The following is a 42,867-nucleotide window of genomic DNA, read 5'->3' on the forward strand; positions in this document are numbered from 1 at the left end:
CGGATCCAGCGCGGCCACCACCCGTACCTTGGGCCAGCTGGCGTGGGAGCCGTAGAAGTTGGTCACGCACTTCTCGTAATCCCCCGGCACCAGGGCCGAATAGGCGGTCTGGTACCCCACCAGATCGCACTCGAAGGAGTAGCCGCCAGGTCTGTCCGGGTAGTATTTCCAGTTGCCGTCCCAGTTGGTGTAGAGCACGTCGGTGGCGCCGTTGAGGTTGAGACTGCCATAGGGGGTCTGCTGCCAGCAGGTGTTCTTCTCGTCCGCCAGCAGCGGGATACCGTAGTGGGCCGCGAGCCCCTCCCAGTAGCGGATGCGGTTGACCGGCTGGCCCTTGTTCTTGTTCTGCTCGCCGCACTCGATGCCACCGTTGATGATGTTGATGGTGGTGCCAAAGCCGTAGCCGATGCCCGCCGCCAGCTCACGCTGGGAGGGCACCCAGGTCCGGTCGATGACGTGCAGCATGGCGGGTTTGGGAGCCTGGGGCGTCAGGAAGAACCAGATGGCGGAGGCGAGGTTGAGCCAGGAGTCCGCCACCAGCCCGGGGTTGTTGAGGAGCACGGTAGCGTCGCCGTCGAACATGGCCTCGGAGAAGGCGCCGTAGTTGAAGTGATAGGAGAGCTGCTTGGCGCCGCGACCGAAATAGCCCTGACCGGTGCTGCAGGGCCAGCGCCGGTTCTGCCAGTCACTCTGGCCACACCCCGTGGTGTAGCCGGTCTGCCCCTCGGACCAGCCCATCTCCCGCACGTGCACCAGGGCCTGTTGCCACTCCTCCAGCCCCAGGGGGTTGTCGGAGACATTCTCCTTGGCGATGTGGCCGCCGGTCTCCTGGGCAAAGTGGGCGAAGGCGGTGATGATGGACTTCTTGCAGATGGCGTCTGCATTGCGCCCGTCCGTGTAGTCGCCGCAGAAGGCGGGGAACTTGCCCACCGCCCGCAGGAAGCGCTCGTAGGTGTACTCCGGGGCGGCCATCTGGGTCAGGAACTCCCAGTCCGATTCGGTGAAGACCCGCTCGACCCGCTTGACGTTGTCCGGGTTGCCGGGGGCGCGGGCCACGATGGCCTCCACCACCGAATTGGGCCGGGTGGCCAGGGCGTGGGACCAGATCCCGTACATGGGGTTGGCGGTCTTGGCCTGGGCCGCACTGGCAAGATCCGCCGCCGCCATCACATAGCCGCCGCTGTTCTGGGGATCGGGCTGGATTGTCATGGCGCTCTGGCCGGGCAGTGCCCAGACGAGGGCAACCAGGCAGGCGGTGCGCGTGAGCATGAACATGGGTAACCATCCTTGTCTTGAAAATGTCAGGGCGAGCATAGGCATCCTGACAACTAAATTCACGACAAGAATTAAGAATTTGGCGAAATTGTGAGCCACGCCTCCCTGCACTCAGATGGCGCTCGTTTGCAGGGGGATCCAGCCCCTGGCCTTGTTGGCGCAGCCATCCGACCTGTGCGGACGCTTGTTCAGATCCCCCCTGCGCGCACCGCCCGGATCAGCAGATTGCGCGGGGTCATGGGTTTGGGGCAGAAGGTGCCCACCTCCACCCGGTAGCCCTGCTCCTCGAGGAAAAGGGCGCGATCGAGCAGCAGCCAGATTTCCAGGGGGCGGCGAAACAGGTGGCGCACCAGCTCCATGCGGGCGACATCGCCAAAACGCCGCTCCCCCTGTGCCAGCAAGGCGGCGTAGTCGAGCCCCGCGGGCAAGCCCATCCCCTTGCGTTCGGCGGCCCAGTGGCAGAAATCCTCGAAGTCCCCGGTCAGCAGGCTCTTTTGCAGGTTGGGCACCGGCAGGTACTCATCCACCCCGCGCACCTGGCGCTGCAGGCAGTCAAAGGCGAGGCGCCACACCACCTCCCGCTCCCGCAACCGGGCGATGCGGGCACCGCCGGTCACCGTCTCCTGCAGCGGCAGCTTCAAATCGCTCTTGCCAAGGCGCAGGGCACTGGCCCTGGCGGCCCGGGAGAGGGGCGCATAGTGCTCTCCCCTGATAAGGTGGTAGCAACACGGGGAGAGGGTCACCCCCTGGGCACGCCCCTCGGCCACCCGCGTCAGCAGATGGGTGTGCAGATCGCCGCAGGCATGGAGCGCCATGGCGTGATGGTGCGGGGCGATGAGGGCCCCGGACTCGGCGGCAAAGGCATCCGCCTCCACGAACCGCATGTTGGCGCCGTCGCGCGCGGCGAGCCGCCGCCCCTCCTCGCAGAGCGCCCCCTGCCACTCCAGGCTCAGGATCTCGGCGCCACGGTGCAACGACACCAGGCGCCCCAGATGCCCCTTGCCGGCGCACCACTCCAGATAGGGACCTTGGTGGGGGGGCAGGCAGCCGGTGAAGGCCTCTATCTGCCCCTGCTTGCGTCCCGGCATGTACATCGCCATGGCCCTGGCGCAGTGGACGGACTCGGGGGCGAAAGGGGCAAGCTCGCCGAGGGCCTGCAACTCGGCCCCCACCGGGATCCAGGGGGCGAGCAGGGTGCAGAGCGCATCCATGTCCCCGTCGAGGTGCGCTATCTCGTCAAGGGTCAGGGCTGCCAGGCACTTCGCAAGGGCTGGCGCCTCGCGGGCAAAGGCGATCCCCAGGTGGTGATAGGGCTGGTATTGCCACCAGCGTCGCTCGGCGGTGAGCAAGCAGTCCAGTTGTCGAAAACGGTGGGCCAGCACGGTGAACCTGTCCTTTGGCGCAAAAAGGGAGGCTCATTCTAGCGATCTGCCGTCAAAAAGCACTCGCCTGTGCGCCTCTGGTAGCCTGACAAAAAGCAGGGATTTGTGCTATATTCCGCCCCCTCATTCGCGCAGCCCGCCACGGCGAGCCGCTTTACCCCTATAAACGGAACCCAATCATGACCATCAATGCCATCCTGCAAGCCCGTGCAAACGCCAAATGCAGGAAATACAATGGCTTAGATGATGCATGCCGGATACCGCTTATAGGGTGATAAACAGGGTGATTTACTAGGTGACTCTGAGAGAGACACCATGACAGTAAGCACAGCCAGACCCGCAACCAGCCCCACATCTAGACCTACGTGGGCACTCCAAAAGAAAGCCCATGTTTGGTATCTGAGCTGGGCCGTACCGAAGAGCATCCAATGCCTGCCCCAGTTCAGTGGTCGCAGGCTCTACACCAAGACGCTCCAGACTGGAGACCTACGAGAAGCCCAACTCAGACGGGACAGCATCATTGCATCCTTCGGGCAGCATCTCTTGGAAGCCGAGGCGAACGAAGCAGCCAGTGCAGCGCAGGAGTTCTCGCAGTACCTCGCGGGGCTACGGGCCAGTATCTCGGTAGCCGGGGCGACTACTGCATCCCCCTCCCCTTCCATCAGACCCGTCAGGAAACCCACTCCCAAGCCAGCGCCTAAGCCCACCCCTAAGCCTGCCAAGCCGAAGTCAACATCCAAAGGCGCGACCGTGCAGGAAGCAGCAGCTGAGTTCCTCAAGGAGGCAGAGCGCAGAGCTGTCCAAGGCAAGCCGATAACTGAAGGCACACTGAGCCGGGTTCGTAATGCGTCCGTGGGGATAGCCGAGTTCACTGGCAAGCAGACGCTGGGAGAGATTGAGCGCCGGGACGTCACCCTATGGATAGCATCGCTAGCCGGGGAGAAGAGCGACAACACCCGGAAGAAGTACCTGAGCGCCATGTCCCTCGTGTGGGAGCATTGCTACCTGCTGCGGATGGTGGATGGGGACAACCCCTTCAAGAATACCGGCTTCAAGTCTACCGGCGACCTGCAATCATACGAACCGCTGAGCCTGCAAGAGATGTCCGAGATTGTCAGGGAGTCAGACACCGCGCTCAGGGTGCTGGTGAAGTTCGGGCTTATCACAGGCTGCCGACTCGGGGAGATTGTCGGTTTGCGGGAGGCTGACTTCGAGATTGAGGACGGAGTGCATGTGCTCAGAATCCGGGCGGGTAAGACTGCCAGCGCTATCCGTTCCCTGCCCTTGCCGAAACCTTTGTGGGAAGAGTTGCGGGCGCAGGTCGTCGGTAGGCTCTGGCACTTGCAGAACGGAGACACCAACGCATCGCAATGGTCGAACAAGTTCGGGGTCGTCAAGGCCAAGGTGACAGGCAGCCGTGACCGGGTGAAGGGCTTCCACAGTCTGCGGGGGATGGCGATAACCGGCTACCAGCGAGCGGGGATACCGGAGGATGTGACTGCGCCGCTCGTCGGGCATAGCACCAAGGGGCTCACGCTGTCGTATGGATTGTACTCGTCCGGGCACACCCTGCCCCACCAGTTGCAAGCCGTCGAAAGCATGCTCGCATCGGAGTACATGCAGCAGTATTTGGACTTGTTCAAGTAACTTGAATGTCAGAGCTCTCTTTCGTTGTCACACAGATAAGTCAGCACCGCATCCCCGTAGAGCGCGTAGGCTTGAACCCAAAGTTCCTCGAATTGGGCTGCCTCTATTCCAGCGGCAGACTCTTGCAGCGACTCGATTTGAATGGCCCGTTCGCGGGTCAGGGGCTGTTGCAGTAGCAACCTCTTGGCTTCATCCAAGAGCGGCATATGTGAGGCGTCCACTATGAACTCCATTTAGCAACCGACTCGCATGAATAGACAGAGACAGTAACAAATAGTTCACATTGACAGTTGGGTGAAAAAAAAAGCCCCTGCGTGAGGGGCATAAAGTTTGACATGCGGCTCCATCCGTAGAGCCGGGTACTTCCCAATAACATGACATGGAAATGACATTGAACTTGGAAGGGGCTGTCTCCCAAGTCCTGAAAGAGTAGTCGCGGGGATGAAGAGCGAGCAGAGGAAAAGGCCGCCTTGCGTCCGTTCCTGGCGGTACGGAACAAAGCATCTCAGCCGGAGAGTATAGCGCTCAGCATACCAACACAAAAAACCGACCACCACAAGGGCAGTCGGTCAGGGATTGCTGGGCGTCTTAGCTGTCACGGCGGACGCTGTAGTAACCAGTCGGGGCGGCAGGGTGCGCCGGTGCCTTCTTCCGTACCGGAGAGTACCAGCTGGGCATCGGTGGTCGGGCTGTGGTTCGGGTCGTCTGGGTGGTCATGTGGACTCCTTGGTAGGGTATGTCTCTGCGATAAACGCGGCGGCGTCTGCCAATGCGTTGTATATGGTCGGATGGTCGATAAACTGGGGCAGAAGGGAGATAAGCCGCCGCCTCTTTGCGTCCTGCCATGCGCAGTGCGCCTCCGCTGGCGTGGGGAATACACCTAGATGAGCAACCTCTTCGCCAACTTGAATCTGGGCACGATACAGACACCCCGCTCGCTTGACGCCTTGCGGGAGGATGCCGCCCGGCTTGTTGGACAGCAGTAGGTTGATGGCCCCCGGAATCAGTATGCAGACCTCCGGGGCGTACACTGTGTTTCCCGGCAGCAGGAGATTATGGTCTAGCTCGACCCCCAGCTCACCGCACAGCGGCTGTGCCATGTACCACTGCCAGAACGTTCTGAACGACAGCCAACGTGGGTCAACGGAGCACCCGCCGTATACGCGGGCCTGTGCGGCGGTAGGGGCGTAGCAGCGCCGCAGCATATTCACCCACACCTGATACACGGGATGAGTATGCCTCTGCCCACACACTCGCGGCTGGGTAATGAACTCGGCATCATTGACCCCCACCCCGCGCACTCGACCTCGGCGGAGTGCCGAATTCTTGCCTGTGACCGGGTAAGCGACACCACGAAAGATATGATGAACCTCTTGTTTCATGGTCCCTCCTTACAATTGCGGTGCGTACTGAACTTGCAGGAAGTACCTAACATCCCGCTCAGCATCCCGCACAAAGGCAGCGTACACCTGACAGGTACGATATTCCTGGCTCAGGGTATGTTCGATATACGCCACAAGGTCTGCTTGCCCCTGCACCTTGTAGAGCGCATAGACCCAGAAGGTGGGGAAGATGTTTTTCACTGCCTCCTGCTGCACGAGCCATGCAGCCATCAAACTGGACAGCAGCCGACGATAGCCGGAGTTCTTATTGCCCGCATAAGTCTGGGGGGCTGGCGCGACTCGTACCCGCATGGCGTCGAGCTTGTCCTGCACGGCATCCACTTCGGCAGCCAGCTCAGACACGTCGCAGTAGGTGCTGGGCTCAGTGTTGATACGGGCCATGAGGGCGCTGTAGTGCGGGAAGTACCCCGGAGCCATCAAAGTAGGGTCCAGCTTGGCAGGCAACAGAGGAAGGGAATCAGTGATTACGGGCATATAGCCTCCATGAGGTAAGCGGCCCACTGTAGGGCCACAAGATAAATGAGAATGAAATGAGTGAGACCGGGGCAGACCCGGTGGGGGGTTATCGCGGAATGCGACGGGTCAGAGTGACGACTGGCCGCCCATCCTGTCGGATAAGCACAGAGGACGAGGCGCCAGCCCCCTTGAATCCAACTTTGTGGGCATGCACACCTTGCGGCGGCACAGGTATCCCCTTCACGTTGCAATCGTGGACAAGCGACTCTAGAGCGGCCACTGGCTGAGTCTCACGCAGATGGTTTAATGCAGCAGCGAGGGCTGCAACGTTGAACCGATCGTAATGGTCATCAAAACTCAGGGTAGGATTCAGCGCCCGCTGGATGGCAACCCTGCGTCGGGTGCTGAGCAGCTTCTGCTGGTGTCGGTACTCCATCAGCGACATGTACCGGGGCGGCGGGAGCAGTGGTTGGTAATGGGTATGCATTACGCCTCCGAAGGAAAAGAAGTGTGGCGCAAGCTGGGCCTATCAGTGCGTCCACATGTAAACAAAGCTGGCGATAATCTCGACCAGTTGCAGGCCAGCCAGTGACCAGAGCAGCGGGACGATCGTGTTGTGGTATGTCACGCCTGCCCCCTCTTCTGTTTCAACTTCACCCACTCCACCACCGCACGACAGCCAGCGGCGTACTGTAGTTCGTTCATGGTGCTGTCTGGGCGGATGGTCGGGACGGGGAAGGCCCGCTCTAGCTGCTCGATGAGGGCAGCCATGGGAGAGGCGACCGAAGCCGCCGCCCCCTGTTCAATCATCTGGATGTCTCGACTCATACACGGCTCCGCCTGTCCTTGATAATCTGGATGATGCACGGGTCAGAGTGCACTCCGCGCAGAATGGATTGCATCATCTGCTCCTTTGGCACCTGCTCCAGCTCGTCAAGGGTGATAATCCCACCCATCACAGCCGCGTGAATCTGGCTGACATGGAGGGCAATGTGGGACAGGGTGCGACTGTTGGTAAATTGTTCCATTACACACGGCTCCGCAGGGATTGCACGATGTTGGCAGGCGGTGGGGTTTGCAGCGACACACGCTTGTAGCCGTGGTTCTGGATGCTCATCTTGAGGGACTTAGCGAGGTTGTCCTCAAAACGGGAGTCGTAGAAGCCGCCAGCTTGGGCCGCTCGGCTGATGGCTGCCAGCTCACGGGGATTGCTGATGATGTGATATTCGTTCGCGCCTTGGTGCTGAATGTCGGCGGCGATGTTGGCGATAGTGTCGTTCATGGTGTTCTCCAAATTGAATAGTGACCCGACCCCTACCGGGGCCAGGGTAATTACGTGATGGGCAGGCCCCAGATTTGGGGCGCACCTAAAGGGGTAGGCTTACGCCTTGTTCCGCTTAGCTGCGGCCAGAAGTTGAGCCTCAAGGTTCTGCATCCGAGCAGCAGTAGCTGCCCCCTCTACCGCAATGCAGTAGTTGCCGATGGCGTCAGCGCCGAACCGGGCCAGCGCTTCCTTCTTCTGGCGCTTGGTGGCAATCAGTTGGCGACTGTGCGAATCGTACTCACGCTGAGCCTGCTCTTCGGGAGCGCTCGCCATAACATCCGCTTCCAGCTTGTTCAGTTCGTCGAGGATGGCCTGAGTGATGATGCGGGTGGCCTTGAAGGTGGCGACTCGGGTGCTGCCACTGGCGGACAGGATGGCGCGGCGCATATTGGGCAGGATGCCTTTCAAGCCGTCGAGCGCAGAGCCACAAGCTTCCGCCTCGGACTGCGTGAGCCCGGAGTCCCGCAGCAGGCCACGGATGGTCTTGCCACCGAATGGAGCTGTCGGGTCGGACAGCGGCGGGATGCTGGCACGGATAACCGGGCGAGCACCGAAGGAGGCAATCCGCTCGTCGATGTCATGAATCTCATCGAACAGGGCCTGAATGTGGTAGCCCGGCATGCCTGCCTTGATGAGCCCCCTCCCCTTTACACTGGCAGCGATGGCATCAGCGGTGAAAGCGGGAGCAATGCCGCGGCCTACGCCAGCGGTCAGCATAGTGCTGTTGTTCTGGGTGACAGGCAGGGTCATGTTGACGGGGCGAACGCCGTCCAAAATATCGGTCATGGTGAATCCTTAAGGTGGTTACGCTGGGTACTGGTGGGCTGTCCGAGACCTAGCTCGGGCCGCAGCCGCATCGGCCATGCGTTGGGAGTTGTAATCGGTGGTATCCATGGCAGGCGCAACGGCAGCCGCTTTCCATGCCATGCCAGCAGAGCCCTTGTAGCGGGAGCCAGCACCAGCGGACTGCGCCTGCTGAATTGCTACTACTGAGGGCCGCCAGTTTGGCAGGGCCTTGAAGGTGTTCTCGAAGAAGTACAGATAATGCTCATGCCGAGCCGCGAAGCCGGGGCCGGAACGGAGCTCCTTGTAGACCTCCCCTTCCAGCAACTCCTTGACTGTCTGGTACGCAGGCTTCGGTGTGTACATCTGACCCAGAATCTTCTGGATGCCGGAGACGGTGCAGCCGAGTTGTCGCAGAGCACAGACCTGAGCGACCGTCTCTGTGCCGAAGCGACGTCGGACTTTATTGCCCGCCTCGAACTTCCGGCCAACGGGCGGGATACGGGCATCGAATACAAAGTCGCCCCGCTTATAGAGGGCGTCGAGTGCTGCGGCGAGTTCGTCATTACTGGCGACCGCAGCGGGGGAATTGATTGAGGACATGCAGCCTCCTTTGGATAGTACGGAAATTCCGTGGTTGATATTGTGATGTGCAGTAGGCGCGGCACTGACCTCTACTCCCCGAAGGGATGGAGAACCGCTGTGACCCGGCTAAGAGGCCAGTACGACGCACACTGCTGGGCGGTTATGTTTCATCGCCACTGATTGCCCGCTGACGGCAGACCTTGCCTGTGTCCAGCTCCACCTCATGGAACCCATCAGCAGGGTCAAGTTCATGACTTGCACACCAGCCCTTGTAACCAAGACCGCCGATGCATTTCTCATCGCCAATGATGCGGACACGTAGGTTCCGCTCGGATAGGTCGCGGAATGTAGGATTGTGCCGGTAGTCTTTCGGGTACTTGGTGGGATGAGCTATCGTCGGGGCAGGTTTAGCCACAGTCATCGAAGCGGTGAGCTTGACTCCATTGCCATCGAACCAGCCATCTACTCGCTGGTGATACTGGACACCGCCGACCACGAGATACGGAATGAAGGCCGGAGCAGGCATCCCGAGACGCTTCTTCTCCGCCTGCCATTCCTCTGCATCGCGGGCAATCTCTCCCAGCTCAACGAAAGCGAAACCTAGCAACTGCTCCACCGCATCTTCGGGGAGCACCCTTCCCATTACCGTAGCCATGTGAGCCATGAGCCTATGGGCTACGTACTTCACCGACTCGCAAGCCGAGATAGCAGCTGAGGTAATCATTTGGATATACCGCTTTCCGAACTTATGGCCGAACAACTCGGACACAGTAACAGTGGAAATCTCAGTGAGCCGGGTCATGACTGCGAACACCATGCCAGCCGACAAGGGCTTACCAGTGTGCCCCGCGCTACCATTCAGACGGCAGGCACTAATGATGAAATCCTGCAACCAACTGGGGCAGTAGGACAGGCTAGGCCGAGCCACGAATCGGCCACCAGAAGCGAGGTCAACCACGCACTGCTTGACGGTATTCGTGTAGCTGCGGGGCTTCGGCCCACGGCGGGAACCGGCATATGTTTGCGGGGAGGTCAGAGGGGCTACCTCTTCCCTGTATATATGTGTTTCGCTAATTGCCGGAGCAGGGAGAACTTCCCCTTCATCCATCCAGAGTGAACCATCAGGCAGGACAATAGGAATCGAATCAATGTCAATCATGTAAACCTCAAATAGGTAAAGCCGCCCAGATGGCAGCCGTGGTGTGGTAGTGCAGGTAGAAGTTCCCCGTTCTTCAAAATGAAGGGGAAACATGCAGCATCCCCGTTCTTCAAAAAGGAGAAGGAGTGCGAAGGTAGTGTTCAGACTTCTCTGTTATTGGGCACTTATTCCCAGCAACAGGAATGCCCGCAGGATTATTCTTGTAGGCCGACCTTATTCATAGCAGACAGGGAGTCGGTGAGACATCTCTGTTAGGGTCGAGTTATTCCCAGCAGTAGGAGGTGCGGAAGGTTTTCTCTGTTAGGGGCCTATTATTCAGACTTCTCTGTTAGGCAGACTTTATTCTGTTAGGGGGAGCATTATTCAGAATCAACGGGGAAGCGACGAGATGCCTCTGTTATTGTCAGATTATTTAACCAGCCAGCCAGAGACGACGAAGGCCCCGAAGGGCCTCTTTCTATGTCTGCTTGTGGGGATGCGCTCACATTACATCAGGCCCCGCGCCCAATACTCCAGAAATCCGAACACCGTAGCCGCGAACACAAAGCCCATCATCAGGAGGCGGGCGGTTATTGTACCCCAGCCCCATCCTTTCGCCCGGCCAGACCATAGTAGGCCAACCAGCCCGACCCAGCCCGCACCTATGGCTACTTGTCCGCCCCAGAAGAAGGCGATGCCGGTTGCCACTGCCACACCGAGATACTGCCACACCCACACCCACTCCGGGTCGATAGGGGTCGGACCTGGACTCACTTGGTCAACCATACATACCCCCCAGCGAGCACCATATTCACGATGTAGTAAAGGAAGATGGAGAAGCAGATGCCACGGCCAATCGTCCGACCTGCGTTCCCCATTATGATAATCCCCACCGCCATGACCAGAAGGCCAAAGTCGGTATTCATCTTGACCGCCAAGAATCCGGCAACTGATACGCCGGTGTAAGCCATGAGCCAATACAGAACCGGGTCTTTAGGTGGTTTAGTTGTTGGTTGCCTTATCATTACGCTTTCTCTTTCTAGATGTGGGCCAGCCTAGCGCCGGACACTTATCTGCAAATATGCAGGGTACTAACTGCCGTTGGGTTACTCCTTGATTGACTGCTGGGCCCGAACAAGGATGGCAATACGCCCAACACAATCAGCCAAATTCATTAACAGCTCCGCCATGTAATTCATTCTGGAATTACGAGAGCTGGAGCTAAAAGCTAATATGACGTTAGCAATAAACCCTTTGCTCAATTGTTGCTTAAGGGTTGCAATATCAAACATGCCTATATCAAATCGGCCTCTAATGGCTGTTTCAAAATTTGCTGGTAGAGCGCCATTGGTAGGGTTACGGACTAATTTATTGCACTCATCCCACAGACTCCTGAGATTGTTTTCATCTTCTGGAATCCCGACACTTGCAAACTTGTACTGCCCTTCACTTTCCATGGCTAAGGTTTGCAGTTGAGCGGCAGCCCAGCAGCAATAGGAGGCCAAGCCGATTAGCTCCCTTGGGTTGACGCTATCGGGTTGCGTTATTGTTGCAGCCAACATTGGGGCAAAGTTGGTTGCCGCCTTAGCCATATTGAAAGCCTGTTCGATTGCTATGTCGCGGGAAAGAACGGGGCCATTACTCGTAGCTGCGTTAGCCAAGGACTGGACGAGCAGCTGATTTGTGTAGTGTTGCAGGGCGTGCATAGTTCGCCTAGGTTTCAGAAATACGGGATACCATGATAATTTCTTGATGGAGTGTCGGCGAGAGTTAGCCGCTTTATTGAGCGCATGAGTAAGGTTGGATTCAGAATTGTAGTCAGGATAAAAAATCAGGGTTAAATACAGAGTTAAATTAGGATTACGCCTACTCCCGTGAATAGGATTACCCCGAGCCCTGAAAGCTGAGGTAAACAGGGCTCAGGAATCGGGTTCTGGGTGAGCGGGCCTCCGCCCGTGCGCACATGTTCCGTGGGCCCTCCGTTAGGTCGTCTCGTGCCTCGACTCCCTCTCTTCTCTATTAGGGGGGGGGGGCAGATTTTCATATGAGTACATTTCTGTCTGTACAAACCGGTAACATCTGGACATAACATCTCACCCACCAGCAGACGGGCCTTTAAGTCAACCCTTAAATAAGCGTTTCGCTAATTCACTTGCACCCTGACCTGCTGGCGGGCCTGCGCGCACTCACCCCTTATATATGTGTTTCGTTAATTACGAATGAGTCCATTATTTTGCTGGCTGTGTACCTGCTATATATGTGTTTCGCTAATTACATTTGAATCCCATAACCACCACCGTTGGCTGACCGGCACCCACATACAACAAAGGCCCCGAAGGGCCTCTGATGAAAGCAATCATATAGAACAATCGCTTAGCACAAGCATCTAGGCGGGGAGCTCCCCCGCTTCTTTCATCTTCAAAGACAGCCGATGCACCGTGGCCTTGCTCACGCCATGCAACTCTGCCACCTCTCGCAGTGACTTCCCGCCAGCCCGGAGCGTGGCCTTGATGGCTTCATCATCGATACCCTTGGGCCTACCCTTGTACGTTCCGTTGGCCTTAGCCTTGGCGATGCCTTCCATCTGGCGCTCCTTCCGCAGGGCTGTCTCGAACTCAGCGAAAGCACCCAGCATCTGGAACATGAGCCGACCCTGAGCGCTGCCAGTATCAAGGGACTGGTCGAGGACTCGCAGACTCACCCCCTTGGCTTCAAGCTGGTTCACTATGTCCAGCAGGTCAGCCAAGCTTCTACCCATCCGGTCCAACTTGGTGATTACCACCGAGTCCCCTTCCCGCACATAGTCCAGCATCAGGGCCAATTGCTCCCGGCCATCCGTGCTCGTACCTGATACCTTCTCTTGGTATATCTTGGCGCAGCCAGCGGCATCCAGCTTGTCCAGTTGAACATCCAGTGACTGACCGAGACTCGATACACGCGCATAACCAACAACAGCCATTATCCCCCCCTTCAATCCACCAAAGCCCAAGCCGTAGCCGGAACCTTGCCTACATCGTATCGTCGACCAGTCGCTATCTCAGCGCGTCTGTGGTCGAGGGCGGCTATGGTATTCAGTTCATCCTGAAAGCTCACAGCGGCAGCCTTGGCGACCATGCGGGCGGCCACCTGTTCCAGTGCATCCAGCGTCTTGAACCTGCGTAACCTGATAACCAAATCACTCATTGCCCTGCCCCCCTCTCAGCTGTTATGCCCGCGACCAGCAGGCCGCAAAGCGGTTGATTGTGTATGTTGCTCCATGCAGGTGCAACCGATAGACTCCATATCCGAGTGACAATCTTTTACTCTCCGCAGAGTTGATAGTTGTTTCGCTCGCGGCTTCCTTTAGTTGGCGCTAAGGGAAGCCACCTCATCAGCAGGCGTGAAAGTAGTACCCACGGTTTTCAACAATCCCAGACAGCAGCATGTCCCGCGCTACAGCTCCCCAATCGATGTAAATACGGACGGCCTCGGGCACAGCATCCAGCATCCCGCCCTGCTCCCACTGGTCATAGGCCATGTCTTCGCTGTTCTTCCACTCCCCGATGAACTTCTCCCCCGCCTCATTAGCAGGGATGCCAGCATCAAGGGCAGCCAGTACCACAGCTTCATCTGTGTCAGTTGTTATCTCTAAAAGCTCCTCGAATCCTAGCCAATCGAAGCCGCCATAATTCCCAAGGAACCGGGAGGCCAGCCCCTCAGCATCTTGGCAATCCCAATCCTGCGCCATCAGCTCAGATACATCAGCAGCAGACAGGCCCAAGGTTTCGAGGTAATCAGCTAGACCTCCAGCGCTCACCACTTCCTCAGCATCCAGCCAGCAGCCGTAATCAATGCGGAACCAGTGCACGTACACGTTATGCTCTCCCGTGCCCGCTGCATCCAGTGCGGCCACTGCTCGGTCAGTAAAGCGCTCCTTTGCCTCGCCAGTAACAGGAGTACCCGCCCAGATTGCAGGCTCATTGCTGCCTGCGTCCACAAAGCCTGAGTCATCCCATTTCAAGGTGATGTAATCCTGCATGTCCTCACTGAGCGGGTTCCCGTTCAGAGTCTTGCACTTGTAGGTGCTCCCGTAGGCGGTGGTGTGAACATGTTCCAAGCCGTAGCCTGTGGTGGTTAATGCGCTCATATGTATCCTCAAAGTTTCGTTTCACAGGGTAGAACCCGGCGAGACGCAAATTTATGATACTACAATGAGACGAGTCAATACCCCGGATTAAAAATGCTTCATAGGGTAAACCATAAGATACGATGTGCGGGAAGATAGAGAGGGCGCAGGACGTGCAGCAGTGCCCCTGTAGCCGCCTCTCCTGCGTTCTATGGGAGTGCTGGCCCTATCCTATGCCGGAGAGCGCCGAGGGCTGAGAGGTCCGCTCGTTTCTGGCGGCCAGCGGGAAGAAGGGCCGTCGCGCCTTGGTGCCACGTGGAAAGGATGTACCGTCGAAAAGGGGGGGGGTGCCATGGGGGGAAAACACTCCGGTAGGTTGTCGAGGTGCCCCCACGAAAAATTGTGCAGAAAAAATCGATAGATGCCGGACCAACCTTTATTAACATGTTATTCAGTTGTACCTGATATCCGTTTGATATATAACCGCATTGTTCAGTAATTGGCCGAGCCGGACTCAAGTATCACAATCGAGTTGGATGGAGAATCGCAATATGGCTAGATGTACAGCACCAGTTCGTGGGCATAGCTCAGCCGCAGCCGCCGCAGCATGTCCAGCATGCCGCTACCGCAGCAGAGGCTACAGCAGTAGCAGCTACTCTGATTACAGCGCTTACTCCTACTCACCTTCATCCTCGTCGGGCAGCAGTGGGTCTAGCAGAAGCGCAAGGCCCCGTTGGGCGCGAGCCGGGTCGCACCTGCCCTACTCGTATGCCCAAGTACAGTCGCTCGAACCAATCCGCAAAACCGTTGAGATGCTAGCGGAGTCACAGACTGACCTTCGTGATGTATTCCTATGTCATGCATGGGATGACCGGCAAGGCGTAGCCAAAGAGCTGCACGACTTACTTGAAGCTGCTGGCGTCAAAGTCTGGTTCAGTGAGAAGGACCTTGCCCTGGGCGTCCCTATGATGCGGACCATCGACAAGGGCTTGGCAAATTCACGAATAGGGCTTGTGCTGGTGACCCCTGCTCTTCTGAAGAGACTCCCCACTGAGGGCGTTGCAGACAAAGAGCTTTCGGCGCTCTTGGCGAGTAACCAGCTCGTCCCAATCGTGCATAACACAACGTATGACGCTCTCCGCAATGTCAGCCCCTTGCTCGCCTCACGGAGCGGCCTTGATACCGGAGAAGATTCGATGTCTGTGGTCGCAGCCAAAATTGCCGAGTTGGTCGCTGTGTAGCTCGGCGGTTTTATAAGTTTATTTGGATGCGAATAGCCACTAAATATCTGGGCCTGCCAACTCTGTCAGGCCCAGATATTCATGTTCTAAATGTCCGCCTCTTAGCATGAAGCCCAACCTGCACACAGCCTCCTATCAAAGCATGCTCTTCTTTGGCGCGTAGTCGTATATAAATACCTACGGAAAGTTGTGCCGTAAAACTCATCCGACTAACCACCGATACCAATCTGTGACTCAATCAGCGCATGCCGCTTAGTGCCCGTGATACAGTGACAACTTCCTAGGGAACGGAGAATTTCAGGGTGAAAAGAACAGTATTGGCGGCGCTCTTGGTTGGGCTCTGCTTTGTAGGAACGACAGTTCAGGCGAAAGACTGGCAGAACGCACCACTTGCAGAGATTAAGCCCGCAGCAGAGCATGGGGACGTCAGGGCACAGTTTTATCTTGGGGTGAGGTACGACCGAGGTTTTGGGATAACACAGGATTACAGTCAAGCTGCATTTTGGTACCGCAAGGCAGCAGAGCAAGGTGCAGCCGAAGCACAATACAACCTTGGGTCAATGTATGAAAATGGGCTTGGCGTGGCACAAGATTACCACCAAGCAGTAATTTGGTACCGCAAAGCGGCAGAGCAGGGACACTCTTCAGCACAATTCCTTCTTGCGAAGATGTACGCTCGCGGGCAGGGGGTGGCACAGGATTACAGTCAAGCTGCGATTTGGTCCCGAAAAGCAGCAGAGCAAGGGGATTTTGATGCACAGCACGTCCTCGGTGTAATGCACAATAATGGCCTTGGCGTGGCGCAAGACTACAAAATGGCGTATGTATGGTTTTCCGTGGCTGCCGCCAATGGTAATGGTGCCTCACCTGCTGAACGGGACAACGTCGCCGAGAAGCTGACCCCAGAGGTGCTGGCAAACGCACAGACGCTGGCTGGTCAATATTTTGAGAAGTACCAACAGAAGAAGTAGCATCAGCCCTCCCCGTGCCCAAGGCCAAACCTTGGGCCATCCTCCCTGCCCTACACCTTAATCCCCGCCTTGTAATGGTTGCTGCACAGGTGTAGCACATCACATCCCCTGTCCAAATACCCCTACATTGTGTATACTAGCAGCCTTCGGACGGTGATAATCGTCCTAACATTTATTCCGATAATCGACCGACGCATCTACGTAAGTCACTGTATTCATTCAAATAAGAGACATCCCATTGAACATCAATGCCATCCTGCAAGCCCGTGCAAACGCCAAATGCGAGCTGTGTGGCGCAGAACATGCGCTGACTGCCTTCCCGGTGCCGCACTCCCCCGCCAGCGACGACGACCACAGCGTGGCCCTCTGCGCCACCTGTCGCGGCCAGCTGGAGCAGCCGGACACCACGGAGGTGAACCACTGGCGCTGCCTGGGTGACAGCATGTGGAGCCAGGTGCCGGCGGTGCAGGTGATGGCCTGGCGCCAGTTGAAGGCCCTCGTCGCCCGGGGCGAGCTCTGGGCCCAGGACATGCTGGACATGATGTACATGGAAGACGAAGTCAAGGCCTGGGCAGACGCCGGCGTGACCAGCGACGATGACGACAGCGTACCGACCGTCGACTCCAATGGTGCCGTGCTGGTGGAAGGGGACTCCGTCACCCTGATCAAGGATCTGGACGTCAAGGGCGCCGGCTTCACCGCCAAGCGCGGCACCCTGGTCAAAGGCATCCGCCTGACCAACAACCCGCTGCACATCGAGGGCAAGGTCAACGGCATGCAGATCGTGCTGGTGGCCGCCTACCTGAAGAAGGCCTGATACCGACCCCTTCAAGCCAGAAGCGCCCCCCGGGGGCGCTTTTTTGTTACCCCTGTTTCCTGCCGTTCGGGTGGCACCCGCGAGAAACTGGACTATTCTGCAAACCAGTTCCGCGGTATGCCCCCTCCCCTGGCCGCCAGTGCGCCAACGGAGAGGGCCTTCCCGGCACGCATGGAAAGACCCCGGGCACCCTGATCCCCATGGCGCCCACGAGACCAAGGAGCCGCCCCATGGCCAGCAAGAAAGAGATCAAGAAGAAGATCGCCGCCCGCCAGGCGAAAATCGCCAAGCACGAAGGCAAGATCAAGAAGCTGAAAAAAGCTCTGAAATAGGGGCTGACAACCATTAAAACCGCCTGATGGCGGTTTTTTTTATACATATCCTTGCCTATTGCATTTCCAGCCGCAGACCATGCTGCACCGGATTGCCCTCCCCTGAATCCTTTTCGGGGCCGGGAGAGACGCCGCTGGACGACTCGTCAGAGAGGCTGGCATCATGCCAGCTTTGACGCCAAGGACGTGCTCATGAACCCCAATACCTGGATGCTGTTTGCGCTGGCCTATCTGCTGGCGACCCTGACCCCTGGCCCCAATGTGCTGCTGGTGGTCAAGAACGGTCTGCAACACGGCTGGCGCGCCGCCCTTGTCAGCATCCTCGGCAACCTGGGGTGCCAGGCCATCCTCATCGGTCTGGTCGCCATGGGGGTAGGGGCCCTGCTGCAAACCCTGCCTCCCCTCTTTGTCGCCCTCAAGCTGGCGGGGGGTGGCTACCTGGTGTATCTGGGCTACAAGGCGCTGCGCGCGGCCAATATCGGTGCCCAAGGGCTCTCTCCCTCCACCGCGCGGGGACGCACCAGAACCACCCTCTCCTTGCTGCGAGAAGCCTTTCTGGTCTCCGCCAGCAACCCCAAGACCATCGTCTTCCTCTGCGCCCTGCTGCCCCAGTTCCTCGATCACCAGAGTCCGCTGACGCTGCAGTTCATCACCATGTACCTGACCATCTGCGCCATCGTCAGCCTGGTGCATCTGTGCTATGTCGCTCTGGCCAGGCGCGCCGGTCGCTACTTCAAGCCAGGTCGCGGCGAGCGCCTCGTTGGCCGCATCACCGGCGGGCTCTTCATCACCCTGGGCGGCGCCATCCTGCTCAGTGGTCGTCCCTGATCCCTGTGCCTCACCGCTGCTGACATTATCTGCACCATCGGCGCCGCTTGGGCGCCGCAGATCCCGGCTACCGGGGCTAGAGTTGTAGGCGTGTCTGTATATGAGCCTGCGGTGGAGCGCCATATGTATTCCTACACCCTCACCTTCCGGGAGGAGGCCGACAAGCTGACGGCCCCCGAACACGAGATCCGCCTGCAAAGCCCGGCACAGGCCGGTGATTTCATCATTCTCTCCGATGGCAGTCGCCATCAGGTGATGTTCGTCACCCACCGCGCCCACTACAGCAGCCTCTACCTCGACAAGGGGGTCCGCATCCCCCAGAGCTGACGCAGACATCCTCTTTCGCTCCCTCCTGCTATGGTGAGAGAGGGCTACACTCGCCAACGCAAACCCCTTGCCGCCCAGGGAGCAGCAAGCCCGAATGACCCATTGCCAGAGGTATTGATCATGTTCAGACAGACCGCGCTCATCCTGACCCTCACCCTGTTGGGCAGCGCCCAGGTTCACGCCATCAACCACAAATACGCCGAGCAGCTGGAACGCTCCGGCTGCACCCAGGTGACCGAAGCCCAGGGCTGCGATATTCACAAGAGCAAGGCGGAAAACGCCAAGGCAGGATTTGGCACCGCCGCCCCGGCCGCCGACGGCGGATTGAACATGAGCTATGAGCAGAAGCTGGAGCGCTCAGGCTGTACCCAGGTGAGCGAGCTCAACGGCTGTGACATCAACAAGAGCAAGGCCGAGAACGCCGCCGCCGGATTTGGCGCCGCCCCCGCAGCGGCCAGCGCCAGCCCCTACACCGGCAACTGGGTCGCCACCTTCCCCGAGACGGGCGCCACGGTCGCGAACATCCGCATCGATGACAAGGATCAAGTGTGGGTCAACGACAAGCAGGTCAGTGCCAGGAAATCCGACGGGGCCCTGGTGTTCAAGGAGGGCATGGTCATCTACACCATCCAGGGGGATCGCCGCCTCAAGGGAGAAGATGGCTGGGTCGACAACGACGCGGGCACCAAGGGGCCCATCGCAGCCAAATGACCCCATCGCCATCCCGACAAGGGGAGCCGCGGCTCCCCTTGTCGTTTCTGCCTGCAACCGACGCCCCCCTACCTCTTCTTCGGGAAGTCCAGCACGGCCACCACCGGCGAGCAGGACGGGAGCGCCGACCAGGAGGGGGCGTCGAAGATGAAGCGGGCGACGGCGCAGGTCGGCATGCGAGTGATACCGGAGGAAAAGCCATGAGCCAGGTCGGTGAAGGCAGGATCATGGCCTACCAGCAGTACGCAGGCGAGATCATCTGAAAGCGCCCCCACCACCCCGAGAAGGGTCCCGGCATCGCTCTCGTAGAGGCCCTCGTCGATGGCGATGCGGTTCGGGGAATAACCCAGCTCTGCGGCAAGCAGCCGGGCGGTTGTCAGGGCCCGGCAGGCGGGACTCGAGAGGATGAGATCGGGCTTCACCCCCAGGTGCGCCAGGCGAGCCCCCATCAGGGGCGCATCGCGCAGCCCGCGCGCCGCCAGCGGACGAGCGCGGTCAGACAAAGATGCGTCCTCCCAGCTCGACTTGCCATGACGTACCAGGATCAGGGTTCTTCTCATGACGCACTCTCTGGTTGATAAGGGCGACAGGCAGCCCCTCAGACCGCCCCACGTTTGCCAGCATGAAGGGGCAGCAGCACCATGACCACCATGGTCAGCAGCACACCTCCTACCCCCCAGCCTACCTGTTCCCAGTGTACTGTCTCCCCGGTCAGCATGCCGGTGAGCAGCACCATCACCGGGATGAGGTAGGTATAGGCTGACACCTGTTCCGGTTGCAGCGCCACGCTTCCCTGCTGGAACAACAAGAAGCTCAGCGCCGTGGCAAAGAGAGCCAGATAGCCAAGTCCCAGCCCCACCGGCAGGGAGACCCGGCTCCAGTCGGTTTCAAGCAATCTGGGCAGCGCCACCGGGGTGAGCAGCACAGTGGCGCAGATGAGGGTCCAGCCGGTCAGGTGGAGGAAGGACTCCCCCCGGTAGCAGCGCTTGATCAGGATGGGGTTGAGGGCCATGGCCACGCAGCCGAGCAGGTAGATGCGATTGCCGGGAGTGAGGCTGAGGTTCGCCACCAATCCCAGATCGCCGCGAAAGATGATGAGGGCCGCAGCCACCATGCCCCCCAGCAGGGCCAGCCCCATTCTCCAGCCGATGGCGCGGCGCAAGATCACCATGCCGGCCAGGGCGCTGATCAGCGGCACCGTGGTGTAGAGTGCGCTGGCATCGAGGGCACTGGTCTCCTGCAATGCCACGAACATGGCGACGAAGTAGCAGAGGGCCGGCAACGAAATGAGGGTGTAGCGCCCCAGATCCCGCAGGGAAGGCTGCACCAGCCCCCCCTGATACCCCAGCACCCCGACGAAAATGAGGGAGGCCAGCAGGTAGCGCGCCCAGGTGACCACCAGCGGGTCCAGCACCGCGGTGAGGGCGCTGCCGATGGGAAACGAGAGGCTGATGAGCAGGGTGAACAGCAACACCTTGCCGTGGGCCTTTGCAACATGGGGACGTGAAGACATGGGATACACCTGTCAGCAAGGGCGCCCGCAGGCGCCGACGGAAGAGATCAATAACCGTGGTCGGTCGCAGGGGACAGCTTGCCCTCGCCCAGGGTTGCCAGCAACTGGCCAAGCAGGCTGGAAGCACCGAAACGAAACCGCTCGGCCACCAGCCACTCCTCGCCAAAGAGTGCGGCCGCCATGGCGAGATACTCCGCCGCCTCCCGTGCGCTTTTCACCCCGCCCGCCGCCTTGAACCCCACCCGGTGCTGCGCACCGCACTCGGCGATGGCCGCCAGCATGGTGCGGCACGCCGCCGGGGTGGCATTGACCGCCACCTTGCCGGTGGAAGTCTTGATGAAGTCGGCACCCTCTTCAATGGCAAGCAGGGAGGCCGCGCGGATAAGCGCAGGCTCCTGCAGCTCGCCGGATTCGATGATCACCTTGAGCACCCGGGCGCCGCACAACGCCTTGCAGCCGCGCACCAGCGCCCGGGCGGGGGCCTCGTCCCCGGCCATCAAGGCACGCCAGGGGATCACCAGATCGATCTCGTCGGCGCCATCCGCGAGGGCGGCGCGGGTCTCGGCCAACACGGTTGCCAGATCATCGTCGCCGTGGGGGAAGTTGACCACGGTGGCAACCTTGACCTCGGGGGTGCCCTGAGCCGCCAGGGTGAGCCTGGCCAGCCCCACGAAGCGCGGGTAGATGCACACCGCAGCGGTGGTGCCGACAGGGGTCCGGGCCTGATGGCAGAGGGCGATGATGCGCGCGTCGTGGTCATCGTCGTTGAGGCTGGTGAGATCCATCAAGCGGATGGCCCGGATGGCCGCCTCTGTGGTGGCGCAGGCAGGTTTAAAAGCAGTCACGTCGTTCATAAATAGCTCCTGTCGGGATAAGAGAGGGGCGCCGCAGCGCCCCGAAACAAAGGGTGAGAGACTCAGGCGAGGGAGAAGAAGACACCAGCGATGGCGGCGCTCATCAGGTTGGAGCAGGTGGCCGCCAGCACGGTACGCAGACCGTAGCGGGCGATGAAGTCGGTGCGCGACGGGCAGAGGGTGCCGAGGCCACCGATCAGGATCCCCATGGAGGCCAGGTTGGCGAAGCCGCACAGAGCGAAGCTGATGATCACCTTGGACTTCTCCTCCAGCACCTGCAGACCGGCGGCGGTGACCGTGCTGGCGTCTTTCAGGTAGGGCGCCAGATCGCTGTAGGCCACGAACTCGTTCACCACCAGCTTCTTGCCGATCATGGCGCCGGCGATGCCGATGTCCGCCAGCGGTACCCCGAGCAGGAAGGCGAGCGGCGAGAAGATCCAGCCCAGGATGAGCTCGAGGGAGAGCGGCATGCCCACCATCTCCCCCACCCCGCCCAGCAGGGTGTTGACCAGGGTCACCAGACCAATCATGGCGATCAGCATGGCGCCGATGGCCGCCGCCAGCTTGAGGCCGCTGCTGGCCCCCTCGCCTGCCGCTGCCAGCACGTTCTCCGGCTTCTTGCCATCAAACTGGATGCTGTTGTCAAAGACGTAATCCGGCTGGCTGGTTTCGGGGATGATCAGCTTGGCAAACAGGATCCCGCCCGGCGCCGCCATGAAGGAGGCCGCCAGCAGGTACTGCATGTCCACTCCCATCATGGCGTAGCCCGCCAGCACGGTGCCGGAGACCGAGGCCATGCCGCCGCACATGACGGCGAAGAACTCCGAATCGCTCATCCTGGGCATGTAGGGTTTGACCACCAGCGGGGCCTCGCTCTGGCCGACGAAGACGTTGGCCACCGCCGACATGGATTCGGTCTGGGAGGTGCCAAGCAGCCGTGCCATGGCGCCACCGATGATGCGGATCACCACCTGCATGATGCCGAGGTAGTAGAGCACGGCGATGAGCGCCGAGAAGAAGACCACCAGGGGCAGCACGTTGAGGGCAAACACGAAGCCGATGCCGTCCACCGAGAAGTTGACCAGGTTGCCAAACAGGAAGTGGATCCCCGCCTTGCCGCTTGCCAGCACCGCCTCGACCCCGTGGGCCATCCCCTCCAGCGCCCGGCGTCCCAGCGGCACATAGAGCACCAGAGCGCCGATGGCGACCTGCAAGGCCAGCGCCAGCCCCACGGTGCGCAAGCGAATGGCCCTGCGGTTGGTCGATGCGAACACGGCGATGAGGATCAGCGCCGCCATACCGAGAAATCCTGCTGCAAACATATCTGACCTCCTGGTCGTTCCCTGCTTACTGGAAGTGGTGCTGGATGAAGGCGTTGATGAGGCGGATGAAGTCCGCTTCCGCCAGCTTGGCGCACTTGAGGGTCTGCTCGTGGGAGAGCTGCACATCCCCCAGCCCCTCCGCCATGTTGGTGATGGCGCAGATGGCCAGCACCGGCAGCGAGCAGTGGGCGGCGCTGACCACCTCGGGCACCACCGACATCCCCACCACGTCGCCCCCGATGATCTGCATCATGCGGATCTCGGCGGCGGTCTCGAAACAGGGGCCGCTGTAGGAGACGAACACTCCCTGATTGACGGCGATCCCCTCCCGCTCGGCCAGCGCCAGCGCCTCGCTGCGCAACCCCTTGTCATAGGCATTGGCCAGGCTGAAGAAGCGCGGGCCGTAGGCCTCGTCATTGACACCCGTCATGGGGGTGCCCGGCATGGTGTTGATGTGATCGTTGAAGATGACCAGGGAGCCGACCCCGATGCGCTCCGGGCGCAGCGAGCCGGCCGCATTGGTTACCAGCAGCAGCTCGCAGCCCAGGCGCTTGAAGGTGCGCACCGGGGTAGTCATCACCTTCATGGTTTCGTGTTCGTAGTAGTGGCCGCGCCCCTTCATGCAGACCACATCTACCCCGTGCAGCTTGCCGAGCACCAGCTCGCCACTGTGACCGGCCACCGTGCTGACCGGGAAGCCCTCCAGCTCCTCGTAGGGAATGGTGACCTTCTCTTCCAGCGCATCGGCCAGCACGCCGAGGCCGGAGCCCAGGATCATGGCGGCGCGGGGGGCAAACCCCGGCTTGCGGGCAAGAATGGTGGCGACGGCGTTGAGTACGGGATCGTGTTGCATGAGTTGTACCTCTTGAGGCTGTGAATGAGACATGACGCTCACTCTAGGGGAGGCATTGGACGACAAAAATCGCTAAAATCGGCCTGATTATCCCGATATACAACACAATGACCGACATAATGGGGTAATGACGCACCCGAAATGGCCCAAAAACCGCTGCTTCATGCCATTTCTCCTTCAAACGGGTCGCCGGAGGGGGAAAACCGGAGTGATGCGGATCGCGCTGTCAGGAGGGACCCGCCTCCCTGCCCCGCCATTCCCATGCCCAAACTTTGACGGCGATCTCACACCTCAAGCCTGGAGAGACCATGTTTCCGGACACCCAATGGCGCGATCGCGTCACCCTCAAGATGTTGCGTTACTTCCATGAAGTGGCCAGCCAGGGCCACTTCAGCCGGGCAGCCCTGCGGCTCAATGTCTCCAAATCGCCGCTCAGCGCCCAGATAAAGGAACTCGAATCCCTGCTGGGGGTGACCCTGTTTGAGCGCCACACCCGCCAGGTGAACCTGACCCCCACAGGGCGCCTGTTGCAGGCCGAATGCGATCGCCTGTTCGACGTGCTGGAGAGCGGCCTCAACCGGGTGGTGCAGGCAGGGCGCATGGAGCGCAACCAGATCCGCATCGGGCTGGTCAGCTCCATCTTCTGGGCCGGCTTTGGCGAGGTGATCCGCCAGTGTCACCAGCGCCACCCCGAGTGCGAGATCTCCTTCACCGAGCTCTCCCCCGAGCGCCAGAAGCAGGCGCTGGCCAGCAAGGAGATAGACATCGGCCTCGCCCGCTTCGCCGACACCCTCAACATCCACCCGCTGCAGGCCGAGACCGTCTATCGGGAGTCCATGGTGCTGGTGGTATCGGACGAGCATCCCCTGCGGGATCGCAAGCGGGTCTCCCTCCCTGAACTCGCCGCAGAGCCCTTCGTGCTGATGAGCCGCGCCAACTCCGCCTCCACGGATCTCATCATCAACGCCTGCCTGGTGGAGGGCTTTTACCCCCGCCTGCGTCAGGAGGTGGTGGAGCCCAATACCCTGATGGCAGTGGTGGCCACCAGCCAGCAGGTGGCCCTTGTGCCCGCGAGCTACGCCCGCCAGAAGTGGCCCCACGTGCGCTTCATCCGCCTCGAGCAGGGGATCCCCGCCGATCTCTGCGTGCTCCATGCTCCGCCCCTGGCCGGGCAGCCGACGACCACCGCCATCCGCCACTTCATCGACACCATGAGCGAGCAGATGAACCTGCCGGAGCGAGGCTGAAGGCAACAAGCCCGATGAGGGGATCATCGGGCTCTGCGGCAAGGATCAGGGGCTCACTTCTTCCATGAAGACAAGCCGAAGGGGTTCGGCCAGCAGCTCGTCCGCCTGGCGAGCGAAAGCCTGGAAATACGCGGTCTCACAGTGGGCATCCAGGGCGGCCTGACTCACGAAGGCTTCCCGCATGTAGAAGGTGCCGGGTTCATCCTTCAACTCGAACAGCACGTAATCGAGGTTGCCCGGCTCCTGGCGAGTGGGGTCAATCAAGGTAAGCAGGGCATCGCGAAGGCGCTCTCCCATGCCGTCACGGGCCTTGAGCACCGCGATCGATACCAGTTTGTCTGTCTCTTTTTTCATCCAGTTTTCTCCGTTGTACATCGTCAACACGCCAGAGAGTGCAACCTGGACAGCGATTTATACTGCCGGATGCCCCCCATCAGACGTTGCCCAGTGTAGGCAGGACGGTGGAGGCCATATAGGGGGGCAGAATGAACACTGTGTTCAACGGGGTGGATAACCACGCCGTGCACGGAGGAACAAACGAGCGGGAGGGATCATGCGCCAAGAGTGGCAACGGGACCCGCCAGGAGGCGGCACGGCTTGTGGCCCCCTGGTCCAGGCTAAGGGCCTGCAGACCAGCGCTCAACGTCAAGGCAATAGGTGGTGAAAGGGTGTTCGCCCAGGCGCGTTTTCCTCACCCAGATGGCCCGTCTGGCGAGGGATCGATAAGGCGGGCGGGTATCCAGCAAGTGAAAGAGGATCGTCCGATGGCCAAGCTCCCTCGCCCACCCCATCATCTCGTTGAAAATCGCCACGCCGCTTCCCCAGCCGGCCTTGGCGAGCACGATGGCAAGCTCCACCCCCTCGTCATCGGGCTGGATACCGCACCACCCCGCCAGGGTGCCGTCGAGGAAGATGGCTCGCACGCGACAACCTGGCCGGGCGTCGACTCCCAGCTTGTACGCCATCCAGTCGCGCACCCCGGCCACATCGAAAAGCGGATGAGGGATCAGGTGCTTTCGCAGCGTCTCATCGTTGAGCAGCGGCAGAAAATCCTCTGCCCTGACAGCAGAAAAGGGGCTGAACACCATGGAGGTCTCTCTCATTGCCCGAAGAGGCACCCTAGTAGGGGGTGCCATCCTTGTGTCTGGCTGACCAGGCGCCATCGGCACCCTGTACCAGGGCCAGATCGTCGTCGGGATAGTCGACGGTGTCCCCTGGCAGCCTGTCCCCCACCTCGAGATAGACGGCGTCCACCTCACCGTGGTTGAGCAACTGGTGGGCCAGGCCGCTGCCCCCCTTGAAGCCGATGCACTCCCCCGGCGACATCCGGTACTCCTCCTCCCCGTGGCGCAGGGTGGGATTGCCCGAGAGCACATAGACGAACTCGTCCTGCAGGCCGTGATGGTGCTTGAGCGCCGAGATGGCCCCCGGTGCCAGGGTCGTCAGATTGACCCCGAAATTGGCGAGGCCGAAATGATCCCCCAGCCTGCGCCGGGTGCGGTGCTTGACCAGGGAGGCAAAGGGCTCCGGATAGAGGGACTTTGCCTTGTGCTCGGGGATGGCCGTTGCCTGAATGGCGCGTTTGTCAGTCATGTTCTGATCCTCCCTGTGAATGACGTCTCTCTTTATAGCCTGCGCCTTAGCGACAAAACATGGGCAGGGGTTGAAGGGGTGTCTCGCACACCATGCCATGCCCGGTTGCCGCCAGATGGCAAAGACACCCTGTTTTTCGTTTGGCTATCTTAATGGCGCACCGGAAAATGGGAAGCCGCGTTGGCAACCTCACCAATGGAACAAAGAAGATGGCCCGCGATCACTGGGAAGCATCCTCTTCCAGCGGCCCGGGTATGGAGGGGCTCGGGCACATGCAGAACCGGCGACTAGAGCACCTCAATCCTGACCTTGATAAGCCCGGATCGGGGATTGCCGATGGCGCTGAACGCCGCCCTGGAGAGATCGATGATGCGCCCGCGGGGGAAGTTACCCCTGTCGTTGACCCGCACCACCACGCTCTTGTCGTTGGCGAGGTTGGTGACCCTCACCAGGGCGCCGAAGGGCAGTGTCATGTGGGCGGCGGTGTTGGCGTGGCGCTGGTAAGGCTCCCCGCTGGCGGTGCGCTTGTTGTGGTAGCGATCGGCGTAATAGGAGGCAAGCCCCGTCTGGGTATAGCCTCGCCAGTTGCCCGCACTGCCTGCATCAGGCTGGCTGCTGCAGGCTGCCAGCAGCAGGCACAGGGAGGCCAGCAGCCCTTTTTGTCGCGTCGTCATGCGTTGCTTCCTCGATGGGACAGAGCGACCAGCATCGCCAGTCGGGCTTCCGTTAACAGGGGCCTACTCTCTCACATTTCCCATGGAAAACGGGAGGCCCAGGCCTCCCGTTTGTGTGTTCACCCGTCAGCCCCTGTCAGGGGAAGATGTCAGGCGATGAGCTTGTCGTCGGCAAAGCCAAAGCCGCGCAGCCCCACCACATGCACGTGCTCGTGCTTGCCCTGCACCTTGCGGATGAGCTTGTAGGTGGTGCCCTTCTCGGGGCTGATGTTCTCCGGCGCCGCGATAAGCAGCTGCATGTCCTGGCGCTCGCACAGCTCGAACAGGGTGGCGATGGATTTGCCATCAAGCCGCGCCGCTTCGTCCAGGAACAACAAGCGGCAGGGAGCGATGTCCTTGCCGCGCAGACGGCGGGACTCCTCCTCCCAGCTGATCAGCACCATCAAGAGGATGGCCTGACCGGTGCCGATCGCCTCGCCGGTGGAGAGGGCGCCGCTCTCGGCACGCAGCCAGCCGTCAGCCCCGCGCTGCACCTCGATCTCCAGCTCCAGGTAGTTGCGATAATCCAGCAGCACGTCCCCCATCACCTGATAGTTGCGCTCCCCCTGCTCCACCTGCGGGTTGAGACGCTGGAAGAGCTTGGCCATGGCCTCGGAGAAGCTGAGCTCCTTGTCGGCGAAGAGATCGTTGTGCATGGCGCTCTGATCGGCGAGCGCGGTCAGGAGGCGAGTGTGGGCCTCGCGGATATTGACGTTGAGACGCACCCCGCGCACCAGACCGAAGGCGATGTTCTGCAGGCCCTGGTTCAATACCCGGATGCGGTTCTGCTCCCGGCGGATGATGTTGGTGATCTTGGCCGCCACCTCGTGGGAGGAGAGGGACAGATGGGTTTCCCGCTGCTTGAGCTCGTCGGCGAGGCGCGCCAGCTCGATCTCCATCTCCTCGATGGCTTCCACCGGATCGTCCGAGCGGATGATGTCGTTGCGGATGCGATCTTTCAGGTAACGGTAGACCTGCACGTAGAAGGCGACCTTCTGCTCGGTGCTGCGGTTGCCTTCCGACAGACGCAGCGCATCGCGCAGGGCCTCGTCGTGGGCCACCGCCACCCGCAGGGCGCCGAGGGCCTTGTCCGACATGGAGCGCAGCTCGTCGCTGTCAAGATAAGCCAGCTCGCGCTTGTTCAGACGCTTCTCGACGTCGGTCTCCCGTGCCAGACGCACCACCCGCGACCAGCTCGCCTTGTGACCCACCAGGGATTTGCGGGCGCTGTAGTAATCCTTGCCTTCCAGCTTGAGACGACCGCCAAGGGATTCGATTTCGCGCTTGCACACCTGCAACTGGGCCTCGGCGCTGGTGCGGCGGGTCCGGGTGCGGATAAGCAGCTCTTCAATCTCTTTCTTGTGGGCACGGGCCTTCTCTTCCATATCGTCAGAGAGGGTCAGCCCCATGGCCGCCAGCTCCTGCTCGAACTCCGCCAGGGTCTGCCCCTTGGCCGAGGCGCTGGAATCGAGCGCCGTGCGCAGTTGCAGCGCCTCGGTGTGGCGCTGGGTGATCTGCTTGTGCTGCTCACCGGCGGTGCGGGCGGCAAGCTCCGCCGCCTTGAGCTTCTCTTTGAGTCGCTCGCTCATCTCGGACGCCTTGCCCAGCAGGTCTTGCGCATCCTGATAGGCAAAGTGCGGCAGACGGGCCACCAGCTGATCGAGGGCGTAGCAGCGGCGTTTCTGCGCGGCCAGCAGGTCGCTCACCTCGTCAAAGGCCGCCTGCAGGGCAGCCAGATCCTGGGGATCCTGGCGCAGCACCTGCACCATGGTTTCCAGTTTTTCCAACGCCTTGCCGTGTTTGGCGATAAAGGCTTCGGCTGTTTTAAGCGCCTCCACGTCGGCGTGAGCCGCCTCGAGGCGGGCCGCCAGGTCTGCCTCGGCAAACAGGTGGGCAAAGGGCAGCATCCCCTGCACCAGCTGGATATGGCGGGTCAGCTGGGCGGCGGCCGCTTTGGCATCACTCAGCTGCTTGTCGCACTCGGCGATGGTTTCTTGCAGCTTGCGCTGCTCGGCCTGTTTGGCCTGCACCTCGGCTTCGGGGTCCGGGCGGAAGGCGATATCCAGATGCTGACCGATAAAGTCGCGGAAGTGACCGTAGAGGCGGTGGTACTTCTGCTGCTCGAAGGCGGCCTTGGCGTAACCCTCGATGAGCCCTTCGCGCTCAAGGTCGAGCTGCTCGATCCGTTTTTCCCGGGCGGCGCGGCCAAACAGCGGCAGCTCGGGGTAGCGGGAGAAGCGCACCTGACGCTTGCTGGTGCGCACCAGCACGGCGTCCCCCAGCTCGTCCGCTTCCACCAGATCCTCGTCAAAGGAGTCGGGGTTGCCCTGAATGAGGTAGATATCTTCCGGGCAATCTTCCAGCTTTTTCAGCCGCTCGATGGCGCCTTCGAGGTCGAGCACCACCAGGGCGCTGCGAGCCGGGCCGTAGAGTGCGGAGTAGTAAGGGGCATCATCGATGGAGATGTCGTCATAGACGTCCGAGAGCAGCACGCCCCCCACCTGCTCGGCGATGCGGGCAAGACGGGGATCCGCCTCGCCTGCACCCAGCTGCAGGTTGCGAATTTGCATCTCCAGCGCCTGTTTCTGGCCCTGAATGCGGTTGCTCTCCTGCTCGAACTCCCGCTCCTTGTCGAGCACGCTCTGCATGCCGGAAGAGAGTTCTTCGGCGGTGGCCAAGGCCAAGCCACTCTGCTCGCGCAGTTGCTCGAGTTTTTCAAAGGATTTGAGCCAGCGCGGGGCCAGCTTGGTCAGTTCCGCGATATCGCGGCCCAGCTGAGTGCCCTGATGCTCGAGGCTGGCGCGGCGCTGATTGGCCTCCGCCTGCTGCTCGGAGAGCTCCTCCTGGCGGGTGCGCTGGGCTTCGAGGAAGATCTCCAGCTCGTCCTGGCTGGCAATGTGCTGACCAGACGCCTGGGCCAGCTCGTCTCGCAGCCGCAAGAGGGTCTTCTGGCTTTCGCTCTCTTTCTCGAGGCGAGCCAGGGCGGCGCGCAGTCCTTGCCCCTGGGCAATGCGGGCCTTGTCTTCGATGTGGCGCTTGAGCAGCCCCTGCGCGGTGGGCCAGGCAGCCTCGCGCACTGTCTCGGGGGCGATGCTGAGCAGCAGCGCCAGCGCCGCTTCGTGTTCGGCCACCGCCGCCTTGGCCAGCGCCAACTGCTGCTCGGCCCCCAGCACGCGGCTGGTCAAGCTCTGCTCGGCTGCGCGGAACTGGTGCAGGGTGTCGCTCGCCTGCGCAGGCTCGAACCCCGGCAGCTCGCACTGCTCGCGGGCCGTCTCCAGCGCCTGCACCGCCTGACGGTACTGGATGGCGCGGGTCTGCTGGATATCGAGCGCCTGCTGATAGTCGGCGAGCTGGGTCTTGAGACTGTCCACCTCTGCCTGGGCCAGCTCCTTGCGCTCTTCCACTTCCAGCAACTGGCCGTGGATCTCTTCCACCACCGCCTGCTGCTGCTCCAGCTTGTCGTTGAGCTCCGCCAGATCGGCGCGATAGAGGGCAATCTTCTTTTGCAGCGCCACGGCCGCCATCACCTTGGCCAGGTGCTCGGCGGCGGATTCCAGCTCGTCGGTCAGCAGCTTCTCGCGGTTGGTGAGCTGATCCACCTCGTCCGCCAGATAGATGGCGCGCTGCTTCTCCTCGGCCAGCAGACGGCGTTTGCCGGCGAGCTCAGAGCGTGCCTTGAGGGCCAGCTCGGAGAGGCGGCTCTTCTCGGCAGCGCCCCGCACATACTCCGCGGCCACATAGTGGGTGGTCTCGGTGATCAGGTTCTTGAAGAGATCCCGCTGACCCTGGGTCTCCTTGATGGCTTCCAGGGTGCGGCGGTTCTCGTAGATGGCCGCCTCCATGTCCTGGAACGCCTTGCGCACCCCGGAGTTCTCCGGCAGCAGGTATTCACGCAAGGAGCGGCTGATGGAAGACGAAATACCGCCGTAGAGGGAGGCTTCGATCAGGCGATAGAACTTGCCGCGATCCTTTTGATCCCGCAGCTTCTTCGGGGTGATGCCGAACTCGAACATGAAGTTGTGATAATCGGTCACCGTATTGAACTTGGCGACCTTGATGGCGCCAAGCTCCGCTGCCGCCCCCTTCAGATCGGCGAAGGCACGTACCCGGCCCTTGCCGTCGTCGAGCTTCTCCAGCAGCAGATCCGTGGGCGCCAGGTGCTCGGGCACATCCACCAGGGCGAACGGGGTGATGTTGACCTTGTTGTCACGGTTGGCCACCTGTTCGAGGTGGACGCCAACCCAGATCCGCTGCTCGCGGCTGTTCATCACTTCCAGCAGCGAATAGCAGTGGCCACGCTGCAGCTTGCCGTAAAGCCCCTTGTCGCGGGAGGCACTGCTGGAACCCGCTTCCGTGGTATTACGGAAGTGAAGCAGTGACTGGTCGGGAATGAGGGCCGCGATAAAGGCCGCCATGGTGGTGGACTTGCCCGCGCCGTTGCCGCCGGACAGGGTCGTGACCAGCTGGTCGAGATCGAAGGTGCGGGCGAAGAAGCCGTTCCAGTTGACCATGGTCAGGGATTTGAATTTGCCTCTCACGCCACACTCTCCATCAAACCGGCAGACACCATCAGTGCCGGCACATTAACGTTGCAGATCATCTTCCACCTCCAGCTCCAGTTGCTCTTCGTCCAGATCCTCTTCGATATCCTCGAACAGGGAATCGCTGCTCGGCATCTCGTCGTCGTGGAAAATGGCCTCCCCTTCCTGGATCATCCGCAGTTGCACCGCGCGGGGATCCTCGTCGGAGCGCACATCGGCGGCGAAGCGGAACACGGATTCGTTGACCCGGAATTTGTCGCTGTTGCCAAGGGGGGTGATCATCCCGAGGCGCTTGAGGCGACGCATGGAGGTGCGGATCTTCTCGAGGAGCTTCTTCTTGTCCAGATCCGTGCCGCCGGAGCGGCTGTTGACCATGCGCAGCAGTTGCTTCTCGTCCGCCAGACTCAGCACCTCTTCTTGCAGCTCGCCCATGGCGAACACCCCTTCAGAGGCGAGCCTGTCCGGGCTCAGGAACAGGTAGCAGAGCACCTTGCCCACCAGCATATCGAGCTCGGATAGCACTGTTGTTCCGATGTCGGCGCTCGGGCGCGGACGCAGGTAGAAGAAGCCTTCCGGCGCCTTGATGAGTTCCACCTGATAGCGCCCGTAGAAGATCTCCAGCTCCTGGTGGTACTCCACCAGGGCCGAGTGCTGCTCGAATTCGTCGGCACTGATGTGGCGACCGGAGCGCAGGGCGGTGTCGATGCGCGGAAACAAGGGGTTGGCGATGGCCTCTGCGAGCCGCAGGGGCAAGGGGAATTCAGTATTGATCGATGACATAGGCCTGAACCTTGGATCCAGCTTGGTTGATGGGTTTCCATGCGGGTTGGCGGTGGTGCTCGCGCTCACCGCTGGCATGGCCGAGACGCACGGCCTGATCGATCAGGAGGCGCGCCACGTCGAAGTGGGCATGAGCCGGGTAGTCCAGCAGGTATTCCCGCAGCACGTCGGCAAGATCCAGCCGATCTCCCTGCTCCGGGTAGCGGGCCAGGTAGCGCTCGATGCGCTCCGCCAGCTCCTGGTTGATGTCCACCATCTCCACGTACTCCATCTCGAGGGGCACCTCGCCGGTCACCTCCTCGTCGTGGATGGCGATGGTTTCATCCCGCAGCTCCAGCAAACGGGGCTCTTCGGCCACCCGCAACAACCAGCTGTGCTGCTCGAAGTTGCGGATGGATTCCCGCAGCCGCTGGCTGAAGGCGCGGTTCTTGTCCATGTCGATGGCGTTGCGGATGAACTTGTGGACGTGCCTGTCATAACGGGACCAGAGCTCGATGCACTGCTGGCCCCAGGCGGTGATGACATCCAGACGCCCCTGCAGGGCGTGGGTCAGCTCCTCGACGTGGAATAGATCCTCACGCCCCTGGGCCGCTTCCTGAATGTTGAGCAGCCCCGCCTGCAGGCGGTGGCCGGCGGCGTCCAGGGTGTCCTGCAACTCGCGCAGGGTCTGGCCGGTCTCGTGCAGGAGCTTCTCGCAGCTGTGGATGGCATCGACCCAGTTCTGGGTCAGCAGGGCCGCGATCTCGCTCTTGACCTGGTTTTGCTGCTCGTCCATGGCGCGCTGGGTGAGATCGATGCGCCCGAGCGTCTCTTCCAGGGAGAAGGAGAGGCGCGGCAGCACCTCGGCGTCCCACTGCTCCCGGGTGTTGGTCTCGAGCGCCGCCTTGCGGGCGGTGTCGAGCTCGGCCGCCAGGTGCTCGAGCAGGATGGAGAGCTTGATGGAGTCCACCTGGCGCTGATCCATGAAGAAATCGACGATGCTCATGCCAAGGCGCGACAGGCGGTAGAGGCTCTCGCCCGCCACCATGTCGGTGGTGAAACGCGACAGCAGTTGCTGGCGAATGAGATCGTTGATGGCGTTGTTGGCGCGACCGGTGAGGGTCTCGTCCATCTGGCCGAAGGCACTGCTGACATAGCCAAAGGCATCGTGCAGCGCGGCCTCAGAGAGATCAGACTCGTCCTCGGAGAGCGTCTTGATCGCTATCAGAAAGGCCAGCCTGTCGGTGGGGAGGTTCAGCGCCAACCCCTCCTGTCTGACCCATCCCACCGTCTCTGGCAGGGTACGGGATGTACTCATCATGACGTTATCATCTCGTTGTTATAGTCGGCAGGTCTTCGCCCGCCGTGGTGATATAGGCCGGGGTCGGTGGCGCCCCGGCGGCTGGATCCCGCATCGTATTCACGCCGGTGTGTCTCAACCGGCCGGTTTCTGGGCCATCACATGGATGTAGCGCCCCAGGGAAACAAAGGGCTCCTGGCGGCAATATTGCTGCTCCATGGCCAGCAGGTCCTCGAACTTCTCGACCTGATCCTGCTTGTGGCGCATGTAGTCGTGGATGACGCGCACCCCGGTCTTGCCGATGATCCGCAATCCCCCCCGGCCTATCCAGTCATAGACCTGCTCCGGCAACTGGGGATTGGTGGGCGTCAGGGCTGTCTGGCGTTTCTTGCGAAGGCCCAGGCGCACATAGTCGAAATTACCCACCACCAGGCTCTGGAACAGGAGGCCGTGACGATTGTAAAAAAGCAGCGACAGTATGCCCCCAGCCTTGACGAAAGGGAACAGACCCAGCAAGGTCTGGCGCGGCTCGGCGAGCCACTCCAGTACCGCGTGACAGAGCACCAGATCGAAGGTGCCGGTCACCTGGCGCTTGAGATCCTGAATGGGGCAATGGATGAGACGAATTCTGTCTTCCAGCCCCTTCTCGGCGATCTGCTCCCGGGCCAGATCCAGCATTTCTGCCGACAAATCGCACAGCTCCACCTGATGGCCCATGGCCGCCAGTTTCTGGGCGAAGTAGCCAAAGCCGCCGCCGGCATCCAGGATGCGCAGCGGCCGGTTGCCCAGGCGCGCCAGGCAGGCTTCGATGTCACTCCAGACAATGGTGGTGCGAATGCGCCCCTTGGTGGAGTCGTAAATGTTGCGAGCGAACTTGTCCGCGCGCCCGTCAAAACTCTGATCTTGCTTCAAGACACACTCATCTTCGACCGCCCCGCCATGAGGGCCGCAGGAGGAACCACACAGGATTGGGCCACAGGAAAAAAGAGGGGTATTCTGTCACATCCCGAATTTGCTGAAAACTCAAGGACGTGTCTGTCGTGTTCGAGCTCAACTTCTTTGTCATCAAGAAATGGCTGGGCCATCTGCTGATGCCGCTCCCCTTCTCTCTCTCCTTGTTGGTGCTGGCGCTCGTGCTGCTCTGGTTCACCCGCTTTCAAAAAAGCGGCAGGCTGCTGGCGACCCTCTCCTTGGTGATCATCGCCCTGATGGGGACGCGGCCGGTGAGCTACGAGCTGGCCCGCAGCCTGGAGCAGACCTATCCCCCCTTCGAGGTGAGCCTGCATCCTGACATCCAGGCCATCGTCGTGCTGGGCAACGGTCATGTGAGCGATCCGGCCATCCCAGAGCGCGCCTGGCAAAACAACATCTCCCTGGCGCGCACCCTGGAAGGGGTTCGCCTGGCCCTGGCCTATCCAGAGGCCGAGCTGGTCTTCTCCGGCGCCGTGGCCGGGGATCCCCTGTCGAACGCCGAGGTCAACGCCCGCATGGCAGCCAGCCTTGGCATCCCGCGTGCGCGCATGACGTTGTTTGAAAACAACAAAGACACCCATGACGAGGCGGTCAGCATCGCCGCCCACCTCAACGGCAAGCGGGTGGCGCTGGTGAGTTCGGCCACCCACCTGCCCCGGGCCATGGCCCTCTATCGCAGTCAGGGACTCGATGCGGTGCCGGCTCCCACCGATTACACCGCCAAGCAGAGTCAGGAGCCACAACCCCTCTACAGCTACCTCCCCAAGGGACGTTATCTGATGTATTCCGAGGCTGCCATTCACGAGTGGATTGGGGTATGGTGGGCCCGTTTGCGTGGGCAGGTTACCGAGTGAGCAATCGCGCCTTGCATTCCTGATTTGGATCAGGAAAGCGAAAAAAAATTACGTCATTTGCCGCCGGGTCAGCTATCTTGGGCTCGGTTCAATTCATATAATGTTGCGCAATCAAATGCCTAGGAGATATAGAAGATGAGACAGCACCTGGTAATGGGTAACTGGAAACTGAACGGCACCAAGGCTTCTGTAGAAGCCCTGATCAAAGGACTGACCCCGGCCGCTGCCGCTCATCCTTCCGTGCAAGTGGCCGTCTGCCCGCCGGTTATCTTTTTGGGTCTGGTTGAACAGCTGACCGCTGGCAGCAAGATCGCCTACGGTGCCCAGAACGCCGACGTTCACGAGTCCGGCGCCTTCACCGGCGAAAACGCCCCCTCCATGCTCAAAGCCTTCGGCTGCACCTACTCCCTGGTCGGCCACAGCGAGCGTCGTACCCTGCACGCAGAGACCGACGACGTGGTGGCTGCCAAGTACGAAGCCATCCAGAAGGGCGGCCTGATCCCCGTGCTGTGCATCGGTGAAACCCTGGCCCAGTTCGAAGCCGGTACCACCAACCAGGTGGTCGAGACCCAGCTCAAGGCCGTGATCGATCGCTGCGGTATCGCCTCCTTCGAGAACGCCGTCATCGCTTACGAGCCGGTATGGGCCATCGGTACCGGCAAGACTGCCACCCCGGAAATCGCTCAGGCCGTTCACGCCCACATCCGTCAATACCTGGCCGGTTTTGATGCAGCCGTGGCTGCCAAGGTACAGATCCTGTACGGCGGCTCCGTGACTGGCGCCACCGCTGCCGACCTGTTCGGCCAGCCGGACATCGACGGTGGCCTGGTGGGTGGCGCGTCCCTGAAAGTGGACGACTTCTCCCAGATCATCGCTGGCGCCGCCAAGTAAGCGCCAAGCAAAGAGGGGCCCCGCCCCTCTTTGCATATCGCTTTCCTATGGACCCTCTCGCCATAGGAAAGCCGATATAGTAAAAGCGGCCAGCCGTATTTTTCAGAATCTTGATTTTCGACAACTCAGATCCAGAGGCACTCATGACCAAACAAATCAAACGTATTGGTGTTTTGACCAGTGGTGGTGACGCACCGGGTATGAACGCAGCCATCCGCGCCGTGGTGCGCGCCGGTCTGCATCATGGCCTGGAAGTTTACGGCATCTATGATGGCTACCTCGGTCTGCACCAGGACCGTATCGTCAAGCTCGAGCGTCACAGCGTCTCCGACGTCGTGAACCGTGGCGGTACATTCCTCGGCTCCGCCCGTTTCCCCGCCTTCAAGGATCCGAAAGTCCGTGCCGAAGCGGTCGAAAACCTGAAGAAACACGGCATCGATGCCCTGGTGGTCATCGGCGGGGACGGCTCCTACATGGGTGCCAAGAAGCTGACCGAAGAGGGCTTCCCCTGCATCGGCCTGCCGGGCACCATCGACAACGACATCGCCGGTACCGACTTCACCATCGGCTTTGACACCGCCCTGAACGTGGTCGTGGACGCCATTGACCGCCTGCGCGACACCTGCAGCTCCCACCACCGCATCTCCGTGGTCGAGATCATGGGCCGCCACTGCGGCGATCTGGCCATGTCTGCCGCCGTTGCCGGTGGTGCCGAGTACGTGATCGTGCCGGAAGTGGCCTTCGACAAGGAGAAGCTGCTGCAACAGATCAAGGAAGGGGAAGCCAAGGGCAAGAAGCACGCCATCATCACCATCTGCGAGCACGTCACCGACGTCAACGCCCTGGCGAAAGACATCGAGGCCATGACCGGCCGCGAAACCCGCGCCACCATCCTGGGTCACATCCAGCGTGGCGGTTCTCCCACTGCCCGTGACCGTATCATGTCCAGCCGCATGGGTGCCTTCGCCGTCGAGCAACTGCTGGCGGGCCAGGGTGGCCGCTGCGTCGGCATTCAGGGCAACGAGATGGTGCACCACGACATCATCGACTGCATCGAGAACCTGAAGCGCCCGTTCAACCAGGAGCTGTACGATCTCTCCACCACCCTGTTCTAAGGGCTGTGGTCTGACAAAAAACCCTCCTCTGGAGGGTTTTTTTATGCGGGCTCCTCACTCCCTCCTCCCTCTGCGGGGGCCCGACTATCCACTGGCCACTGTCGCCATCTCTTACCCCTTGCCCGGCGGCCCTGAGCCTCTGACCCCACGACCTTCTCCTTTACTTCTTTCCCCCGCTTTTCTGCTTGCTCACCTTGTTCGCGACGGGTCTGGATAAAGGCCTTGGTGCCGCAGAGCCACGGCCCTGCGCCAGGCCTCCCCTGCCCTTCATCCCATCACACTGGCGCCATATAACAAACCGGGTGGGCCGACGATATCGCCCGCTTCCCCTGCGCGCGGGCCCAGTGGCTCGTCCCCCCAAGAAAACAGCGAAAAACGGGGCTTCCGACCACCCAAGGCCCCATGAAGATCGCCCCCCATTTTCCCGCCTTCCCCCCTTTCCTTCCATGCTCCTTTGACGGCCGTTTTGTCGTTTTTTCGTACTCTTTTTACTCCCATCCTGTTTGGGATGAGCAGAAAATTGAGGCTTCATCGGATAACCCTGGCTGGCAACAGCCTTGCAGACTGGGGTTGGGACACAGGTCGTGAGAAAACATGACATGGGATGACAAAACCTGGCTGACAACCACCAACCTCCCTATGGCGACATCAATCGGCGCATCCCGCAGGCCATTTTGCTGATGAAAAATGGAGATCACCACAAAGACCCCAATCGAAACCATCAAGAAGAGAGTCACAAAAACAACATAACTCGATGTATTTAAAGGATTTATATGTATCCACTTTCACTGACATCACCATAAAACCCTTTCCAGGACAAAAAACGCCCTTAAACTTGGGAAAATGCAGTAGTATTTCACTGGCAAACCATTTTCGCCTCATAATTACATTTTTCGTTGTTTTATCGTTCTGTTGTGGTATCTTGGTTCCATCATGAGCCAACCAAGGGAGATAAAATCATGAAAGAGTTCGTAGTTACCGCCGTTTTCACCGTGTTTTTCACTCTGGTTGCCGTCTCCATGCCGTCGCTGGCACAGCTCTAAGTCGGTCAATCAGTCATCTGCCACCTCTGCACCAGAGGGGTGGTTCAAAAAACAGACTGCAACATGGGTTTTTGACGTGCTCTGGCAAAGGATGATGCCAAGCCATCATTGAGTGCGATCTGCGCACACAAAACGACCTCGTCGACATCCATGCCATCTTTCAAGGGGAGCCCGGGCTCCCCTTGTCGCATCTCCCTCTGCGGGATTTACTCTTGCCCCCCTGCCCGTCACAATGGCCGCTGGATTTGCCACGCAGGAACCACCATGACTCAGGATGCCTTGCGCCACTGGCGCCGCGACCTTCATCGTCACCCCGAAGCCGCCTGGTGTGAATTTCGCACCACCACCCTCATCGCCCAACACCTCAGTGAACTCGGTTTCTCCATCATGCTGGGGGATCAACTGCTCGCCAGCACCCTCATCATGGGACGGGAAATAGACGTCGAGGCCCAGAAGGCCCGTGCCCTGCACCAGGGGGCGCATCCGGAGTGGCTGACGCGGATCGACGCACTCACCGGCGTGATGGGACTCTGGGAGAGCGGGCGCCCCGGCCCCACCCTGGCGTTTCGCTTCGATATCGATGCGGTGGAGGTCGAAGAGAGCCAGGAGGCGTCACACCAGCCCGGCCAGGGAGGCTGGCACTCCGCTAACCCGGGCTGGATGCACGCCTGTGCCCACGATGGTCACACCGCCATCGGGCTGGTGCTGGCCGAGCGGATCGCGGCCCTCGCCGATCGCCTCACTGGCCGCATCAAGCTCTTCTTCCAGCCGGCTGAAGAGGGCTGCCGAGGCGGCAAGGCGCTCGCGGCAGGGGGGCAGCTCGACGATGTGGACGCCCTGCTAGCACTGCACATCGGCATTCACGCGAACAGTGGTGAGCTGGTGGTCAACCCCACCGAGTTTCTCTGCTCAACCAAATTCGACGTGGAGTTCATGGGGCAAGCCGCCCATGCGGGGCTCGAGCCCAACGCGGGCCACAATGCCCTGGCGGCGGCCTGCATGGCCACCACCGCCATGCTCGGCATTCCCCGCCATCGGGACGGCATGACCCGCATCAACGTGGGGCAGCTCAACGGCGGCAGTGGACGCAACGTCATCCCGGGCCATGCCCGCCTGATGGGGGAGACCCGTGGCGCGACGCCCGCCCTCAACGACTACATGTTCAATCAGGTGCAGCAGATTGTGGAGGGGGCGGCCCTGATGCAGGGCGCGACCTACCACATCCGCAAACAGGGGGAAGCGATCGGCATCGAGAACAGCCCAGCCCTCATCGAGGAAATCGTGCCTCTCGCAGAGGGGATCTCCCTTGATACCATCCACACCCGCCGCTTCGGGGCCAGCGAGGATGCCGGTTTCCTCATCGAGCGGGTACAGCAGCACGGCGGCGAAGCCGCCTATCTCATCCTGGGAGCCAACCTCGCGGCCCCCCACCATCATCCGGAGTTCGACTTCGACGAAGCCGTGCTGGCCCCCGGAGTGGCCTTGCTGGAGGCCTGGCTGCTCGCCCGCCTCGGCCGCTAGCAGACGCCGGATGCAAACAAGGCAGCCCATGGGCTGCCTTGTTTTTTACATCCTTGCGGACATGGGGACCTACTCTCCCAGCACGATCGCGCAGAGATGGGCGAAGTGGTGGATCTCGTGGGTCGCCTCGCACGGGACTGTCTCCCGCCCCGGGTTGTACCAGCAGGTGGCAAGCCCCTGGGCGGCGGCACCGGCGATGTCGGTCTTGGGATTGTCCCCCACCATCAACACCCGCGCCGGGCTCGGCTGACCCATCTGCGCCAGGGCATGCTGGAAGATGGCCGCCGCCGGCTTGGTCACCTGCACCTCGTCAGAGATAACGAGAGGCTCAAACCAGCTGTTCCAGCCCAGTTTGTCGAGGCGCCCGCGCTGGGGCAGGCTGAAGCCGTTGGTGATGATCCCCATTCTGACCTTGCTCTTCAGGGCCTGCAGGGTCTCCTCCACCCCCTCCAGCGGCACGCTCAGGGCGATGATCTGCTGCAGGAAGGTCTCGTTCATCGCCATGGGCGCCACGTTGACCTGCTCGGCAAAGAGCGAAAAACGGGTCTGCTGCAGGTGGGTGGCGTCAATCTCCCCTGAGTTGTACTGCTGCCAGAGCCGCTGGTTGAGGGCATGGTACTCCGCCATCTTGGGGGGAGTCGGCGCCACGCCGTAGATCTGCAGGGTCCGCTCCAGCGCCCTGGCGACCGGAAAATCGAGCAGGGTTTCGTCCAGATCGAACAGCACCCAGTCATAGCTTGCTTGTTTCACGCTTGTCCTTATTGATTGTGCTTGGCCACGTTGTCATGCGTCGGGCGCACCCATCCCCAGAGGGCTGTCGAGCAGGGTCAGGGTCAGCCTGACACCAAAGCCGGTTACCTCGCTGCCCACCACGCCATTGCCCCCCTTGTTGCGAAAACCACTCAGGTCGAGGTGCAACCAGGGAAGCTCGGCGGGCACGAAGCGCGTGAGAAAACGGGCGGCATCGATGTGATCCGGGGAGGCGCCCGGCGCGCACTGTAACAGATCGGCCCACTCGCTATCGAGGTTGTCATCGTAATCCTCGTCCAGGGGGAAGGGCCAGACTCGTTCCCCGCTCTGCTGGCCCAGCGCTATCAGCGTGGTGAGCCACTCGGGGCGGTTGGTGAAGGCGCCGCTGTAACGGCTGCCGAGCGCCCGTTTGCAGGCGCCAGTCAGGGTGGCGTAGTCGATCAGCAAGTCGGGTTTGTCCCCGGCCGCCAGGGTCAGGGCATCCGCCAGCACCATGCGACCCTCGGCGTCGGTGTCCACCACTTCGATGGTGGTACCGTTGAGGGCGGTCACCACCTCACCGGGCCGGAAGGCCTGCGGGCCGATGTGGTTCTCGGCGATGGCGAGCCAGCAGTGCACCTCAACGGGGAGTTTCGCCCGGCTGATGGCCAGCAGCGTGCCAAGGGCCACCGCGCTGCCCCCCATGTCCAGGTGCATGCCATACATGCTGCCACCGACTTTCAGGTTGTAGCCACCGGAGTCGTGGCAGATCCCCTTGCCCACCAGCGCGACGCGGCGCATCGGGTTGGCCGGACAGTAACTGAGCCTGACGATGGCGGCCTGACCGTCCGCCGAACCACGGGCCACCGCCAGGAAGGCGCCAGCCCCCTTCTGTGCCAGGGTCGTCTCATCAAACTCCTGCCACAGCCACCCCTCCTGCTGCGCCAGCTCCCGGGCATAGGCCCGGTAATGACGGGCATTGAGCTCGGACGCTGGCAGCACTGCCAGGTGGCGAGCCAGACCGTTGCCTTCGGTTTCTGCGCTCAGGCGGGCCATGTCCAGCTCGCAAGGGGGGGAAAGTTGCAACTGCTGATAACCCGATCTTGTCGCCTCACTCCGTTTCTGGGTCGGCAGGGTCACATCGGCGGCGAGCAGGCAGGCGAGCACCACCCTTGCCAGTTGGGCGCGATGCTCATCGTCAAAGCCCTCCAGATGGAGCGCCAGGTGCGTCGCCTTGAGGCCCGCCAGCGAGCCCACCCAGCTGCGCACCTGCTTATAGAGCCGATGATCCAGGACCGGGCGGGCATCCATGAAGATCACCCGTTGCAGCCCCTGACTGTCGTCAAGGGAATAGGGGGCCTTCTGACCCAGGGCTATCTGGGTTGCCACGGCGGCAAAGGGAGGCGTCGCCAGCAGGGTATCGCGCGCTGAGTCGGCAATGAGCAGGAGTTTGACGGCAGCCGGCCCTGCCATTACTTCGGCGAGGGAGGTGCTCTGCATCGTGATTTGGGGAGAAGAATAGCTAAAAGGGGTCATCACAGGGTGCGGCCTCATCCATGAACAGAAAGCAGGATGATACCGAACAAATGGCGAGAGGGATCGGAAAAACACACATTATTGTGTGCAAGCAACAGATGCTGGAGGTAATCAGAGAGGTAATTCAGAAGAAAAGCAGTCAGAAGTTGGTTGCGGGGGCCGGATTTGAACCGACGACCTTCGGGT

The 42,867-nt window shown here is 60.9% G+C and carries 44 protein-coding genes; 13 read left to right on the forward strand and 31 right to left on the reverse strand.

The window, feature by feature from the left end; all coding sequences use genetic code 11:
- Together AACR77_RS00925 and AACR77_RS00930 are read right to left on the reverse strand one after the other, a co-directional pair.
- A partial coding sequence (locus tag AACR77_RS00925) for a chitinase (protein ID WP_042879204.1) occupies window positions 1-1,275 on the reverse strand: 1,275 nt, incomplete at its 3' end.
- Between the two features lie 188 nt (window positions 1,276-1,463).
- Window positions 1,464-2,657, reverse strand: coding sequence for a methyltransferase (locus AACR77_RS00930; protein ID WP_042879206.1), 1,194 nt, complete (start codon window positions 2,655-2,657; stop codon window positions 1,464-1,466).
- 750 nt (window positions 2,658-3,407) lie between these two features.
- On the opposite strand from AACR77_RS00930, the gene AACR77_RS00935 reads away from it, so the two are divergent.
- On the forward strand, window positions 3,408-4,304 hold the full coding sequence (locus AACR77_RS00935; RefSeq protein WP_231563107.1) for a tyrosine-type recombinase/integrase: 897 nt from the start codon (window positions 3,408-3,410) through the stop codon (window positions 4,302-4,304).
- Window positions 4,305-4,312: 8 nt separating this feature from the next.
- On the opposite strand, the gene AACR77_RS00940 is transcribed toward AACR77_RS00935, so the two are convergent.
- From AACR77_RS00940 to AACR77_RS00950, 3 genes are all read right to left on the reverse strand, one after another.
- A complete protein-coding gene (locus AACR77_RS00940; RefSeq protein ID WP_042879208.1) occupies window positions 4,313-4,525 on the reverse strand; it encodes a hypothetical protein in 213 nt (70 codons plus the stop codon).
- Between the two features lie 492 nt (window positions 4,526-5,017).
- The gene (locus AACR77_RS00945) at window positions 5,018-5,686 is read right to left on the reverse strand and encodes a hypothetical protein (protein WP_052224762.1); all 669 of its coding nucleotides are present in this window, start codon (window positions 5,684-5,686) and stop codon (window positions 5,018-5,020) included.
- Between the two features lie 9 nt (window positions 5,687-5,695).
- Window positions 5,696-6,181 carry a hypothetical protein gene (locus tag AACR77_RS00950; RefSeq protein WP_042879210.1) on the reverse strand — a complete coding sequence of 162 codons (486 nt, stop codon included), beginning with the start codon at window positions 6,179-6,181 and terminating at the stop codon, window positions 5,696-5,698.
- 325 nt (window positions 6,182-6,506) lie between these two features.
- Here AACR77_RS00950 and AACR77_RS00955 point away from each other — a divergent pair, with 325 nt between their 5' ends.
- Window positions 6,507-6,755 carry a hypothetical protein gene (locus tag AACR77_RS00955; protein WP_042879212.1) on the forward strand — a complete coding sequence of 83 codons (249 nt, stop codon included), beginning with the start codon at window positions 6,507-6,509 and terminating at the stop codon, window positions 6,753-6,755.
- 32 nt (window positions 6,756-6,787) lie between these two features.
- On the opposite strand, the gene AACR77_RS00960 is transcribed toward AACR77_RS00955, so the two are convergent.
- The 11 genes from AACR77_RS00960 to AACR77_RS01010 all read right to left on the reverse strand — a co-directional run bounded on the left by AACR77_RS00960 (window position 6,788) and on the right by AACR77_RS01010 (window position 14,119).
- On the reverse strand, window positions 6,788-6,991 hold the full coding sequence (locus AACR77_RS00960; RefSeq protein ID WP_042879214.1) for a hypothetical protein: 204 nt from the start codon (window positions 6,989-6,991) through the stop codon (window positions 6,788-6,790).
- Entirely contained in the window at window positions 6,988-7,191 is a 204-nt protein-coding gene (locus AACR77_RS00965) for a hypothetical protein (protein WP_042879216.1), read from the reverse strand. Before AACR77_RS00965 ends, AACR77_RS00960 begins: the two co-directional genes overlap by 4 nt.
- The gene (locus AACR77_RS00970; protein WP_042879219.1) at window positions 7,191-7,445 is read right to left on the reverse strand and encodes a hypothetical protein; all 255 of its coding nucleotides are present in this window, start codon (window positions 7,443-7,445) and stop codon (window positions 7,191-7,193) included. Before AACR77_RS00970 ends, AACR77_RS00965 begins: the two co-directional genes overlap by 1 nt.
- A gap of 99 nt (window positions 7,446-7,544) precedes the next feature.
- Window positions 7,545-8,273 (reverse strand): hypothetical protein, encoded by a 729-nt coding sequence (locus tag AACR77_RS00975; RefSeq protein ID WP_042879221.1) that lies wholly within the window; start codon window positions 8,271-8,273, stop codon window positions 7,545-7,547.
- Window positions 8,274-8,291: 18 nt separating this feature from the next.
- Entirely contained in the window at window positions 8,292-8,873 is a 582-nt protein-coding gene (locus AACR77_RS00980) for a hypothetical protein (RefSeq protein ID WP_042879223.1), read from the reverse strand.
- Window positions 8,874-9,015: 142 nt separating this feature from the next.
- The gene (locus AACR77_RS00985) at window positions 9,016-10,014 is read right to left on the reverse strand and encodes a hypothetical protein (RefSeq protein ID WP_042879225.1); all 999 of its coding nucleotides are present in this window, start codon (window positions 10,012-10,014) and stop codon (window positions 9,016-9,018) included.
- A 749-nt stretch (window positions 10,015-10,763) separates the two neighbouring features.
- On the reverse strand, window positions 10,764-11,018 hold the full coding sequence (locus tag AACR77_RS00990) for a hypothetical protein (protein WP_042879229.1): 255 nt from the start codon (window positions 11,016-11,018) through the stop codon (window positions 10,764-10,766).
- Between the two features lie 81 nt (window positions 11,019-11,099).
- Window positions 11,100-11,699: a hypothetical protein gene (locus AACR77_RS00995; protein ID WP_042879231.1), complete on the reverse strand. Its 600-nt coding sequence runs from the start codon at window positions 11,697-11,699 to the stop codon at window positions 11,100-11,102.
- Between the two features lie 680 nt (window positions 11,700-12,379).
- The gene (locus tag AACR77_RS01000; RefSeq protein ID WP_042879233.1) at window positions 12,380-12,952 is read right to left on the reverse strand and encodes a recombinase family protein; all 573 of its coding nucleotides are present in this window, start codon (window positions 12,950-12,952) and stop codon (window positions 12,380-12,382) included.
- Window positions 12,953-12,963: 11 nt separating this feature from the next.
- The gene (locus AACR77_RS01005) at window positions 12,964-13,176 is read right to left on the reverse strand and encodes an Hha/YmoA family nucleoid-associated regulatory protein (RefSeq protein WP_042879234.1); all 213 of its coding nucleotides are present in this window, start codon (window positions 13,174-13,176) and stop codon (window positions 12,964-12,966) included.
- A gap of 187 nt (window positions 13,177-13,363) precedes the next feature.
- The gene (locus AACR77_RS01010; protein WP_231563109.1) at window positions 13,364-14,119 is read right to left on the reverse strand and encodes an antirestriction protein ArdA; all 756 of its coding nucleotides are present in this window, start codon (window positions 14,117-14,119) and stop codon (window positions 13,364-13,366) included.
- A gap of 791 nt (window positions 14,120-14,910) precedes the next feature.
- On the opposite strand from AACR77_RS01010, the gene AACR77_RS23055 reads away from it, so the two are divergent.
- The 6 genes from AACR77_RS23055 (at window position 14,911) to AACR77_RS01035 (ending at window position 19,325) form a co-directional block, all read left to right on the forward strand.
- Window positions 14,911-15,339: a toll/interleukin-1 receptor domain-containing protein gene (locus tag AACR77_RS23055; protein WP_231563111.1), complete on the forward strand. Its 429-nt coding sequence runs from the start codon at window positions 14,911-14,913 to the stop codon at window positions 15,337-15,339.
- A gap of 302 nt (window positions 15,340-15,641) precedes the next feature.
- Window positions 15,642-16,310, forward strand: coding sequence for a tetratricopeptide repeat protein (locus tag AACR77_RS01015; protein ID WP_197055476.1), 669 nt, complete (start codon window positions 15,642-15,644; stop codon window positions 16,308-16,310).
- A 238-nt stretch (window positions 16,311-16,548) separates the two neighbouring features.
- The gene (locus AACR77_RS01020) at window positions 16,549-17,127 is read left to right on the forward strand and encodes a PhnA domain-containing protein (protein WP_042879238.1); all 579 of its coding nucleotides are present in this window, start codon (window positions 16,549-16,551) and stop codon (window positions 17,125-17,127) included.
- A gap of 524 nt (window positions 17,128-17,651) precedes the next feature.
- Window positions 17,652-18,287, forward strand: coding sequence for a LysE family translocator (locus AACR77_RS01025; protein WP_042879240.1), 636 nt, complete (start codon window positions 17,652-17,654; stop codon window positions 18,285-18,287).
- A gap of 123 nt (window positions 18,288-18,410) precedes the next feature.
- Window positions 18,411-18,614, forward strand: coding sequence for a hypothetical protein (locus AACR77_RS01030; protein WP_039040737.1), 204 nt, complete (start codon window positions 18,411-18,413; stop codon window positions 18,612-18,614).
- Window positions 18,615-18,734: 120 nt separating this feature from the next.
- Window positions 18,735-19,325 (forward strand): hypothetical protein, encoded by a 591-nt coding sequence (locus AACR77_RS01035; RefSeq protein ID WP_042879276.1) that lies wholly within the window; start codon window positions 18,735-18,737, stop codon window positions 19,323-19,325.
- A gap of 68 nt (window positions 19,326-19,393) precedes the next feature.
- On the opposite strand, the gene AACR77_RS01040 is transcribed toward AACR77_RS01035, so the two are convergent.
- From AACR77_RS01040 to xapA, 5 genes are all read right to left on the reverse strand, one after another.
- Window positions 19,394-19,885, reverse strand: coding sequence for a SixA phosphatase family protein (locus AACR77_RS01040; protein ID WP_042879242.1), 492 nt, complete (start codon window positions 19,883-19,885; stop codon window positions 19,394-19,396).
- A 38-nt stretch (window positions 19,886-19,923) separates the two neighbouring features.
- Window positions 19,924-20,838, reverse strand: coding sequence for a DMT family transporter (locus AACR77_RS01045; protein WP_042879244.1), 915 nt, complete (start codon window positions 20,836-20,838; stop codon window positions 19,924-19,926).
- A 47-nt stretch (window positions 20,839-20,885) separates the two neighbouring features.
- Window positions 20,886-21,692 carry a deoxyribose-phosphate aldolase gene (gene deoC, locus AACR77_RS01050; protein WP_042879246.1) on the reverse strand — a complete coding sequence of 269 codons (807 nt, stop codon included), beginning with the start codon at window positions 21,690-21,692 and terminating at the stop codon, window positions 20,886-20,888.
- 62 nt (window positions 21,693-21,754) lie between these two features.
- Window positions 21,755-23,014: a NupC/NupG family nucleoside CNT transporter gene (locus AACR77_RS01055; protein WP_042879248.1), complete on the reverse strand. Its 1,260-nt coding sequence runs from the start codon at window positions 23,012-23,014 to the stop codon at window positions 21,755-21,757.
- A 25-nt stretch (window positions 23,015-23,039) separates the two neighbouring features.
- Window positions 23,040-23,867, reverse strand: a complete 828-nt coding sequence (gene xapA / locus AACR77_RS01060) for a xanthosine phosphorylase (protein WP_042879251.1) — start codon at window positions 23,865-23,867, stop codon at window positions 23,040-23,042.
- A 308-nt stretch (window positions 23,868-24,175) separates the two neighbouring features.
- On the opposite strand from xapA, the gene AACR77_RS01065 reads away from it, so the two are divergent.
- A complete protein-coding gene (locus AACR77_RS01065) occupies window positions 24,176-25,114 on the forward strand; it encodes a LysR family transcriptional regulator (protein WP_042863915.1) in 939 nt (312 codons plus the stop codon).
- Window positions 25,115-25,159: 45 nt separating this feature from the next.
- Here AACR77_RS01065 and AACR77_RS01070 read toward each other — a convergent pair whose 3' ends face one another.
- From AACR77_RS01070 to cmoM, 8 genes are all read right to left on the reverse strand, one after another.
- Window positions 25,160-25,468, reverse strand: coding sequence for a putative quinol monooxygenase (locus tag AACR77_RS01070; protein WP_042879252.1), 309 nt, complete (start codon window positions 25,466-25,468; stop codon window positions 25,160-25,162).
- Between the two features lie 263 nt (window positions 25,469-25,731).
- On the reverse strand, window positions 25,732-26,217 hold the full coding sequence (locus tag AACR77_RS01075; RefSeq protein ID WP_042879254.1) for a GNAT family N-acetyltransferase: 486 nt from the start codon (window positions 26,215-26,217) through the stop codon (window positions 25,732-25,734).
- A 16-nt stretch (window positions 26,218-26,233) separates the two neighbouring features.
- Entirely contained in the window at window positions 26,234-26,707 is a 474-nt protein-coding gene (locus AACR77_RS01080) for a cupin domain-containing protein (protein WP_041215097.1), read from the reverse strand.
- Between the two features lie 287 nt (window positions 26,708-26,994).
- Window positions 26,995-27,381 carry a septal ring lytic transglycosylase RlpA family protein gene (locus AACR77_RS01085; protein WP_042017161.1) on the reverse strand — a complete coding sequence of 129 codons (387 nt, stop codon included), beginning with the start codon at window positions 27,379-27,381 and terminating at the stop codon, window positions 26,995-26,997.
- A 149-nt stretch (window positions 27,382-27,530) separates the two neighbouring features.
- Entirely contained in the window at window positions 27,531-31,958 is a 4,428-nt protein-coding gene (gene mukB, locus AACR77_RS01090; RefSeq protein ID WP_042879256.1) for a chromosome partition protein MukB, read from the reverse strand.
- Window positions 31,959-32,003: 45 nt separating this feature from the next.
- Complete coding sequence (gene mukE / locus AACR77_RS01095; RefSeq protein ID WP_029314572.1) at window positions 32,004-32,741, reverse strand: chromosome partition protein MukE; 738 nt, start codon at window positions 32,739-32,741, stop codon at window positions 32,004-32,006.
- Window positions 32,722-34,041, reverse strand: coding sequence for a chromosome partition protein MukF (gene mukF / locus AACR77_RS01100; RefSeq protein WP_042863922.1), 1,320 nt, complete (start codon window positions 34,039-34,041; stop codon window positions 32,722-32,724). Before mukF ends, mukE begins: the two co-directional genes overlap by 20 nt.
- A 114-nt stretch (window positions 34,042-34,155) precedes the next feature.
- Window positions 34,156-34,932 carry a tRNA uridine 5-oxyacetic acid(34) methyltransferase CmoM gene (gene cmoM / locus AACR77_RS01105; RefSeq protein WP_042879258.1) on the reverse strand — a complete coding sequence of 259 codons (777 nt, stop codon included), beginning with the start codon at window positions 34,930-34,932 and terminating at the stop codon, window positions 34,156-34,158.
- Window positions 34,933-35,060: 128 nt separating this feature from the next.
- Between cmoM and elyC the strand changes: the two genes are divergently transcribed.
- The 4 genes from elyC (at window position 35,061) to AACR77_RS01125 (ending at window position 40,416) form a co-directional block, all read left to right on the forward strand.
- Window positions 35,061-35,846, forward strand: coding sequence for an envelope biogenesis factor ElyC (elyC, locus tag AACR77_RS01110; RefSeq protein ID WP_041211480.1), 786 nt, complete (start codon window positions 35,061-35,063; stop codon window positions 35,844-35,846).
- 135 nt (window positions 35,847-35,981) lie between these two features.
- A complete protein-coding gene (tpiA, locus tag AACR77_RS01115; RefSeq protein ID WP_042879260.1) occupies window positions 35,982-36,737 on the forward strand; it encodes a triose-phosphate isomerase in 756 nt (251 codons plus the stop codon).
- Window positions 36,738-36,880: 143 nt separating this feature from the next.
- Window positions 36,881-37,852, forward strand: a complete 972-nt coding sequence (gene pfkA / locus AACR77_RS01120; RefSeq protein WP_010674852.1) for a 6-phosphofructokinase — start codon at window positions 36,881-36,883, stop codon at window positions 37,850-37,852.
- 1,307 nt (window positions 37,853-39,159) lie between these two features.
- The gene (locus tag AACR77_RS01125) at window positions 39,160-40,416 is read left to right on the forward strand and encodes an amidohydrolase (protein WP_042879262.1); all 1,257 of its coding nucleotides are present in this window, start codon (window positions 39,160-39,162) and stop codon (window positions 40,414-40,416) included.
- Window positions 40,417-40,485: 69 nt separating this feature from the next.
- Here AACR77_RS01125 and yjjG read toward each other — a convergent pair whose 3' ends face one another.
- Complete coding sequence (gene yjjG / locus AACR77_RS01130; RefSeq protein WP_042879264.1) at window positions 40,486-41,166, reverse strand: pyrimidine 5'-nucleotidase; 681 nt, start codon at window positions 41,164-41,166, stop codon at window positions 40,486-40,488.
- 33 nt (window positions 41,167-41,199) lie between these two features.
- Window positions 41,200-42,684: a M17 family metallopeptidase gene (locus tag AACR77_RS01135; RefSeq protein WP_042879266.1), complete on the reverse strand. Its 1,485-nt coding sequence runs from the start codon at window positions 42,682-42,684 to the stop codon at window positions 41,200-41,202.
- Window positions 42,685-42,867 lie beyond the last annotated feature (183 nt).

The sequence above is a fragment of the Aeromonas sp. ZOR0002 genome (assembly GCF_963866995.1).
GTDB lineage: Bacteria > Pseudomonadota > Gammaproteobacteria > Enterobacterales > Aeromonadaceae > Aeromonas > Aeromonas caviae.

Coding starts and splice junctions, on each gene's coding strand:
- AACR77_RS01045 (WP_042879244.1), bottom strand. CDS start 20,838: ATGTCTTCACGTCCCCATGTTGCAAAGGCCCACGGCAAGGTGTTGCTG.
- AACR77_RS01010 (WP_231563109.1), bottom strand. CDS start 14,119: ATGAGCGCATTAACCACCACAGGCTACGGCTTGGAACATGTTCACACC.
- AACR77_RS01070 (WP_042879252.1), bottom strand. CDS start 25,468: ATGAAAAAAGAGACAGACAAACTGGTATCGATCGCGGTGCTCAAGGCC.
- AACR77_RS01075 (WP_042879254.1), bottom strand. CDS start 26,217: ATGAGAGAGACCTCCATGGTGTTCAGCCCCTTTTCTGCTGTCAGGGCA.
- pfkA (WP_010674852.1), top strand. CDS start 36,881: ATGACCAAACAAATCAAACGTATTGGTGTTTTGACCAGTGGTGGTGAC.
- AACR77_RS01000 (WP_042879233.1), bottom strand. CDS start 12,952: ATGGCTGTTGTTGGTTATGCGCGTGTATCGAGTCTCGGTCAGTCACTG.
- AACR77_RS01065 (WP_042863915.1), top strand. CDS start 24,176: ATGTTTCCGGACACCCAATGGCGCGATCGCGTCACCCTCAAGATGTTG.
- AACR77_RS00975 (WP_042879221.1), bottom strand. CDS start 8,273: ATGACCGATATTTTGGACGGCGTTCGCCCCGTCAACATGACCCTGCCT.
- AACR77_RS00945 (WP_052224762.1), bottom strand. CDS start 5,686: ATGAAACAAGAGGTTCATCATATCTTTCGTGGTGTCGCTTACCCGGTC.
- AACR77_RS00995 (WP_042879231.1), bottom strand. CDS start 11,699: ATGCACGCCCTGCAACACTACACAAATCAGCTGCTCGTCCAGTCCTTG.
- AACR77_RS00970 (WP_042879219.1), bottom strand. CDS start 7,445: ATGAACGACACTATCGCCAACATCGCCGCCGACATTCAGCACCAAGGC.
- AACR77_RS00955 (WP_042879212.1), top strand. CDS start 6,507: ATGGTCATCAAAACTCAGGGTAGGATTCAGCGCCCGCTGGATGGCAAC.
- AACR77_RS01085 (WP_042017161.1), bottom strand. CDS start 27,381: ATGACGACGCGACAAAAAGGGCTGCTGGCCTCCCTGTGCCTGCTGCTG.
- xapA (WP_042879251.1), bottom strand. CDS start 23,867: ATGCAACACGATCCCGTACTCAACGCCGTCGCCACCATTCTTGCCCGC.
- AACR77_RS01030 (WP_039040737.1), top strand. CDS start 18,411: ATGTATTCCTACACCCTCACCTTCCGGGAGGAGGCCGACAAGCTGACG.
- AACR77_RS01025 (WP_042879240.1), top strand. CDS start 17,652: ATGAACCCCAATACCTGGATGCTGTTTGCGCTGGCCTATCTGCTGGCG.
- AACR77_RS01005 (WP_042879234.1), bottom strand. CDS start 13,176: ATGAGTGATTTGGTTATCAGGTTACGCAGGTTCAAGACGCTGGATGCA.
- deoC (WP_042879246.1), bottom strand. CDS start 21,692: ATGAACGACGTGACTGCTTTTAAACCTGCCTGCGCCACCACAGAGGCG.
- tpiA (WP_042879260.1), top strand. CDS start 35,982: ATGAGACAGCACCTGGTAATGGGTAACTGGAAACTGAACGGCACCAAG.
- AACR77_RS00985 (WP_042879225.1), bottom strand. CDS start 10,014: ATGATTGACATTGATTCGATTCCTATTGTCCTGCCTGATGGTTCACTC.
- AACR77_RS00950 (WP_042879210.1), bottom strand. CDS start 6,181: ATGCCCGTAATCACTGATTCCCTTCCTCTGTTGCCTGCCAAGCTGGAC.
- AACR77_RS01055 (WP_042879248.1), bottom strand. CDS start 23,014: ATGTTTGCAGCAGGATTTCTCGGTATGGCGGCGCTGATCCTCATCGCC.
- mukF (WP_042863922.1), bottom strand. CDS start 34,041: ATGATGAGTACATCCCGTACCCTGCCAGAGACGGTGGGATGGGTCAGA.
- AACR77_RS00960 (WP_042879214.1), bottom strand. CDS start 6,991: ATGAGTCGAGACATCCAGATGATTGAACAGGGGGCGGCGGCTTCGGTC.
- AACR77_RS01125 (WP_042879262.1), top strand. CDS start 39,160: ATGACTCAGGATGCCTTGCGCCACTGGCGCCGCGACCTTCATCGTCAC.
- AACR77_RS01040 (WP_042879242.1), bottom strand. CDS start 19,885: ATGAGAAGAACCCTGATCCTGGTACGTCATGGCAAGTCGAGCTGGGAG.
- AACR77_RS01035 (WP_042879276.1), top strand. CDS start 18,735: ATGTTCAGACAGACCGCGCTCATCCTGACCCTCACCCTGTTGGGCAGC.
- AACR77_RS01080 (WP_041215097.1), bottom strand. CDS start 26,707: ATGACTGACAAACGCGCCATTCAGGCAACGGCCATCCCCGAGCACAAG.
- AACR77_RS00990 (WP_042879229.1), bottom strand. CDS start 11,018: ATGATAAGGCAACCAACAACTAAACCACCTAAAGACCCGGTTCTGTAT.
- mukE (WP_029314572.1), bottom strand. CDS start 32,741: ATGTCATCGATCAATACTGAATTCCCCTTGCCCCTGCGGCTCGCAGAG.
- AACR77_RS00980 (WP_042879223.1), bottom strand. CDS start 8,873: ATGTCCTCAATCAATTCCCCCGCTGCGGTCGCCAGTAATGACGAACTC.
- AACR77_RS23055 (WP_231563111.1), top strand. CDS start 14,911: ATGCTAGCGGAGTCACAGACTGACCTTCGTGATGTATTCCTATGTCAT.
- AACR77_RS00965 (WP_042879216.1), bottom strand. CDS start 7,191: ATGGAACAATTTACCAACAGTCGCACCCTGTCCCACATTGCCCTCCAT.